Source organism: Hymenobacter sp. NBH84, from assembly GCF_014217645.1.
GTDB lineage: Bacteria > Bacteroidota > Bacteroidia > Cytophagales > Hymenobacteraceae > Hymenobacter > Hymenobacter profundi.
Genome location: NZ_CP043644.1, coordinates 1,890,342 through 1,946,575, shown reverse-complemented (window position 1 = coordinate 1,946,575; position 56,234 = coordinate 1,890,342). Strand labels below are relative to the sequence as shown.

Sequence of the window (56,234 nt, the reverse complement as noted above, 5' to 3'; positions counted from 1 at the left end):
ACTTTATGCACGCGGCCTACCATGCGGGCGTAGCGGGCGCGGGCGTGTAGCTGCTGCCGGTCAATGATTTCCTGCAAGCGGCGCTTCTTGGTTTCCAACGGAATGTCGTCTGCCAGCTTGCGGGCGGCTAGCGTGCCGGGGCGCTCCGAGTAGAAGAAGTTGTAGCCCATGTCGTACTGCGCGAAGTCGATGAGCGTCAGGGTATCTTGGTGCTCTTCCTCGGTTTCGGAGCAGAAGCCGGCAATCATATCGGTGGAGATGGCACAGTCGTCGCCAAGGATGCGGCGGATGGCCTGCACGCGTTCCTCGTACCAGGGCCGGTCGTAGGTGCGGTTCATTAGCGCCAGCACCCGCGAGTTGCCGCTCTGGGCAGGTAGGTGAATATACTTGCAGATGTTCTCGTGCCGCGCCATCGTGTGCAGCACCTCGTCGGTGATGTCTTTGGGGTGGGAGGTGGAGAAGCGCACGCGCAACTCGGGGCTTACCAGAGCCACACGCTCCAACAGCTGGGCAAAGTTGACGCGCTCGGCGCCATCTTCGCTGGCCCACTTATAGGAATCTACATTCTGGCCGAGCAGCGTAACTTCTTTGTAGCCAGCTGCTACCAAGTCACGGGCCTCTTGTACGATGCTGTGCGTATCGCGGCTGCGCTCGCGGCCACGGGTGAAGGGTACCACGCAGAACGAGCACATGTTGTCGCAGCCGCGCATGATGCTAATGAATGCCGTGACGCCGTTGCTGTTCAGGCGCACGGGCGTGATATCGGCGTAGGTTTCCTCGCGGCTCAGTAGTACGTTCACGGCCTTCTGGCCCCCGTCGACCTGTGAAATCAGTTGGGGTAGGTCGCGGTAGGCGTCGGGGCCAACTACTAGGTCTACAATTTTCTCCTCCTCTAAAAATTTGGTTTTCAGGCGCTCGGCCATGCAGCCCAACACGCCTACTAACATGCCTGGACGGCGCTTTTTGTGCGAGTTGATTTGCTTGAGGCGCATACGTACCGTTTGCTCAGCCTTCTCGCGGATGGAGCAGGTATTAAGCAGCACTAGGTCGGCGCCGGCCAGATCGTCGGTGGTGTCGAAGCCCTCGTTGAACAGAATGCTCGACACGATTTCAGAGTCGGAGAAGTTCATCTGGCAGCCGTAGCTCTCGATGTAGAGCTTGCGCTGCCGGCCGGTGCGGGTGGCCGGGCTCACGCGCACGGCCTCCGTGGGCTCGTGGGCATGCGTGGTGGCGTCTACCGACGGCGTATCGAAGGTAGGCGTATCAAGAAAATCGAGGGTAATCAGCGGTTGAGACATGGAGGCGCGCAGCTTCAGCTTCACATTTTGGGAGCGTCAAAGGTAAGGTTTTTACCGCAGAAATGACAGAATGGCAGAGGTGGTGGTATGCTGATTGTTGATGCGTCGATGTAGAAACGCGTGTCATCCTGAGCAGAGCGAAGGACATTATCACGTGAGAACAAGTCATTATTACGAGCATCTTTCTCACGTAATAATGACTTGTTCTCACGTGATAATGTCCTCCGCTCTGCTTAGGATGACAACTGTTTTCCATTCACTATCTCACCAATTCCAACACGGCGCGAATATCTTCAACCTGCTCGAAAGCAATACCTTCCAGCAAAGCTGGGTCGACGTGCTCAAAAATCCAGTTGGTGTGGTAGGGGACGTGTACGGCCTGGAAACCCAGCCGCGCCACAGGCAGAATATCCGACTTCAGCGAATTACCAATCATCACAAACTCCTCAACCGTTGCGTTATAGCGCGTCAGGAGGCGGCGGTACGTGGCCTCGTCTTTCTCGCTGACTACCTCCACATGGTCGAATAGCTCGCCCAGGCCGGAGCGGGCAATTTTGCTTTCCTGATCAAACAGGTCGCCTTTTGTGAGCAGGAGCAGGCGGTGGCCGCGCCGACGTAGCTCCGTGAGAACTTCCACTACGCCGGGTAGGGGCTCAATGGGAAAGCGCAGTAAGTCTTTGCCCATGTCTAGAATCTGTTGGATGTCGTGGCCCGTGACGGCACCGTTGGTTAGTTGAATGGCCGTTTCGATCATGGAAAGCATGAACGACTTGGCGCCATAGCCAAACAACTGCATGTTGCGGCGCTGCACGGCGTTGAGGTGGGTGCTGATGTAGGCTACGTCGCCGCAGTGCGCCATAATCTCAAACAAACGGGTCTCTACCCGGTCAAAATGCGGCTGATTGGGCCAAAGGGTGTCGTCGGCATCAAAAGCAACCAAATAGGAAGCAGACATAAGGGAGCAGTAGAGAGGCTAGAAAAGCCGCGAAGTTACCGAACTTGCCGCCCATGAAACATCTCGTTGATCTGGCTTCCTGGAACCGCCGGGAGCATTTTGCCTTCTTTTCCACCTTCGATGAGCCCTTTTTTGGCTTGGTAGCACCGGTTGACTGTACCCAGGCGCGGGCTGAAGCGAAACGTCTGGGCGTGTCGTTTTTCCTGTATTACCTCTACCACTCCTTACAGGCTGCCAATCAAGTACCAGAGTTCAAGACGCGCATTGAAGACGGGCAAGTGTACCAATACGACCGGGTGCACGCCTCCGCCACCATCGGCCGAGCCGACCATACATTTGGCTTCTCCTTTATTGAAGCGCACGACGAGCTACCCGATTTTGTAACCGCCGCTACCGCCGAAATAGCGGCCGTACAGGCCAGCACCGGCCTTCGGCTCAACGACACCACTGGTCGACCCGACGTACTGCACTGCTCGGCCATTCCGTGGGTGCGTTTCAGCAGCCTTACCCACGCCCGCAACTTCCGCCACCCCGACAGCTGCCCCAAGATTTCATACGGCCAAACGTACGAGGAAAACGGCCGCATCTGGCTGCCCGTGGCCGTCAACGTCCACCACGGTCTTGCTGATGGCTACCACGTGGGTCAGTTTTTAGAGGCGTTTCAGCAGGGGTTGAATGGGGAGGGCGTTGAGGGAAGGTATAGGGGTAAGAGGGAGAGAGGGTAGGAGCTCTGTCATCCTGAGCGGAGCGAAGGACCTTATCACGTCAGAACGAGTCGTTGTTATGATTGTCGTTCAACTGGCGTAAGGTCCTTCGCTCCGCTCAGGATGACAGACTTCCTGCTTACCCTCTCGTCTTTCAACCTTCTGCTTCCCAGTCTTATTACTCTTCTGCCTTCCTATTCTCAACGCTCTCACTCACTTCCGCGCCTAGTACTTCCAGCATGGCCTTGGCTTTCAGCAGACACTCGGCGTATTCCTGCTCGGGCACCGAATCATACGTAATAGCCGAGCCGACTTGAAACGAGAGGTAGCCCGTGTCGGCGCGGTATTGCAGGGAGCGGATGACCACGTTGAACTCGAACGAGCTATTGGGCCAAGCGTAGCCGAGGCAGCCGCTGTAGAGGCCGCGGCGGGTGCGCTCGTACTGCTCGATGAGCTGCATGGCCCGTATCTTGGGGGCGCCGGTCATAGAGCCCATAGGGAAGGTAGCGCGCAAGATGTCTACCAAGTCTGCGTCGGGGCGCAACTCGGCTTCTATGGTCGAAATCATCTGCCACACATGGCGGAAGGGGTAGAGGCCGAACAGTTCCGGCACCCGCACCGAGCCGGTTTGTGCTACGCGGGCCAGATCGTTGCGCACCAAGTCCACAATCATGAGGTTCTCAGCGCGCTCTTTTTCGTTGTGCAATAGCTGGTAGCGTTGCTGCTCGTCCTCGGTTGGGGTAGTACCGCGCCGAATGGTGCCTTTAATGGGTTGAGAAAGGATAACCGACTCATGCTGAGACAAAAATCGCTCGGGCGAGGCGCAGAGCAGGTAGTGGTCTGCTAACTTATAGAAGCCCGCAAATGGCATTGGCGAGGCTTCGTTCAGGCGCAGAAACGTAGCCACGGGGTCGAGCACAACGTCCTCCGCGAAAAACTCCATGCACAGGTTCAGCTCGTACACTTCCCCATTCAAAATGTCTTCGCGCACGGCCTCTACGGCTGCTGTATAGTCGGCTTTGGGTAGGCGCGGGCGCATGGTGGCCACGCGGGGCGCGGCTGGGTTAGGCGGAACGGTGTCCAGAATAGCCGCCAGTACCTCGTCGGTATCACCATGAATCTCCAGCGCATCTTCGCGCCAATGCAGCCAAGTTTGGGGCGTGAAGAAATGCAGCGTGGGCCACTCCAGGCCAGTAAAATTGTGGCTGTGCAGAGCCTCTATCTCATTTTTTAGCTCATAGGTCAGAATGCCGAAGCGCGGCCCGGCAGGGGGCTTTTGCTGCATCCAAAGGCGCAACTCATCTAGACAGGTAGGAGAACCCGTAGCTGAATCAGCCACGCCCAGCAGCCGTTCAAACGGCCCATTGGGGTAGGACAAGTGGTGGTTGGGCTCGTAATAAGCGCAATAGCGATACTGCGCCGCCCATTGTAAGGCTTGCGCCCGAAAATCGGGTGGTAGCTCAGAGTAAGAGATAGTCAGCACAAAGCAAAGATGCAGGCAAAACGGGGTAGAATAGTGTGAATGCTTTACTGAGCCAACGCCGCCAGGGCCACTTTTGCTTTGGTATCGGTGCTATTTTTATACTCGTGCTTAGGGTAGCTGAGCGCCTTTTGAAAATACGAACGCGCCGTATCTTCTTTCCTATCAGTCTGATACAGATAGCCTAGCTGAAGGGCCGATTGCGGTGCGAAGTAGTAAGGGGCTGTGCCCGCCAAGGCAATCGTGCGCGCATAATAACGGCGGGCCGAGTCGGGCTGACCGTGTAAATGCCAAGCGCGGGCTTGACGGTAAGGCCATTCTAGTCGGTCGCGCAGGGGAGTAGTGGGCGTGAGAACAAAGGTGCGTAGCGTGGCGAGTGCCTCGGGGTAGTAGCCGCCGTCGGTTTGCAGGCGGGCGCGGGTGAGGATGCGGTGGAGGGGTAGGGCGTCGTCGTAGAAACGCTGCGCATAGTGGTCTTCCTCCAGCACGTCGCGGCCCTGCGCGTCAATCTGCCGACGGTACTGCGTGGCGGCCGTTTGGTTGCTGCCCAGCCAAGCGGCCAGATAAAGCTTAAAGTACGCATCCTTGCGGTAGTGCTGGCCACGATATTCACGCAGAAATTGTTGATTTTCAGTTTCTGACGCCGCGTATTGGCCCTGATACAACAGTAGGTCGGCGGCCATGTGGTGCAGATAGGGCAGGGGGAGGTAAGCCGCGCCGGTAGGGCGGCCCCGGTAGGCGGCCAGCGCCGCCGCCGTGTGGTGCAGTTTTTTGCGCTGACTAACCGTTAAATAGCTGAGCAGTAAGTTGTCAGATTGTTGTGCGGCTAGTTGCTCAAACTGCTGGGCTGTCGCTTCGCCGTCTTTCAGATACGTTTCGCGGAGCAGCGCTAGAATCAGGCGCGACTCAAACTGAAAATCATGGGACGAGCGGGCGGCGGCCGTCAGGTTGCGCAAGCCCGTTTCCACGCTACCCGGCAGGCCCAGTAGCTTCAGAAACCAGCGGTAGTTTTCGGGTAATGAGCCAATAAAGAACTGAAGCATCCCCAGCGTTTTGCGGGCCGGCAGATAGGCGGGGTAGCGTTGGGCCACGGCCTGCATCTGCTGATAAGCCTGCCGCAGGCTCCACGCCCCCCGAATCTCGTGCCCAAACGTGACCTGCGCCGCCGCTTGGTGCAGCCGAATTTCGGCACGGGCGTAGTCGGGCAGGGCACCGGCCTGCTTTTCCAACAAAGCCAGTCGCTGATCCTGCGCGGCCACGGTGGCCGCGTAACGCCTGGCATCCTGCGATACCAATAGTTCCGCAAAGTCGATGCAGTCCTGCACCAGCAGGGTTCCGGCAGCCGTGGCGGATTCGTTGCGTAGCAGGACGCGGGCCGTAGCGGGGCGCAGCTTCAGCAGTTCAGCGTAGGCGCGGGCAGCAGTGGGTGTGAGGGTACGCGGCGTTTCCCGCGAAGAGGCACCCACGCCGACGTGCGCGGCAAGAAGTAATGCCGCGAGCAGCACATGCGTGACTATGGGTTGAGTAAGCAGGGCGAAAAACCAACACCTCATATAGCAAAAAAGGAACGACCCAGGGGCCGTTCCTTTTCAAAATACAACTGAAAACTTATTCAGCGCGGGCCGCTACATCAGCCAGAATCCGGCCGCAGTGCTCGCACACAATGATTTTTTTATGCGACATGATGTCGGCTTGGCGCTGTGGGGGCACCGTGTTGAAGCAGCCACCACAGGCATCGCGCTTCACGGGCACCACGGCCAAGCCGTTGCGCACGTTGCCGCGAATACGGGTGTAGGCCGTCAGCAGGCGCTCTTCGATGGGCTGGGTAGCCTCACCGCGCTCGTCCATTAGCTTCTTCTCGTCGGCTTCGCTTTCCCCTACAATGGTTTGCAGCTCAGCTTGCTTGTTGTCGAGGTCCTTGCGTCGCTCATCGAGGCGCTGCTTGGTGCCGCTGATTTCGGTGTTTTTCTGCTCAATCTGATACTGAGCTTCCTTAATTTTCTTTTCCGAAATCTGAATTTCCAGCTTTTGCAGCTCAATTTCCTTGGCAATAGCCTCGTACTCACGGTTATTGCGCACGTTTTGCTGCTGGTCCTCATACTTGCGAATAAGGCCGTCGGCATCCTTGGCGTTTTGCTTGCGCTGTTTGATCTGGTCGTTCAGGCCCGAGATTTCTTCGTCAAACTTGCTTACGCGTACTTCGTAGCCAGCAATTTCGTCCTCCAAATCCCGTACTTCTTCGGGCAAATCGCCCCGCACACGCCGAATTTCATCGAGCTGCGAATCAATACGCTGCAAATTCAACAACGCTTCCAGCTTACTAGCAACGGGGGTATCCGCGGAGGTATTAGAAATCATATCGAACGGGGTTGGTCAGGGTCTCAGCAATTAAGACCGCAAATTTACGGGTAAATGCGCTCGTAAGCAAGTCTCGGAAAATCTCGCTGGTAAACTGCTCACTTTCGTAGTGGCCCACATCGCACAGCATCAACTGGCCTTCGGCGGCAAAATACTCGTGATATTTCAAATCGCCGGTTACGTAGGCCTGTGCGCCGGCTGCCCTGGCTTTGCCGGTAAGGAAGCTGCCCGCGCCGCCACACAAGGCTACTGTTTTAATAGGCTGCGCAAACTCGGTGTATTTCACCACTGGCACGCCCAGTGCTGCCCGCAGCCGTGCTCGGAACTCCTGCGGTGGCAGCGGCTCAGGCAGTTCGCCTACCATACCGCTGCCTACATCCTGGTGCACATTTTCCAGCTTTATCAGCTCGTAGGCTACTTCCTCATAAGGATGTGCCTGCCGTAGCGCCCGCAGGGCTGCGCCTTGCAAGTGCAAGGGTAGGAGCACTTCCACACGTTGCTCCTGGGCCGTTTCAGGTTGGCCGGGCGTGCCCTGAAATGGGTTCGTGTCGGCACTAGGCGTGTAGGTGCCCGTGCCATCCGTGCGGAAGCTACACTGGGAGTAGTTGCCTACCTGGCCGGCACCAGCATCATACAGGGCCTGCAAAACGGCGTCGGTGTGGGTAGGCGGTACGTAGGTGACAAGCTTGCCCAGTGTGCCGAATTTAGGATCAAGAATGCGCAGGTTTTGCAGGCCGAGCTTGTCGGCCAGCTTGCGGTTGACGCCGTGGCGCACGTTGTCGAGGTTAGTGTGGGCAGCGTAAAGGGCTATATCATGCTTAATAGCCTTTAGTAGCGTTTGCTCCACTTCATTGGCGCCGGTCAGGCGTTTCAGCGGCTTAAAGATGAGCGGGTGGTGTGCTACAACCACATTGCAGCCCCGCGCTAGTGCTTCATCTACTACCGCCAGAGTGCAGTCGAGGGCAATCAACACGCCCGTGATTTCCATTTGTGGGTTGCCGCATTGCAGCCCTGCGTTGTCGTAAGATTCTTGGTAGGCAAGAGGAGCAGCATGCTCTAGCACGCGCATGAGGTCGGAAAGGGTAGGCATAGAGCAAGAAGTAATGCGCAAAACTAGCGAAACATTGACTGTATTATTCTGGCTGGCGAAGCACTGCTTTTGATCAATAGGTACAGCCAATTTGATGGGACTCTCGCAAACGATTCCTGTTTACAATTGACGCAAACGTTTGTGTAGCGGCTATATATTTTCTGCCTTTATGCCTCGCAAAGCAGGTAAAGATGAATAGTTGATGATTTTTTGCTCTAATGAATACTTTTTCTTGTGGTAATTCAATATAATTAGCTCCTGTAAAGAGCTTTAGAAATACGACTAATTACAATGATTCTATTGAAAGGGTTTTCACGACAATATTTTAGAGCTCTCTCAACGCAAATAGCAATCGGTTTTTACGCAAAAGAATTGCAAACGTTTGCATAGATAAAAACTCAATTTTAACCTTTACTCCCACAGCCTATGAACTGATAACAGCCTTCCCTTTTCATCCTACTCACAAGCTTACCTTTCTACCAAAACAACTTACAGAATTATGGATAATCGAATACGCAATAAGCGGCAACGCAGCGTAGTGCAGTCCAAACATGCTATCGTGCCGATTGTGCTATGCACAGCACTTGGACTAACGTCGAATCAACCGACGTACGCACTCCCTACGAATGCTGTAACCGTTATTACACCACTTGTTGTTGCTACACCAGCTGATATTACAGTGCAAGGACGGGTAGTAGACACGAAGGGGGATGCCATTCCTGGCGTGAACGTAGTGCAGAAAGGAACTGCCAATGGTGCTCAAACCGACGCAGACGGTAATTTCAGCTTGGTGGTACCAGAGGGCTCGACGCTGGTAGTCTCGTTCATTGGCTATCAAACTCAGGAAATAGCTGCAGCTGCCGGTGCGCGCCTCAATATTCAATTAGGCGCCGACCAGAAGTCACTGGGCGAAGTAGTGGTGGTAGGGTATGGTACGCAGTCCAGGGCCACGGTAACGGGAGCCATTAGTACTACTAACTCTACTCAGCTAACTCGCACGCCAGCTACCACTACCTCTAGTGCACTCGTAGGTAGGGTGCCCGGTATTTCGGCCCGCCAGCCCGACGCGCGCCCTGGCGGAGGCACCAATATTCAGATCCGTAATATGGGTAGTCCGTTGTTTGTTATCGACGGCGTAGTAGCTGATGAAGGTCAATTCAACAACTTAGGGCAGAATGATATTGAGAACATCTCGATTCTAAAAGATGCTTCGGCTGCTATTTATGGGCTTCGTGCTGCTAATGGTGTTGTGTTAGTGACGACGAAGCGGGGCACAAAAGGTAAACCAACCGTTAATATATCTGGCTACTACGGTTTGCAAAATTTTACTCGCTTTCCGCATCCAGCCACTGCTTACCAGCACGTACGGGCATTGGCCGAAGCAGGCCAGAACCAAAATAGGGGTGCAATTAATGAGCCGGTAAAAGGCGAAAATATTACCCCGGAAGTGTTGGAGAAATGGCGTACGGGTGCTCCTGGCTACGAAAACTTCGACTACTATAAAATGATATTTCGACCGAATGTACCGCAGACTTATATCAATGGTAGTATATCAGGCGGCTCAGATAATATCCGGTTCTATGTGTCGGGCTCCCATTTAAGTCAAGATGCTCTCATTCGGGATTTCCATTTCAAGCGGACCAACTTACAGGCCAATATAGACGCAAATATCACGAAGCGACTAACCATTGGCACGCAGATTTCCGGGCGTGTGGAAGACCGCTACACACTGGGAGTACCTGGGGGAGACGACTATTTTAATCCGTTGCTGAGCGTGTTCAGTATGTGGCCTACTGAGCGGCCTTATGCCAATGATAACCCCAATTACATCAATCAGACACACAACGTTAACGTGAATCCGGCCACGTATACGGAAGACGTTACGGGATATTTTCAGGACTACTGGCGGGCCGGCAAGGTTAACCTAACAGCCCAGTATGACTTTGATTTTGGTTTGACTGCGAAGGTAATTGGGTCTTACAGCTTGGCCAACCGCATTGCAAACGGTTTTGAATACACCTACAACGCTTATCGCTATAATGCAGCCACGGATACCTACGAAACTAATCCTTCGTTCGGTAACCAAAACCCCTATCGTGAAAGACGGACCCGAAACGTTATCGACCGATATGGGCAGTTTCAGTTAAATTATAATAAAACGTTTGGCGACCATGGGGTAGCGGCTGTAGCGGCGTATGAGCGTTACGACACAGACGACCGAGAGTATGGCCTCAATACAGTACCGCCCAACAACACCATTCCACTGCTATTATTCGCCAACGCCCGCAACCTAGATGATGCCATTCGGGAGCAGGCACGGGCAGGCTATATTGGTCGCGTTAACTATAACTATAAGCAGAAGTATCTGGTCGAAGTATTAGGTCGCTATGATGGTTCTTTTCTGTTTCGGGAGGGTAGCCGCTATGGTTTCTTCCCCGGCGCTTCGCTTGGATGGCGCATCACCGAAGAGCCTTTCATCAAAGAACGGGTTGGAAATGTGCTGAGTGAACTGAAGCTGCGCGGTAGCTATGGCCGTACGGGTAGCGATGTTATCAACAATAACTTTATTGTAGACCGCTTCAGCTACGTTGGTGGCTATCAATTTCCTGATCGTAGCTCCATCTTCAATGGTAGCTACGTAATTGGTATCGACCCGCGTAATCCTCCCATTACTACGCTGTCGTGGGTGACAAACCAAACGGCAAATATTGGTATAGATGCTGGTTTCTTGGAAGGTAAGCTAACAGGACAGTTCGATATCTTCGAGCGCCGTCGTAAAGGGTTGCTTGCTGGCCGCTACGACGTACTGCTGCCCAACGAGGTAGGCTATCCGTTGCCCCCAGAAAACCTTAATTCCGACGCTGTGCGCGGAATGGAAGGTATTATAACGTACTCCAGCGCTGTAAATGACTTCACATATACAGTGAGTGCGCACGCTACTATGGCGCGCAACCGGGATTTGAAGCAATACAAGCCTCGTTTTGGTAATTCCTGGGAAGAATATCGTAGCTCGATTAACGACCGGTGGGCATACCTCAACTGGGGCTACCAGGTGATTGGTCAATTCCAGTCGGAACAGCAAATTGCTGAGTACACAGTCAACAATGATGGGCAAGGCAACCGCAACCAGCTGCCAGGTGATCTGATTTACAAGGATGTGAATAATGATGGGGTTATTAACTACCTCGACGAACGGCCTATCGGCTATACGGAAGGAGCAACACCCTACTTCACCTACGCGCTTAATACCAGTCTAGGCTACAAAGGCTTCTCGCTCAACTTCGATTTGGTAGGGGCTGGCATGCAAACCTACCGCCGCGAGGTAGAGCAGCGCATTCCTTTTCAGAACAACGGCACGTCGCCCAACTACCTCTTCGAGGATCGGTGGCACCGCGAAGACCCCTTTAATAACGACAGCCCCTGGATTCCAGGTAAGTTTCCGGCTATCCGGCGCGATGATGGCGGCCACCCGAACTACAACCGCCGCAGCGACTACTGGCTCACCAACGTGCGGTATCTGCGCGTGCGCAATCTGGAACTGGCCTATACAGTTGGTAAGCCTTTCCTGGAGCGATTTGGGGTAGGATCGTTGCGCGTGTACATCAACGGTACCAATCTCTACTCATTTGACAACCTAAAGGAGTTTGATCTAGACCCAGAAATTTCGAATAACGGTGGCTTGGTATATCCGCCCCAGCGCCTCTACAACGCGGGTTTCTCTATCGGCTTCTAACCTTCCTATTTCATCATGCAACTTACCTATAAAACACTTGCACTTAGTGCCGGACTACTCCTAAGCCTTTCTGCCTGTGAAAAGGACTTTTTGGAGCGAGACCCACCTAACATTGTGCTGGATGAGCAGATCTGGAATGATGCTACGCTGATTACTAGTCTGCTCGCTAACAACTACGACCGCCTGCCGGCTCATTCCCAGATAGATGCTGGCTGGGAGCAATTTGCGGCGTACGACGAGGCTACGTGGTCGGGCGGTGGCGATGGGTCTAATAACCTAGTTGATTATGGCTACGGCCGGTGGTTTAACTGGGATTATGGCCTGATTCGCGATATCAACTTAGCGCTAGAGAACATTGATAAGTATAGCACGACGCTACCTGAGGCGCAGAAAAACCAATTCAAAGCAGAGTTTCGCTTTTTGCGAGCCTACATGTACTTTGAGATGGTGAAACGCGAAGGCGGTGTTCCACTGGTTACGCAGCAATTGATTTACGACTTCAGTGGCGACCCCTCACCGCTGCAAAAACCTCGCGATACAGAGGCTGCTGTATACGATTTCGTGGCTAGTGAGCTGGATGCTATCAAAAACGATATTGGCAACGACGGTAGTAACACACGGGCTAACCGGTACGCGGCTATGGCGCTCAAGAGCCGTGCGATGCTGTATGCCGCTTCTATTGCCAAATACAATGCAGAGTCGGGGCTGAATATTCAAACACCTGGTGGAGAAGTAGGTATCCCTGCTAGTCGGGCAAGAGAATATTATCAAAAATCGCTAGATGCATCCAAAGAAGTATTAGCCGGTCCCTACCAGTTGTATACCACGAACCCGAATCTGGGCGAGAACTTTTACGATGCCATCACCCGAAAAACATCTAATCCGGAAGTAATTCTGGCGAAAGACTTTCTAGTAGCCAGAGACCGGCGGCACGGGTTTACCTATGATAACATTCCTCGCGGTATTCGGGAAGACAACTTATCCTCTTCCATTATAACTCCTGCACTGAATCTGGTAGAGGCATATGAATATCTGGATGGAACATCAGGCGAAATAAAAACTCGTACGGCGGATAACTCCGATTTCATTTACTACGATAATCTGAGCGCACCTTTTGCCAATAAAGACGCACGTCTCTACGGCACGGTTATTTATCCCGGTACTACGTTTGCCGGGCGTGAAGTGCAGATTCAGGCGGGTGTGATGGTCTGGAACGGTAGTTCCTATAACACCTTAGAAGGTGGTCTAGCAAGCACATACGGTCCGCCTACCTATCCCAATGGTGACAATAAATTACTAACGGGTAGCTCGGGGCCGCAGCGCTCGGAGGTAGAAGTTTCCAACACAGGATTCTACCTGCGTAAATACATTGACGCAACACCAAAGGCTAGTACACGCGGCGTACTGAGTGACACATGGTGGGTTCGTTTCCGCCTGGGCGAAGTGCTACTTAACGCTTCGGAAGCGGCTTTGGAATTGGGAAATGAGGCCGAGGCACTAACGTATGTAAACCGGGTTCGGCAACGGGCCGGCTTTCCTGCCAATAGCCTGACCTCGCTCACTCGCTTACGGCTAGAGAACGAGCGCCGGGTAGAATTAGCTTTTGAAGACCACCGAGTGTGGGACCTAAGGCGCTGGCGGCGGGCTCACGTTTTATGGAACGGTAACAGCGCCAACCCCAATGCTGTGCTGTATGCGTTGTATCCCTATCGCATTGTGCGGCCTGGCGACTCCCGCGATGGTAAGTATGTGTTTTTGAAGTTGCAAGCACCACGTTTCCGTGCGCCGCGTAACTTCCGCTTGGGCAATTATTATTCAGCTATTGACCAAGGCGTACTCAATAATAATCCTAAACTTGTTCGTAACCCCTTCCAATAAGGCCTACTCATGAAAGCACTATTGTATAGCCTACTAGCTGGCGCTGTTTTGCTGGCAAGCTGCGCCAAAGACAATGTTGACCCACCAAGCTCTACGCTTAGTGGTCGAATTGTATATCAGGATCAAGTTGTGGGGGTTCGATCTAATTCCTCGCAGGACTTAGGCAACAGATCAACTATGCTGGAGTTGTGGCAGCCAGGATATCAGTTCTTCGAAAAGTTCCCAATCTTCGTCGATCAGGATGGTACTTTCACTGCCACGCTCTTTGATGGCGACTACCAGATGGTACGTACCCGCGGCAATGGTCCTTGGGTGGATAATACGGATACCATTGAGGTGCAGGTGCGTGGTAATACAGTACTAGATGTACCTGTACAACCATACTTCACTATTCAAAATCCATCTATTCAAAGAAGCGGATCCACTGTAACGGCTACATGCCGGGTAAAACAAGAGGTTTCCACGAGAAATATCGACCAGGTTACGCTATTTATAAGTCGGACTCAGTTTGTAGATAACGTTAACAATACAGCGCAGAACGCGAAGAGTGGTGCTGCTCTGGCTAATTTAAATCAAGATTTAAGCTTCTCGGTTTCCGTACCAGCCTCGAATAAAGGAATCGTATACGCCCGTATTGGGGTGCGAGCTGCTGGAACAGGAGAATTTATTTTCACACCAGTTCAAAAGCTTGAGTGAGACGTTAGCTATACTAACCACAAAAAAGGCGGTCGTTGGACCGCCTTTTTTGTGGTTAGTATATTAGAGTAAGAGGTGGCCTAATACATCTACGTACCGCGCTACGTTGTCGGCCAGTGCCCGGCGCTTATACTGCATGAGGTAGCGCGGGTGGTCGAGGATGTGCAGGGTGTCAAACAACTGTAATTCATCATTGAGTCGCTGAAAGTACTGCCCGTTGCGGCGGCCCAGGCACACGGCGGCGTGGCGGGCCAGCCCTACTTCCGTAGTCATTTGTTGCAGGGAGTGCTGGATGTTGGGCCACAAAGCCTGCGTCACGGCCGGCGAGTCGTAGAAATTATAGTTTAAGTCGTTTTTCAATAGTACTAAAGGGTAGAGTGAGCCAAGAAAAAAATGTTCGTAGAACACCTGCGGCCCGCCCATTGCTACAATCACAGCCTGCACAAACTCGCTACTCGGTTCGCGGCGGCGCGGCAGATCGTTAGCTATGCCCCAGGCCGAGAGGGCAGTAGGGTCGGTGAAAGCCACGCCAGTGCGGCCATTGCCCAGCCGGCCGGGGTTGATGCCCAGCAGCGCTACGCGCGGGCGGTTGCTAGCGTAATAGCGCTGGGCAAACTGCGTAAGCAGCCGCAGCGGCTCGGGCTGCTGGTAGGGGCTCACCGCTACCACATTGTCGGGTAATGGTGCGGCGGGTAGCGGAAACGCGGTAAGAAACGATAGCAGGCGGTCGGCGAAACTAGACATGGGCAGAATAGGGGTTACGCTTTCCTACGACCTATTCACCGTCGATGGTCGGGTTTGCTGCGCTTTTCCCGCTACTTTTGCTGGCCCGTTCATCCCCCGTTGTTGATGCCCACGCTGCTGATCCTCTTGCTGCTGCCTGTTGCCTGGCTCTACGCCGGGGTAATGCACGTGCGCAACTGGTTGTACACCAAAGGAATCAAGAAAAGCGAGCAGTTTCCGATACCTGTGTTAAACGTCGGCAACCTGCGGGTAGGCGGCACCGGCAAAACGCCCCACGTGGTCTGGCTGACGCGCCAGCTGCTTCGGCACGGTCAGCACCCCGCTATTCTGAGCCGGGGCTATGGCCGCCAGACCCGCGGCTACCGCCTCGCTACCCCCTCCGACACCGCCCAAACCATTGGCGATGAGCCCCGGCAGTATGAGCAAGATTTCGCGGGACAAGTACCCGTGGCCGTGAGTGAAGACCGATGCGCCGGCATTCGACAACTACTGGCGCTACCCCAGCCACCTACCGCCGTGGTCCTCGATGATGCCTACCAGCACCACCGCGTGTGCCCTACCCTCAACCTATTGCTCACCGAGCAGCAGCGCCCGTTTTACGAGGGCTACGTGCTGCCGGCCGGACGCTTGCGCGAAAGCCGCGCTGGCGCCCATCGGGCTGACGCCGTGATTGTAACGAAGTGCGACCCTCACCTCAGCGCCGACCAGCAGCAGGATATTGCGCGGCGCGTGCGACGCTATGCCCAGCCCCAGGTACCGGTCTTGTTCTCAGCGTATCAATACGGCGCTCCGGTGGCTGTAAATCAACCGCAAGAAGTTGAAAGCCAGTATATAGTGCTGCTGACGGGCATTGCCAATCCGGCGCCGTTACGCACATATTTGGAGACGGCGGGGTACCAGATTGTAAGCCACGCGGCTTTTGCCGACCACCATTTGTTCAGCGAAACGGAGCTTCGGCAGGTAGCTGCGCAATTACGGCCGGGTGTTAGCGTTTTCACCACGCAGAAAGATGCAGCCCGTCTACAAGTGCCCGCGTTGCGGGCGGTAGTAGCCAACTGGCCTTTATTTTATATTCCGATTGACGTGCAGTTCTTGGCCGATGGCGAAAGCCGTTTGCTGGCACTGCTGACACCTATTTTTCAGCCCCACGCTGTTGTCTGATTTGTTTCGTTTCCTGCTTGTGAGCCGGCTGCTGCGCCGGTGGTTATCGTTGCCGCCGAATCGGGGGAGCTGGTTGGGCCTACTGACTACGCTGGTATTGCTGTTACCCTTGGCCGCCAGCGCCCAGATTGTAGACGACTCTACCAAGGTGCTCTACGGGCCTAAGACCACGTTCATCATCCGGGAGGCCGATGTGCTGCGCGATACCATCACGCCAGTGATGGTGGATACCACTCTCACACGCCTACCCCAGCAGCGCTACTGGCTGCACGACAGCACGTTTCAGCAGGACCTGGGCAACCTGGGCACTGCCACCCGGCCGCTGTTGTGGCAGACCAACACGCAGCTAGGTAACCGTCTGGGGCGCAACGTATTCGATAAGTACGCCATCAATCCGGCTACCATTCCCTACTACGATACCCGCTCGCCCTACTCGTATTTTCAGTTCAATCTGGGTAGTACTGGCGAGTCGACGTTCCGGCTTTCGTACGCACGCAGTGTGAAGAAGTACTTCAACGTAGGCGCGGTATACGAACGATTTACGTCGACCAAAACCCTGGCCGACGTAACGGGCCGCAACGACTTGGTGCGCCACACCAACGTGCTGGTATTCATGCGTTATCAATCGCCCAACGACCGGTACCACGGCCTGTTCAACGTGACAACGGCCCGGCACCGCGCCATTGAGCAGGGCGGCATCCGGCGTAATAGTGACTCGGCAGCAGCCGATTCCTTGGTTAGAAATGGGTTATTGTTCCTACAACCCAGTACGCAAACAGTTTGGTTGCAGACAGCTGCTGGTGGTGCCACCGCCGCCAACGAGGAGGAGCGTAACAACGTGCACCTAGCGCACACCTACCGGCTGCTGGGGCAAGGCCTCACGGCCTTTCACGTGCTGGATTACAGTTCACAGCGCAACCGCTTCTACGACAATGGTATTGTACGCGTAGGCGGCCGGCCGGAATATCCAGGCTACCCCAATACCTTCCTCAATCTCACCAAAACCAACGACATTGCTACCTATCATCAGGTGGAAAATACGCTGGGCTTTCTGGGTACTACGGTCTGGAAAGAGTCTTTAGTGGAGTATCGCGTGTACGCCCGTCGCCGCGACATCAGCCTCCGCATGGAAAGCCTGTTTTCTACTCTGACTGGCACCGACTCGGCGGGCCGCTCGCCGCAAGTGCCGCTGCCTAGTACCAGCATCCCCGCCGATGTTCGCGTACTGAAGCCTTGGGACATTTACCGGGGTGAGGTGCCGCTGGTAGGACAGGTGTTCGTAGGTGGTAATGCAGCGTTCAATTACAAATTATTTGCGATTGACACAGAAGCCGAATATCTATTGGCTAGTGGAGAATATAGGTTGCGTGGCCGGGCGCGTCTAGGGCCACTCACGGGTGAGGTGCTAAGTATTAGTTATGCGCCTACGCTCACGCAGCAGCGTTTCAGCGGCAACCACTTCAACTGGCAAAACACTGGTTTCAATAATACCAAAGTCAACCAATTAACTGTATTGGCTTCGCAACGGGTGGGCATTCACCAACTGGACGCATCCGGTTCACTTATCAATATCAATGATATAGTATATTATGGTACGGATGGCCGGCCGGTGCAGATTAGCACGGGGCAACAGCTATACACCCTCACAGCCCGACACCGTTTCAACTACGGCAAGTTCCACTTCGACAATCAGGGCACTTTCACGGCCGGCGGCCAGGGAACTGGCAGCAACGACCCGATTCGTATTCCAACGCTAGTGTCGCTGTCGCGGGTATACTATCAGAACGAGATTTTCCGTAAGGCGCTGTTTGGGCAGATTGGGGCTGAGATGTACTACCAGTCAAGCTACCGGGCGTATCAGTACAGCCCCAGCACCCAGCAGTTTTATCTGCAAAACAGCTTCGAGATTCGCAACTACCCGGTCATCAACGTGTTTCTGGCCGCCGATGTGAAAACGGTAGGTGTGTTTGTGAAAGTGGCCTACCTCAATCAGGGCCTGGCCGGCAACGGCTACTTCACCACGCCCTATTACACGGCCCAGCAGCGCCGCATCCAGTTCGGCATCCGCTGGCAGTTCTTTAATTAGGGTCTTGGGGTCTTAGTTGATATTCTTTACTTGTTAACCATCGACTACGCCCTTCAAAATCTAAGACCCCAAGACCTCATGAAAGAAAAAACCATCCTCAAGCTCAAGCTGAATACCGACCCGCGGTGGGTGGATATTGCCAGCAAAAACATCGAAGATATTCTCGTCGACCACGCCTATTGCGAGCAGAAGGCGGCCAGCACCGGCATTTCACTGATTGTGAAGTATCCCGAGAAAACGCGGTTGGTGGACGAACTGACGCTGCTGGTGGCTGAAGAGTGGAGCCACTTCGAGCGGGTGCTGGAAGAGTTGCGCAAGCGTGGCCACCAACTGGGCCGCCCCCGCCGCGACGAGTACGTGGTGCAGTTGATGACGCACGTGCGCAAGGGCGGCGCCCGCGAGCGGCAGCTCATGGACCAGCTTCTGGTATCGGCCCTCATTGAAGCCCGCAGTTGTGAGCGGTTCAAGCTGCTCTGGAAACACATTCCCGACCCCGAGCTGAGCCAGTTTTACTATGAATTGATGGTGTCGGAAGCCGGCCACTTTGTGAGCTACGTGGACCTGGCCAAAGAATACTGCGACCCCAAAGACGTAGACATCCGCTTGCAGGAGCTGCTGAAAATTGAAGGCGATATTGTGACCAACTTGCCCGTGCGCGACGACCGAATGCACTAACTGGCAAGAGCAGGTAGCAGGCTACTGTAGAGTTAGATAGGGTAGGGGAAAGAGTAGGTACGCAGTACGGAGGAAGTAAGCAGCCTTTAGGGTAGAAGGCAGTCCTTAGGCAAGCCGGGTATATCGTGTAGTTTCAAACGGATATGCTATACTACGGCTTACGGCTCACCGGCTATTCCGCGCTTCCACTCACCAAAACCCTACATGCATGATGCACTTAAAACGCATTAGTTTACTCGCCAGCCTCGGCGCGGCCTTGCTCGGCGCGGCGCCCAACGCTCGGGCGCAGGCGCCAGCCACTACCACCCCCGAGGTGCGCAAGGCGCCCATTATGAGCCGATGGGAGAAGAAAGTAACCCCCGACGACGCCTGGCGCGAGTACCCGCGCCCCCAACTGGTGCGCCCGCAGTGGCAGAACCTGAACGGGCAGTGGGACTACGCCATCACCACCCAAACGGTGCCTGCGCCTACCTCGTTTGAAGGGAAGATTCTGGTGCCCTTCTGCGTGGAATCAACCCTTTCGGGCGTAACCAAACCCCTGCGCCCCGAGCAGCGCCTTTGGTACCGCCGCTTCCTGCAAGTACCCACGCAGTGGCAGGGCCAGCGAATACTGCTGCATTTTGGAGCTGTAGATTATGAATGCAGCCTGTGGCTGAACGGCGGACTGGTGGGCAGCCACACTGGTGGTTCTGACCCATTTAGCTTCGACATTACAGATTTTCTAAAGACTGAAGGCGACAATGAGCTCGTGCTGGGCGTGACGGACCCCAGCTCCACCGGCGAGCAGCCCCGCGGCAAGCAGGTCACCAACCCCGAAGGCATTTGGTACACACCCGTGTCGGGTATCTGGCAAACGGTGTGGATGGAGCCAGTGCCCACCGCCGGCTACCTCGAAGAGGTGCGCCTGACGCCCGAGGTAGACTCCAGCCGCCTGCGCGTGGAGGCGCTCCTGCACCGCCCGGTTAGCGAAAGAAATTACACCAGCGCCATCCGCGTCACGGCCATGGATGGGAAGAAAACGGTGGCTAGCACAGTGGTTAAGGTAGGGCAGGTGGCCTACCTCACCATCGCCAAACCCAAGCTCTGGTCGCCCGACAAACCGTTTTTGTATGATGTGAGGACGGAGCTAGTGACCGTGGAAGACCCCTTCGGCGACATGGCCCGCAACCAGCGCCCCCGCGGCGGCCGGGCCTTAGCCGACGCCTACGCCAAGGCCTCTGTGGTAGGCACGCCTACAGATGTAGTGACGGGCTACTTTGCCATGCGCAAGATTTCGCTGGGGCCGGGGCCGGTACAGGGGCAGCCGGTGCTGCTGCTTAACGATAAGTTTGTGTTTCAGAACGGTCCGCTTGACCAGGGTTGGTGGCCAGCCGGGCTGCTCACGCCGCCTTCGGATGAGGCCATGATTTTCGAGATAGACTTTCTGAAACAATCCGGCTTCAACATGTTGCGCAAGCACATCAAAGTAGAGCCCGACCGCTACTATTACCAGGCCGACCGGTTGGGAATCTTGATTTGGCAGGACATGCCCTCCGGCTTCCTGGATCATACCTCGCAAAACGACCACAACGGCGTGCAGCAGGAACCGCTGCGTCGCTCGCTGGCCAAAGAGCAATTTGAACTGGAGCTGCACCGCATGATAGACCGCCTCTACAACCACCCCAGCATCGTGACGTGGGTGGTGCACAACGAGGGCTGGGGCGAGTACGACAACCAGCGCCTGGCTGCCCAAACGCAGAAGCTCGACCCGAGCCGCCTGGTAAATGCCGTGAGCGGCTGGAACGACCGGGGTGCCGGCGACTTTTTCGATATTCACACCTACGAGGAGGAGCCCCGCGCCCCAGAGGCTAAGCCTAACCGCGCCGTAGTAATAGGGGAGTTTGGCGGCATCGGCTGGCCCATCGAAGGCCACCTCTGGAACCCCGAGATGCGCAACTGGGGCTACCAGACCTATCACGACGCCAAAACCGTGGAAGAAGCCTACCGGAAGAAATACGCCAAAATCATCGATTACTATCAAAATCGGGCACTTTCTGCCGCCGTCTACACTCAAACCACCGACGTAGAAGGCGAGGTAAACGGCCTGCTGACGTATGACCGGGAGGTCATCAAAATTCCGGTGAAAACGCTGCGCAAAATTCACGCGCCGCTATTCAAGGAGGTGAAATAAGCTACTTTGAAAGGCCGTCATGCTGAGCGGAGTCGAAGCATCTCTACCGTGAGTGATTACTACCAGTAGAGATGCTTCGACTCCGCTCAGCATGACGGCTTTTTCTTGTCTATAAAGCAAAGAAAACGCTACTGCGCCGTGCTTACCTGCGCCGAAGCTGTTTTCAGCGCCAGCAACGCCCCATCCGACACGTCGCCGAACAACGATACGCCGGCCGCGCCGTTGCGAAGCGCGTTGGTAATGCCTTGCTGTACTTCCTGATTGTTTTTAAAATCGGGTAGAAATAGACCGGCGTACAGTGGAAATTTTCCGTTTAGGGCCTGCACGCCTTCAGCCACGGCCTGCCCAATCCAGGCCACGTTTTCCTTGTAGAAACCGTGGTAGATCATGGGGCACACGCCGCTGATGTTCCAGTTCACCCAGTCCTGCTTCACGTTGCGGTGAGCAATATCGGGGGTAGGGAACACGGCGGCCGTCATGGGCTTCTTGTATTGCTGGGCCACCTTCATCAGTCGCTCTACCACCCGGTTCACACGCTGGTAGCGAAACAGGCGCCACGAGGGGCTGGCCTCCGGGTACTGCACCGTGTCGATATCAATGCCGTGCTCGGCCTTATAGGCGGCTTTGCAGACCGAGCAGTAGCAGAAATCGTACTCCGGCAACTCGCTGGTCTGCACAATGTTGTACTTGTCCCACAGATTCACGGGTAGGATTACGTCGCAGAACCGTACGTAATCGAGGTGCACGCCGTCCACGTAGTCCTTTTTGAGAGCGGCAGCGTAGTCGTCTTCGAGGTACTTTTTCACCTCCTCGCGCGAGGGGCACAGCCAGCGGTAGTAGTCTACATAGGGCGGGTGGGTAGCGCAGGACTTGCCCGTGCGGCTCACGGCGTACCACTCGGGGTGGGCTTGCAGCAAGGACTTTTCGCCGCGGTTCATGGTCCAAATCCAGCGGTGGGCCTCCAGCTTCTGGGCTTTAGCGGCGCGGCAATGCTTTTCGCTGTCGGCCTCGAAAAAGATGCCGCGTACGCCTGCTTCGTAATACTTGCGGTAGCGCTCAGCCAGTTGCTGCTCGGTGTCTTTGGCGTCGGGATTGGTCCATACCCAATGTTTCCAACGGGTTTTGGGAGCGACTGCGGGCACGGCAGCGGTGGCTACGCTGGGCAATAAGGTGGCTGAAAGGCCCGCTACTACGCTGTTTTTAACGAAATTTCGCCGGCTGGTCATAGGGTTGAAGGGTTTTGGAGGTAGGGCAAAGAAAGTCAAGGCGAATATAACAGTACTGTCATCCTAAGCTTGCGAAGGATGACAGTACTGTTATTAGGTCTTCTGCTTCTTTTTCTTTGCGGCCGGGAAAAGCACGTTGTTGAGAATCAGGCGGTAACCGGGGGAGTTAGGGTGCAGGGCGAGGTCGGTGGGCTCTTCCTCTACCATGTGTTGGTAGTCTTCGGGGTCGTGGCCGCCGTAAAACGTCCAGGTGCCTTTGCCCAGGGTGCCGTGCATGTAGCGCACTTCGCCGGAAGCCTTGTTTTCGCCCATTACTACTACATCGGGCTTGATGAGGGACTTTCGGAAGGCGGTTGTCTGGCCCATAAAGCCCTTTATCACCTTCTCGTGGTCCTGGGTGAGCATGGTGGGCACGGGGTCGTACTTGGCCGAGAACGTAAACAGCTGGAAGTAGTCGTTGCCCTCGTACACGCCCCGCTCGGCGGGCTGCATGTCGATGTTGGAGAATTCGTACTCGTATGGGTCGCGCACAATCTGGAAATTCTGGAAGGCCAGCGTGCGGTTGAAGTTTAGTTTCTGCTGGGCCTGCGGGTCGGACGCGTCGCCGTCGTACATGCTCTCTACCATGTCTACGCCCAGGCCGGCCAGGGCAATATCGTAGGTGTCGGTAGCGCCGCACATGGCAAACATAAAGCCGCCGCCGGCAATAAAGGCCTGCATTTTGGTCACCACGGCACCCTTCATCTCACTCACTTTGGCAAAACCGTTGCGCTTGGCCGCGGCTTCCGAGTCGCGCTGCTGCTGCTGGTACCAGGGGCGGAAGCGGTAATTGCGGAAAAACTTACCATACTCGCCCGTAAAGTCTTCGTGGTGAATGTGCAGCCAATCGTACTTGGGCAGGTCGCCGCGCAGCACTTCGTCGTCGTAAATCTGGGTGTAGGGAATTTCGGCGTAGGCCAGCACCAGCGTCACGGCGTCGTCCCAGGGCTGCTTACCTTTGGGCGTATACACCGCAATCTTGGGCACCTTCTCCAGCTTCATGATGTCCATGTTGGCATTGGGGTCGGCAATCTGGCTGAGCACGCCAGTGTACTGCGCCTCCGAAATCACCTGGTACGTGACGCCGCGCACGGCCAGCTCGTTTTCGGCGCCAGCCACCGCGTCGAAGGCAAAGGCCCCGCCTCGGTAATTCAGCAGCCAGTCCACTTCCACCTGTTTGCCCAGCAGCCAGTAGGCAATACCATACGCCTTTAGGTGTTCTTTCTGGGCCTCATCCATCGGGATGAGAATATGGTTGGCCCAAGCCGCCACGGGTGTGCCTACCCAGAGGACAGCCAGCAGCAGGAGAGAAAGTAAACGCTTCGACAACATAGAATAAGCAACTAAAAACCGCGAAAAAAGAACAACGCGCTCAGTCCGGAAAACGAGATAAAAGCCCGTGTACTATGCCAATTATTCGGCTCGTTGGCCGCGATATCCGCTGATATCGCATCTAAACAAATGTAGCGAAACGGGGCGGGAGTTGTGCCGAAAGCGCCTACCTTGCACTACCTACTACCCGACCCGTTGCTGGGTAGCTGCACCACGTTTGGCCATGCACTTTTTAGAAAACATAAAGGAGGCGTTCCGTTCCATCCGGAGCAATCTGCTGCGTACCATCCTCACGGCCCTCATCGTGAGCATCGGCATTATGGCGCTGGTTGGTATTCTGACGGCTATTGACGCCATGAAGTTCTCGCTGAGCCAGACGTTTGCTAGTCTGGGGGCTAACTCATTTGAAATCAGTGCTAAAGGATATAATAATCGCTCCCGGCGTGGGGGGGTGCAGGAAAAAGTCTACCCGGTTATCACCTATTTGCAGGCCCGGCAGTACAAGCAGCAGATCGGCGACGAAGGCCGGGTGGGCATCTCGGCTTTTATTTCGGGAGCAGTGGAGGTGAAGGCGGGTAGCGAGAAAACCAACCCCAACATGCGCGTAGTGGCCGGCGACGATAACTACCTGTTGATTCAGAGCTACAACCTACTGGCAGGCCGCAGCTTCTCGGCGTCTGAACTGGAAAGCGGCGCCAACGTGGCCATTGTAGGGCAGGAAATCAAGGATAAGCTGTTCCCGAGCCAGAGCCCGATAGGGGAGTATGTGTACCTGATGGGGCGCCGCTTTCTGGTGGTAGGCCAGCTGGAAAAAAGCGGCAGCACCATGGGCGGCGGTGGCGCCGACCGCACCGTGCTGATTCCGCTGGAAACCGGCAACCAGATGCCCCGTCAGCAGGCCCTGAACTACGAAATCAAAACCGCTACCCCTGACCCCAATAACCTCACCTACCTCACCGGCCTGGCTACCGGCTCCATGCGCGCCGTGCGCCACGACGCCCTGGGCCAGCCCGATTCCTTTGAGATAGAGCGCAGCGACTCGCTGGCTGCCAAGCTGGATGAGCTGTCGGGTAATATCCGTATCGGGGGCTTTCTGGTAGGATTCATCACGCTGCTCGGCGCCAGCATTGCCCTCATGAATATCATGATGGTATCTGTGACGGAGCGCACTCGTGAAATTGGTATCCGTAAGGCCTTGGGCGCTACCTCCCGCCAGATTCGGCAACAGTTTCTAATGGAAGCCATTGTGATTTGCCTGCTGGGAGGTGCCTTGGGCGTAGCGCTGGGCGTGGCCATGGGCAACGGCGTAATGCTGTTTGTGGGTGGCGGCGGTTTCCTGGTGCCCTGGGTCTGGATTATGCTAGGCCTGCTTATCTGCGTGAGTGTCGGGCTGGCCTCGGGCTACTACCCCGCCAGCAAAGCCGCCAAGCTCGACCCCATCGAGTCGCTTCGCTACGAGTAGGTTTTTACTCTATTCCGATTTCACACGGAATTAGAGGAGTTGAAAAGGGAGGTAAAAGGAGTTCAATCGTTCGGCGATACTCTTTTACCTCCCTTTTTCAGCTCCTCTATCTTCGTGTGAAATACTATTATACAAATGTTGTTATTATGGATATGTAAAAACATGTATATATTTGTGCTTTCACAGAAGGTAGCGTACATGGCCACAAATAGCACGGTAGGGCAACGAATCAGCCAGCTGATAGCACAATTGGGTATTTCCAAAAATGCCTTTGCTATGTCTTTGGATAAAACGGCAACGGTGATTCAACACCTTGTAGACGAGCGGAATAAGCCGGGATTTGACCTTTTGTGTAAAATATTTGAGACGTACCCAGCGGTATCGAAAGATTGGTTGATGCAAGGAGAAGGGACTATGTTTGCCACCACTGTGGCTCCCGCCGAAGCAGCGCAGCTTGTGGCTACTCCTCCGGTAGCTGCTACCGCACCGGCACCCGTAGAAGAATTACCCGCGCCAACACCCGTAGCGGCCACACCAACACCGGCGCCTGCCCCAGTGGCCCCCGAGCCGGTAGTGCAAGCGCCTGCTCCAGCACCAGCAGCGCCTGAGCCAGTAGCGCCCGCCCCGACGCCGCCAATTGCTTCGTTACCCCCAGCGCCAGCGCCCGTTGTAGCTGCTCCGGCTGCTATGCCGGCTGCTCCGGCCGCTTCCGATGCAAGCTGGCAAACGGCCCTTTACACGCAGCAAATGGCGCATCAGTTGGCTATGGCCGAGATGCGCAATCAGCATTTACAGGAGCAGCAGCGCATGATGCAACAAATGATGGAACTGATGCAGCGGCAGCTCAGCTAGGGTTGCTACCCACCTAATCAACTAAGAAGCACCGGTACCTACCGGTGCTTTTTTTATGAACTGTACTATGCTGCTGCGTTTTGTGTAGCATTCTCCGCAATTTGTATACACTCAACGCTTAGTAGATGCCAGACCTTTGTAGAGCAAAAAGATAGTTCAACATTTAGGTATAACATCATGAGCAGTATCAAACGAGTAGCCCTGGGTAGCCAGGGGTTGGAAGTGCCCGTCGAAGGGTTGGGCTGCATGGGCATGACGGGTGGCATCAACGGCATGAGCGTATACGGCGAAGCCGATGAGCAGGAAAGCCTGGTAACCCTGCACCGCGCCCTGGAGCTGGGCGTAAACATGCTAGACACCGCCGACTTATACGGTCCCATGCTCAACGAACGGCTGATCAGCAAAGCCCTGGCTGGCCAGCGCGATAAGTATATCGTCGCCACGAAGTTCGGTTTCGAGGTAGACGATCAGGAGAACTGGACTGGCGGCTATAACGGCCGCCCCGAATACGTGCGCAAGTCCATTGAACGCTCCTTGCGCAACCTGGGCACCGACTACGTAGACCTCTACTACTTGCACCGCCTCGACCCGAATACGCCCATTGAGGATACCGTAGGCGCTATGAGCCGGCTGGTAGAGGAAGGCAAGGTGCGCTACCTGGGGCTAAGCGAGGTAGACGCCGACATTCTGCGCCGAGCGCACCAAGTGCACCCTATTTCGGCGCTGGAAACAGAATATTCGCTCTTCGACCGTGGAGTAGAAGAAAAGGGCACGTTGCAGGCGGCGCGCGAACTGGGCATTGGCTTTGTGGCCTACTCGCCATTGGGTAGGGGCTTTTTGTCCGGCGATATCAAAACGCCCGACGACTTCGAGCCCAACGACTCGCGCCGTTTCTTCCCGCGCTATCAGGGTGAAAACTTCTACAAAAACCTGGAGTTGGTAGAGAAGCTGCAAGCTTTGGCTCAGGCAAAAGGCGTCACGGCTGCGCAACTCGCCTTGGCTTGGGTGCTGGCCCAAGATGTAGTAGTGATTCCGGGCACCAAGCGCCGCAAGTACTTGGAGCAGAACGTGGCCGCCGCCAGCATCGAGCTAACCCAGCATGAATTAGCTGAGATAGAAGCCATCATGCCAGTAGGTAGTGCGGCCGGCGCGGCCTACCCAGAGGGGCTATAAGAGAAACAACGGGCAATACGCCCAGCCTGGAAAACATTGCGGCTGCGTTGGCATTTTAGTAATGTCAACGCAGCTTCCAGTTTGGTAGAGATGCCAACGAGTGCCTTTCTACGTTGCCTGACTCCAGCATTCTTTCTTGGTGAGCAGTGCTGAGCAACTCAGTCTATCGATTCTACTTTTATCTGACTTATGAAGCCTACTGGTAGAGAATTTCAGTTGCTGGCGTCCGTATCCGACTTTACGCGACACTTTGGGTTTCCCGAGCCGGTGCACCCGTTATTAACGGTAATCGACTTGGAGAAAACGCGCCACCTCACGCCGCCCACTACGCCGGCGTTGCGGCAGCTCTACATCATTGCCCTAAAGAAAGACCTGCGCGGTCAGATGCAATACGGCCGGCAGAGCTACGATTTCAGCAACGGGGTGCTGGGGTTCTATGCGCCCGGCCAGCTCTGCGAAGGCAACGACGGTTTGGATATTTCGGCGCTGAGCGGCTGGATGCTGGTCTTTCACCCTGATTTGCTGGCGAAGTATCCGCTGGGGAAGAAAATCACCAGCTACGGCTTTTTTTCCTACCAGGTGCACGAGGCTTTGCACCTCGCGGCCCACGAGGAAAGTGCGTTGGCTGGGCTAATTGACGGGATACGGCGAGAATGCGAACAACCTATTGATGCCTTTAGTCAGGATGTGCTGGTGTCGCAGCTTGATGTGCTGCTGAGCTACGCCAACCGCTTCTACCACCGTCAGTTCCTCACCCGCCGCACCGCCGAGCACGACCTGCTCAGCCGCTTCGAGGCATTACTGACGGCCTACTTTGCCCAGGACGACGGCGAGCAGCCGCTGCCTACCGTGCAGTACTTCGCCGATGCCCTGCACGTATCGCCGGCCTACCTCAGCGACATGCTCCGCACCCTCACCGGGCAAAGCACCCAGCAGCACATTCACCAGGCCTTGATCGAAAAAGCCAAGCGCATACTACTGTCCACTTCTCTAAGTATCAACGAAACAGCCTTTCAGCTGGGCTTCGAGTATCCGCAGTATTTCAGTCGGCTATTCAAAAGCAAAACCGGCCTCACGCCGGCTGAATTTCGATTTTCAGTGCAGTAGTGCAAGCCCTACCATTCCATGCTACACGGTGAGGTAGAATGCACAACTACCGACGGAAACTGTCGCGCTAACAGATTCCGTTGGTAGTAGGGTAATAGCCTGAAATCCAAATAAAAGCTACTGCCAACCCTGCACAGAATTGCCACCGAAAATGCTCTTGTTTACGGTCGGCGTGAAGATGCCGTAGGGAAAGGCCGGGGGTAGGGCGCTGGCTTCGTTTAACTGCCGGAGCTGGTCGGGGGTGAGTGTGATGGCCAGTGAAGCCAGGTTGTCGTGTAGCTGTTCTTGCCTGCTGGCACCCAGAATCAGCGACGTAATGCCGGGTTGCGCCGTGGCCCAAGCCAGCGCTACCTGGGCCAGCGGCCGGCCAACTTGCGCCGCCACTGCCCGCAGAGCGTCGAGCACGCGCCAGTTGTGGTCCGTGAACTTGGAATCGCCAAACGGATTGCTGCCGCTTAGTCGGCCTTCGCCGGTCGTGCCGGCGTCGTTGCGCTGGTATTTGCCGGCCAGAAAGCCAGCTGCCAGCGGGCTCCAGGGTAGAACGCCCAAGCCACACTCGCGGGCGGCGGGCACGTGCTCCTGTTCGATATGCCGCTCCACGAGTGAATACTCCAGTTGCATGGCGATGGGGCCGGGCACGGCGTGCGTCTGCGCCAGCGTGGCGGCTTTGGCGGCATACCACGCCGGAACATCAGAAAAGCCGAAATAGCGGATTTTGCCGGCGCGCACCAGGTCGCCCAGCGTTTGCAGCACTTCCTCCACGGGCGTCACCATATCCCATACGTGCAGCCAATACAGATCAATATAGTCGGTTTGAAGGCGGCGCAGCGAGGCTTCCAGCGCCTGATAGATGTTTTTGCGGCCGTTGCCGCCGGCGTGTGGATTGCCGGGCGCGGTGTTGAAAGCGAACTTGGTGGCCAGTACCAGTTGGTCGCGCAGGCCGCGTTCGGCTATGTAGCTGCCTACCAACTCCTCGCTGCGGCCTTTGGCGTACACATTAGCCGTGTCAATGGAGTTGCCGCCGGCATCAACATACGCATCAAAAATAGCCCGCGATACCTCATCAGAGGAGCCCCAACGCGGCGTGCCAAACGTCATGGTGCCCAAGGTAAGCGGACTAACCAGCAGGCCGGATCGGCCCACTGTGCGAAAATCGGTGAGGTTCATAGAGACAATAGTGAGGTAGGGTGCTGACCTATAACGGCCGATGTGCGACAAAGGTCGGGGTGTGGCCCGGCGCTGATACAACACAAACCGTTGCTTCTGCTACACAAAACGTGATAAGGCGCGGAGCCACGGCAGTAATTGCCAATGACCCCGCGCCTTGCCGCGTTTTAGCAGGTTGGATGGGCTAGTGCTGAAAAACCTCTATCCCCAATTCCTCTGCTTCCATTAAATTTTGGGAAGTGACGGCCGTGAGGCGCAGGCGCTTTAGCTCGCCCACCAGCAACGGGTCGTACTTAGCCGTCACGCGAATATAGTTGGGCGTGAAGCCCTCCATTTGGCCGTTGGTCACGTCGTCCTCAAACAGCACTTCGGCTTCCTGACCCGCGTGCTGCTCGTAGAAGAAGCGCTTTTTCTTCTCCGACAGACTACGCAGCTGCGTGGTACGCTCGTGGCGGGTGCGGTCCTGCACCCGGCCGGGTAGGGTAGGCGCCAAGGTATTGGCCCGCTCCGAGTACGGAAACACGTGCAAATAACTCACATCCAGTTCATTCAAAAACTGGTACGTGTCGAGGAAGTCAGCCTCCGTTTCGCCAGGAAAGCCCACAATCACGTCTACCCCAATACAGGCGTGGGGCATCACTTCCTTGATTAGGCGCACGCGCTCCTGGTACAACTCGCGGCGGTAGCGGCGGCGCATCAGGCCCAGAACCTTATTGGAGCCCGATTGCAGCGGAATATGGAAGTGCGGCGCAAACCGCTTCGACTGCGCCACAAACCGGATAATCTCATCGGACAGCAGGTTGGGCTCGCAGGAGCTAATGCGGAAGCGGTTGATGCCTTCCACCTCATCCAATGCCCGCACCAAGTCGTAGAAGTCCTCCCGCCGCTCGCGTTCCGGACCTTGCAGGCCAAAGTCGCCCAGGTTCACACCCGTCAGCACGATTTCCTTCACGCCGGTAGCGGCCAGCTTTTCCACGCGCTCCACTACGCTCTGCACCGAATCGGAGCGGCTGTGGCCCCGCGCCAGCGGGATGGTGCAGAACGAGCAAGAGTAGTCGCAGCCGTCCTGCACCTTCAGGAACGTGCGCGTCCGGTCGCCGTAGCTGTGGGCCGCGTGAAACTCGGTGGCCTCGCTGATGGGCGAAGCGTACACGCGCCCCGGCCCGGTGGTAGGCTTCTCAAAACCGGCGAGCGTTTCCACCAGCCGAAATTTTTCGGCGGCGCCCAACACGGCGTGCACGCCGGGAATCTCGGCAATTTCCTGCGGCTTGAGCTGCGCGTAGCAGCCTACAATGGTCACGAAAGCCTCGGGATTGTGCTTGAGGGCTTCTTTCACCACCTTGCGGCATTTGCGGTCGGCATGGTCCGTGACCGAGCAGGTATTGATAACGTAAATATCGGCCGCGTCCTCAAAGGCTACTTTCTCGAAGCCATACTCTTCAAACTGTCGCCCAATGGCGGAAGTCTCGGAGAAATTGAGCTTGCAGCCCAGCGTGTAAAAGGCAACTTTCCTGGTTTCCATAAGCAAGCCGCAAAGATACGACGCAGGCGCTGAATGGAATAATGGAGGTAAGAAGGAAGCGTTATAGGACCTGCTATTTGCGCAAAAAATTCTCGAACGACACCTGCTCATAGGCCTGCCCCAACTGTACCTGCGAAGCTGCGGTGCCGGGCGTTTTGTAAATCACACGACGGCCCACGTTGTCATATAGCACGGTGTCCTGTGGAGTGAGCAGGCCGAAGCCGTCGGTGAAGCAGTAGAACGCAAAGGAGCGCGCCGCCAGGCGTAGCAGGTCGCGGCTGAAAGAGTAGGGGGCTGCTGGTAGTCCCAGTTGTCCCAGCAGCGTGGCCGCTACGTCTGTCTGCGAGCCCATTACATCAATGGTTTTTCCCTGCGCGGCGGGAAGCAGGGCGCCGCCCGTTAACACCAACGGAATATGAAACTTCTCCGGGGCGTAATTAGGGGTGTTGCCGGGCTGCGGGTGGCCGTGGTCGGCTACCAGTACCACCAGCGTATTGTCCCACCACGGCTGCTGGCGGGCCGTGTGCAGAAATTGGCCTAGCACGTGGTCGGTGTAGTACACGGAGTTGCGGAACAGGTTGGCCTCATTGGTGCCGGGAAAGCGCGGGCGCATGGGCACATCAAACGGCTCGTGGCTGCTGAGCGTGAAGGCCGTCACGAAGAAGGGCTGCCGCTGGTGCTCCAAATCGGTGAGGATGCGCTGGAACAGCACGTGGTCGTGGGCGCCCCACTTCGAATTCTGCTCATCGGGCTGGAAGTCGGCACGTTCCGTCAGCGCATCGTAGCCGCCAGCGACCAGGTAGCTCTTCATATTGGCAAAAGCCAGCTCGCCACCATAATAATAGTGCGAGGAATACCCGGCCGCCTGCAAGGAGCCTACCAGCTGGGGCAGCCGCTCGGTTTTGCGCGGATACTTAATAATGCTAGTGGTAGGCTGGTTGGGGTAGCCCGAGAGCAGCGCCACCAAACCCTTCTGGCTCCGGTCGCCGGCCGCATAGATGTGGCTAAACCGTACGCCCGTGCGGCTCAGGCTGTCCAGGGTAGGCGTCACGCCGGCCTCGCCACCCATGCTGCCTACCAGCTTGGCCGTGAAACTTTCCAGAATAATAAACAGCAGGTTGGGCCGTTGCGTGCGCAGCAGGGTAGGCGGCGGCAACATGGTAACGTCTGGCCGGTACAGCGCCGCAACCCGGCGAGCAGCCGTGGTATCAGGCATGAAGTGATACGGATTGGGCCCAGCATTTTGGAGGAACAGCGAGTTCATCACGTTCCAGGGCACATTCACGGCCGCGTGATTGGCAAACAGTTGCGGCGCGAAGTATACGTCGCTTTGATTTATCGGAATCTGCTGCACGCCACCCCGCAGTGGCACGATCAGCAGCAGCATATATAATAGGCCAATCAATGCGGCTCGTCCCCGGCCATCGTGCGGGGGTAGGGGAGCCAGTCGGCCTACCACTCCTTTATATAGGAGCCAGCCTACCACGAGCAGGGCTGCGAATAAGGTCGTCAGTAACAGCAGAGGAGCCGAAGCGGCAGAAGCTGCCATCTCGCCGGGGGTGTCTATATATTGTAGCGGCGTGGTATCAAGCCGAAACCCCCAGGCTTTATATAAGGCCAAATCGGCTACTGACAAGAACGATACGACGACACCCGCCACCGCCGAGAAGCCACGCACAAGGCGCTCCTGCGGAAAGGCAGGTCCTAATAGGCTGCCCAGCGTAAGCAGCGCAAAGGGTAGGAGACACACATACGCCGTGGCTGAGGCATCCAGCCGCAAACCATAGCCAAAAACCTGGGCAATGGTGCTTAGCGATAGCGAAGTAGTGTCACTCCACTGATAAAGCAGAAAAAGAACCTTGGCAACAACGAAAAAAAGTAGCCAGAACAGAAAGTAACGGGGCTGAAATGCAAAACGGGTAGTATTCACAGCGCAAAAGTAGCGCGCCGAGCGTTGGATGCTTACTACAATAGAAAAGTATGGGCTGTGCTAAGCCTCAAAAGCGAGCTATTGTATTTGCTGGCAATGGCTTGAAGGAAAAATAATGGGAGCCTTTAGAAAATATTTTGCCCAGTGAAATAACCGCAAACGTTTCCGGATATATATAAGAGAAAGCACATGTTGGGTACCGATTTATATTTCAAACGTTTTAGTTGGTAGGTGGGGTATTTTTTATGGTGCCTGTGGAAATAAGTGAGGATTTTTCTGAAAAAGGGGTGAAAAAATAAGGGGGTATAGGTTTGGTATTTAGAAAAATGCTGCTTTACCTTTGCTAACACCACCCGTCATCAGCCAAACGTATCCTGTTTAACTTCTTACATGGCCATTCTTCGTTTCAAAGCTCTTGAATTAGCTGACACGCGTCAGCCGCTGCCGGTCTTCACTTCCGCCGAGCGCCGTTCCGATAACTTCGGTAAAAACGTCTTTAATCTGGATGCAATGCGGGCAAACATGCCCGGCGAGTATTTCAAGAAGCTTCAGAATGCCATCAAACAGGGTGCTGCCGTAGAGCGCTCCGTAGCCGATGCCGTAGCAGCAGCTATGAAGACCTGGGCTATGGCTAAGGGTGCTACGCACTACACGCACTGGTTTCAGCCACTTACAGGTTCCACTGCCGAGAAGCACGACTCGTTTTTCGATCTGAACTCCGACGGGCGGCCAATTGAGAATTTCAAAGGCTCGGCGCTGGTACAGCAGGAGCCCGATGCTTCGTCGTTCCCCAACGGCGGCATCCGCAATACCTTCGAGGCCCGCGGCTATACCGCTTGGGACCCTACCTCGCCTGCCTTCATCATCGAAACAGCTGGTGCCAAAACGCTCTGCATCCCCACGATTTTCGTGGCCTACACCGGTGAAGCACTCGACTATAAGGCCCCGCTGCTGAAGTCGCTGGCTGCCCTGGAAAAGGCTGCTGTAGATGTTTGCCAGTATTTCGACAAGGACGTACAGCGCGTAAACACCACACTGGGCATCGAACAGGAATACTTCCTGGTAGATAAAGCGCTGTTTAACGCCCGCCCCGACCTGGTGCTGACCGGCCGTACGTTATTCGGCCACGCGCCGGCCAAGGGCCAGCAGCTTGAAGACCACTACTTTGGCTCTATCCCGAGCCGGGTGCACGCCTTCATGCTGGACTTTGAGGAGGAAGCCAACAAGCTGGGCATTCCGCTGCGTACCCGTCACAACGAGGTAGCCCCCAACCAGTTTGAGTGCGCGCCTACCTTCGAAGATGCCAACCTCGCCGTCGACCACAACCAGCTCCTGATGGACATCATGGATCGGGTGGCCGAGAAGCACGATCTGAAAGTGCTCCTACACGAGAAGCCATTTGCTGGTGTAAACGGCTCGGGCAAGCACAACAACTGGGCAATGAGCACCGATACGGGCGTTAACCTGCTCGCCCCCGGTCGCAAGCCCAAAGAAAACCTGCAATTCCTGACGTTCTTCGTCAACGTAATTAAGGCCGTACACACCCACGGTGCACTGTTGCGCGCCAGCATCGCCTCGGCCAGCAACGACCACCGCCTGGGTGCCAACGAAGCCCCGCCGGCCATCATGTCGGTATTCGTAGGCTCGATGCTGGACTCAGTACTCGACGAGCTGGAGCGCACGGCCAAGGTGCCGCTCGACAAAGGCGACAATATCTACCTGAAACTGGGTATCGACAAGATTCCAGCTATCCTGCTCGATAACACCGACCGGAACCGTACGTCGCCCTTCGCCTTCACCGGCAACAAGTTTGAGCTGCGGGCGGTAGGTTCTTCGGCCAACTGCTCCTCAGCCATGACTACCCTGAACGCCGTGGTAGCCGATCAGCTGATTGAGTTCAAAAAATCAGTAGACGAGTTGATTGAGCAAGGCAAAAAGAAGGAAGTTGCCATTGTAGACGTACTGCGCGAATACGTGATTTCCTCGAAAGCCATTCGCTTCGAGGGCAACGGCTACTCGCAGGAGTGGGAAGATGAAGCCGCTCGTCGCGGTCTGCCCAACGTGCGCACCACGCCCCAGGCGCTGGACGCCCTGGTAACCGCCGATGCCGAAGCGTTGTTTGCCCGTCACGGCATCTTCTCGACGGTAGAGCTGCACGCTCGCCACGAGATTCTGCTGGAGGAGTACATCAAGAAGATTCAGATTGAAGGCCGCACGATGGGTGACTTGGCCATCAACCACATCATCCCGACGGCCGTAGCATACCAGACTAAACTGATCGAGAATGTACGCGGCCTGCGCGAACTGGGCCTCGACGACGAGCACTCGCAGGTGACGGTAGACACCATCAAAGCTATTTCGCGCCACATCAGCACTATCAAAACTGAGGTGGATGCGATGACTAACAGCCGCAAAGTAGCCAACAAGCTGGAAGATACGCACGCACGGGCTATTGCCTACTGCGATACAGTGAAAGCACATTTCGACACCATCCGCCGCTCTACCGATAAGCTAGAGCTGATGGTGGCCGATGAGGACTGGCCGCTGGTGAAGTACCGCGAACTTTTGTTCCGGCACTAATATCAGCAGCACAGAACCAAACCGAAGTTGGGTGGGAATTTTCTTCGGTTTTGGTTTCGAAAAGGGCGTTCCGGGTGGGGCGCCTTTTTTTTTGACCCTGCTATAAGGGATTATACCGAATCGCCTCATACGCCACGTATGGGGAGTTTTCGTTTGCGGCGTATAGCAGCCAAAAACAACTTATAGCGCGGTTACGCCACCCGTTACGCCACCCTTTTTGGGGTATTTACGCCACCCATTGGGACTCCATCAGGCCACCCGGCGGGCAGTCTTGCGGTAGGCTTGTACCAGCTCCTGCTCGTCGATGCCCAAATAGTGGTTGAAGCTCTTCTCGGTGGTGTGGCCGGTGGCCAGCATCACCTGCGATTTGGGAATGCCCTGGTAAATCTTCAGCGTGGCGAAGGTCTTGCGGCCTAGGCGCGTGGAGAGCGGAATGCGGGTGAGCCCCGCCAAGTGCTGCACGTGGGGCAGATAGTCGTAGATCTCGCGCATGTAGGGTAGGCAGGTGGCCAGACCCAGCGGGGCGTACTGCTCGATAAGAGCCACGGGCCGGAACACGTCGTCGTCGAAGTAGGGGATGACGCAGAGCACGCCGGTCTTGTTGGCGTGAATGCGGACCACTTCGCCGGCCAGGTGCTCGGGGGCCAGGCGGTTGGCGTCGCCCAGGCGCAGGCCCAGGTAGCAGCAGAGTAGCACCTTGTCGCGCACGTGCTGCAGGCGCTGGTGGTGCTCGTCGAGGGTGACGATGGGGCGGCCGCCGGGCAGCGCGCGCTCGGCCTGTTCGAAGTGCTCGGCCACGTAGGCGCGCACCTGGGGCGTGGTGAGGTCCACGGCGGCTAGGCGCAGCAGCTCGTTCTCGGTGAGGGCATCCACACCGCGGTAGCGCTCGGGCGCCTCGAAATCCTGGTAGCGGCGGTTGACGGGAATGTACTGCCGCTCGCTCCAGTGCAGAAAGGCCTTCAGGCGCTTCACGTGCGCGCTCAGGGTGTTGAGCTGTGCCCGCGCGTGGTGAGCACGTAGCGCTGAAATTTGGCGTAGAACTCGTGGTTCATGCCCGCGAAGGTGAGCGGGTAGCGCGCCTGCTCGCTGAACTCTTCCAGCTCGCGGCGCGTGCGCAGCAGGGCGCTGATGGTCTTCTTTTCCAACGGCTTGCCACTGCGCAGCGAGACTTTGCTCTGCTGGTGCTCGATCCACTGCTGCATGGTGGTGAGCAGATCAGGGGCCGGTGGGTCGAGCAGGGGTAGGCCGGGGGCGTCGGGCTGCTTGTCCGTGTCGCCAGCTAGCAGCAGGTAGCACCGGCGAATCTCGGCTTCCATCTGCGGGGCGGTGAGGCGCTGGCCGCGCACGGCCGCGTCGCGGTGGGCGTTGTGGGCGGCCTCGGTCCAGTGCTGGAGCACCAGGTTGCGCTGCTCGGCGTAGGCGCCGGGCTTGTCGCGCACCAACGAGGTTTTGGGGTTCCAGTGCTCGGGCTGGTACCGCTCGCCCGAGGCTAGGCGCAGGCGCTTGCCTTCCCAATAAAAGGTAAGCTGAATAGGAGCGAGGCCCTTTTTGTTGAGTTTATCCTTTTGTAACTCGCGGGTAACTTCCATGCGGGCAAGTATAAGCAGAAGCGGCCTCTACTTATAAAACACGAGCCTTCCCATAGCAGTGGGCAACAGATTGTGCGCAATTCTGCACATACAAAAAGAAGCATATGTTACCTTCGTACGCCTCGTCGTGTATGCTCCCCCTACTATGTCTGATTTATCTGCGTCGGCTCTGCCAAACGATAGTGCTCACCTAGAAGGCTTATCACGGGTGCTGATGGAAACAGCACAAACCGGTGTTATGCTGCTGCGCCCCTGCTACGCTGCAGACAGCGACACCATTGTTGACTTTGCCTATGTAGCACTCAATTCGTTGGCAAAAAAGCAGTTACGCCTACCTGAGCACCCGCGTGAGTCATTGCTGACGCTTTTTCCTGCGACTAAAGAGGAGGGCGTGTTTAAGTTCTACTGCGAGGCCTTTCTCTCGGGCGAGGTCACGCGTTGGCAACATATATACCAGCACGACGGGCTGGATGGCTATTTCATGCTCGTTGCACAGCGCTACGAGCAGGTGTTGGTCGTCAACTTTACCGATAACAATGACCGGCCCCGCACGGCCGTAGAAGATGCCCTGCGTGAAAGTCAGACTCGGGAAAAGGCCGCCCGTGCCGAGGCGGAGCGCCAACGAGGCGAGCTAGAGCGCGTGTTTGAACAAGCCCCAATAGCCATTGCCGTGTACCGGGGACCGAATTATATCATTGAGCTGGCCAATTCCACGGTGGCCCGGCTCTGGGGACGCACTCGGGACCAGCTCCTCGGCAAGGGCTTATTTGAAGCCTTGCCGGAGGTAGCCGGTATGGGCTATGAAGAGCTACTTGACGGCGTGATGGCGACCGGCGTGCCCCACGTGGCCCGCGCCATGGAAGCGCAGCACGATCGGAACGGTCAACGGGAGACTGTGTACTGGGACTTTGTGTACGTACCCATGTACGCCGCCGATGGTAGCATCAATGGGGCGATGGTGGTAGCCAATGAAGTGACGCAGCAGGTGCGCGCGCGTCAGCAGGTCGAACAGCTCAACTACGAGTTGGAAGCCCGCGTGGGGGAGCGCACGCGTCAGCTGACGGAGCAACAGGCGCTCCTAAGTCAGATTCTGAGCAATGTGCCGGCCTACATTGCGACCCTCACGGGCCCGGAGCACCGCTTCACGTTCTTCAACGAGCTATTCCACCAGCTTTCCGCCGGCCGCGTCGAGCTGAATTTGCCTGTGGAAGAGGTGTTGCCCGAAGCAGTAAAGCAGGGGTTTATCAGCATACTGGATCAAGTATACGCCACTGGTATGCCCTACATTGGGCAGGAAGTGCCCATCTATCTCTATAACGCAGCTACTGGGCAGCAAGAGTTGCAGTATCTGAACTTCGTCTACGAACCGCTCACCGATAAGCAGGGGAGTACGGTGAGCATCTTGGTATTTGCCGTGGATGTGACGGAGCAAATGCTCGCGCGCCAGCAAACGGAAGCAGCGCAGGAACGGGTACAGCAACTCAACGAGGAGCTAGCGGCCATCAACGAGGAACTGCAGGCGACGAATGAAGAACTGCTCGGGTCGAATACGCAGCTGCAGCACATCAACACGGATCTGGACACGTTTGTCTACGCGGCCTCGCACGATTTGAAATCGCCCATTGCCAACATTGAGGGGCTAATCGACGCTCTGCGGGAGTATTTGCCCACCGAAGCGCAGGAGCCCATGGTGCCGCGTCTGGTCGGCATGATAGACAATTCCATCGCGCGCTTTCAAAAGACCGTAGAGCACCTAACGGAGGTGTCGCGGCTGCAAGCTACTCGGCAGCTACAGAGGCCGGAGACGCTGCACTTGGCTAGTATTCTGGAAGAGGTTCGTCTGGACTTGCTGCCGCTACTGGAAAGCAGCCACGCCGACCTTCACATTGCGGTAGAAGACTGCCCCAGCATTCATTTCCCGGTGAAGAGTATGCGCAGTGTGTTCTTCAACCTGCTGAGCAATGCCGTGAAGTACCGTGCTCCCGACCGCGAGCTACGCGTGCAGGTGCGCGCCCAGTGCCTGCCGACGCGCCTAGTGGTCGAAGTACAAGATAATGGTCTGGGCCTAAGTGAGGCGCAGCAAGCCCAGTTGTTTACCATGTTCAGGCGCCTGCACACGCACGTGGAGGGCTCGGGCGTAGGCCTTTATTTAATTAAGCGAACAGTCGAAAACGCAGGCGGTACCATCACGGTAGACAGCCAGCTCGGCGTTGGCTCAACCTTTACAGTGACGTTACCGCGGCGCGCGTAACGTCGCCACTCTATACCCATGGAAAAACTCCCGCATATTCTGCTCGTTGATGACGACGATACCACCAATTTCATCCATGAGACCCTGCTTACCAAGTTGCAGGTAAGCCACGATATCCGCGTGGCCACGAGCGGGGAGCAGGCACTTGAGCTTCTTACCCAGCAGCCGCCTTACGTACCCACCTTGCTGCTGCTCGACTTGGCAATGCCGGGGATGGGGGGCATTGCGTTTTTGGAAGCCTACCAGCGCCTGCCGCAAGCGCAGCAGGACGCCACCAAAGTTATCGTGCTCACCACGTCGATGGATTCGCGCGATTTAGAGCGCATCGATGATTTACCGATTGCCGGACTCGCTAGCAAACCGCTTAACCGTGAGAAGATTGATACGTTGCTGAGGCTTCATTTTCAGCGGCAGCTGCCAGCAGAATAGGTGACATTTGGTAGCCTAATAGCAGGAGCCTGCAATACCGGAAGTTCTCTTTCTATCAGTGGAAAATAAGATGAATAAGAGAAGGCCTCATGTTGAGTTTTGTCCTGCGGTGAACTTCCGTAGCGCCAAAATGCAGAAGCCAGCATGAGCTTCTGCATTTTGGCGCTACGTTAATTGGGGGTTAGGACGAGTTATGTTAAGTTAAATCCACATTAGTTAGTTTATAATGTGCTAATCAATTCCTATGGTAGATGTCCGTTTTGTTAACTTTTCTAAAATTTCCTTAACATTATCGGAGTAAGTAGTAATTATGTCTGGGCTATTGCCCTCTTTTTCGCCTTTGTTATTTGAATAATTCCTCTCTGTGTTAGCGTAGGTTATATTTATATTATTAGTTGTGGCTTGATCTCCAAACTCGATAGATGTATGAATAGCTGCTAATTTTATTTCAATACTAGTTGTTTCGTTTTGATAGTATTTTACATTGCTGATATTGGCTTGATAAAGCTTAGTGAAATATAAAAATATAGATATCAAGCTAATAAAAGCGACAAGTCTGGGAAGGTATTTTATTATAAATACGTGTAAGTTGTCATTTATTTTTAATAGCCTATGTACTCTACATCCTCATCTTTGTCGCCGTCTTCTTCTGTAATACCCTCTATGGCTTCTTTTAACACACTTTCGTTTAGTAAAAGAAGCGCTTGCTCAACCTCTAATAATTCTGCCTCTTTATTCTTGTTAAGAAAATCCCACCCATTATTTAAACTTAAAACCTTTTCAATGTACATGATACAAATATTCGGAAAATTAGTTGTTATTAATTAATTAATTAATTAATTCGACCGATTATGCCCACCGCGCAGTAGCTTCGATATCGGCGGCTTTTAGGGCTACTTTCCACTTAGCTGAGTGAGCATATTTAGCGTTCAATTATCAAATGGCGTTAGGATCAATGTCAAAGGTAGCTTCAGCAGATATGCTATCTGGTCCCATCACCTCGACAGTCACCTTCTCCGCTTGCATGAGTTTGTGTGGGTAGGCCCCGCCCTCTTTAGTGGCGAACTGGTACCACCGCAGACCCAAACGATGAGCAGTATCCAGCGCGGCTACTTTGAGGAAGAATACTGCCTTGCCGCTTACAGGCTTTAAAGCGAACTTGTCAGTATTGGTAATGAACATGCCTAGGCTGTTTGCAAAGACTTTCGGAGCGAAGCTCATTTCCTCTTTGGGTTTGAAAATGCCGATGAGTACACATACTACGGCAAAGCCGATAAGTAACTTTTTAATCATAAAGGGTTGTAAAAAACTGTTAGTGTGGTCTAATTCTCCCGATTTCGGCTACCCCGCAGCAGCACCAGCATTTCCTCCTTCGCGGCAACCAGGGCTTATGCGAGCTCTAGCTGCTGGCGTAGGCTGGCCACCTCGGCGCGGGCCATATCGCGCTCGGCACGCCCGGCCAGTGCGACTACTACAGCTTCGACAGCAGCGGCCGCTACGAGGTGCAGGACCCGCGCGACTACGGCCTGCGCGGCCTGGTGAAGATGATCGACAAGATGGGGGCGAAGGTGGCCCGCGCCATCATCTACGACAACCAGGCCCCCGGCCGGCCCGAAATCCTGCGCAAGGAGCGCGGCAGCTGGAACAGATGATACTGCGCGAGGGCGACGTAATCCGCACCAGCTACAGCACCGGGCCCTACCGCATCCGCCAGCTCACGGCCGAGGGCCGGCGCCTGCACCTATTGTGCGAGGACCTGCGCCCCGGCGTGGGCCGGGCCACGGCCTACCTAAACGACTTTGAGCAGCAGCCGGATGGCACCTGGCAGCGGGCGGGCTCCACGGACCAACTCTTTTTCATCGAGCGCCCGGCCCCGCGGCCCGGCACACAGTTCGACCTATTCGAGCAATGACCGAGCTAGACGCTGAAACCACCTCGTGGGTCAGGTTCTACACGAGCTTCTTCACGGAGTACGCGCTCCGCAACGACCTACAGCAGATGCAGGAGCGCACCCGCTGGTTCTCCTATGGCCGTGAGCAGGAGCGGGAGCCCCGCATGGTGGCCGCGCAGCACATCCTGGAAAACCTCCATGTCTACACGCTACCGATCCCAAGGCCATGATGGAGGCCATGAACCTGCGCCACCTCGACCAGAGAATTGATGTTGAGCGGCATGAGGCGCTGGCGCTGAAACAGTCGCTGGAGCACTACCTCTACCACCTGGCGCAGCAAAGCAGCGCGCGCGGTCTGAGCACCGACGAGGCCCTGCGCCTCAAGCCGGCCACCCGCCTGCTCACGCGCCTAAGCAAGATGTTCACCGGCACCTGGCTCAGGTATGGGATGAAACGCTGCTTCCAGCACAGGCCGCGCACGTGGCAGCTGGAGTTCGATGAGTTGTTGCTGCTGCGCACGCTCTATTTGGCCGGTGAATTGCCTGACGAGGGTCCGGGCAGTGCCCAGCGCCTGGCGCTCTGGAACCTGCTGGGCAAAATCGACCAGAAGGCGCAACGTCTCACCTCTTATTTCTCCCTATGATATGATTCTCTACGATACGCAAGTTGTTAAAGGACAGTTTGAAACCATGAGCGCCTTCGATCTGCGTGGCCTGCGCAGCAGTCGGAAGGAGGATGAGCTGCTATGTCGCCTGGTTGATCGGGAGCTGGAATTTCGGGCCGATGTCTGCTCGGGTATACTCGATACGGAGTCGATGCAGGAGTACCTGGCCAGAGGCTGATCGGCAGCTAGGGGCCTACCGCGCAGGGGTAAGGACAGAGGTTTGGTATAGCTTTGGTAATTAGCTATATTGTAGAGTATATGATTCCTGTATAATTTCGAGAGGTAGTGCCGCTACCCTTACCCAGTCAATACTCCTTGGCGGTCCCCAGCGCCCGTCCTTTCCCGCTTTTCGCTACTTGGCTAGGTTTGAATCTTTCAAAGACAGACCGATGCTAAAGACCCTGGATTTTCCCGTGAAGCCCCACGTGCGCAAGTACCTGCTATTGCACCTGGGCGTGGAGCCCTACGTGCTGAACCCCAGCGGGCGCTTCGGCAAGATTCTGTTTCACTTGCTGCGCCGCCAGGTGAAGGGCAAGCTCTGGCACGCGGGCAGCCGCGAGGGCTGCACCCAGACGCTGCAGGTGGACCTGCGCAACTTCCCCGTGCACCAGTACGGGCTGACGGAGTTGACCGACTACTCCATCTTCCAGTTCAACGACTTTGTGGACGAGACCCTGAAGGAGGAGCTCTACACCTGAATCCGCAACTTCGTGAACCGGCGCACCACCATCCGCGAGGTCATCCTCGACTTCATGGCCGGCTACGACCTGTTGGAAGAAGACATCCAGTTCGAGACCCTGCGCAAGGCCGTGCAGCGCAACGTGAACGTGAAGGAGCTGAAAAATAAGCGCCCGAAATCGGTAGGAAAAATGTCCCGCGAAAAGGTGGTTTTGTCCCAGGAATCGGTGGATTTGTCTCACAAACCGGTGGGTTTGTCCCGCTACGCCGACGTATTGGCTCTGCGTCAGAAACTTATGCAGACGCCGCTCACGCTCTTCGCACGCTAAATGGCCTTCGCATTCGACCCTTTCGGCCCGCGCAATCTCTACAACGCGGCAGCCGGCGAAGACAACATTGGCGGCCTGGCCGCGGTGTGGTACACGCCGGCCCGCAACTTCCGCTCGTGGCCCGCCTTGGGCGAGCTGCGCATCGCCGCCCTCGACCTGATAGAGGGCGCTACTCGGTACCAGCTGCTGAGCACGTGCGGCTCGCTGAGCTACGACCAGAAACCGAAGACCCTCCCGCGCCAGGGAACCGTGCAGGCGCAGAAGCTCACGGGCGCTATTCCGCGCCACGCTGGCCACGGGCCTGGAGCCGCTGCCGGCCGGCCAGTACGTGGCCCTGTACCGCGCCTGAACGGCCAGGTGCAGCTCGTAGGCACGCCCGCTGAGCCACTGGAGCTGAGCTACTCCTACTCAGCCGGTACGGAGAGCCGCCGCAACGGCTACGACTGGACACTGCAAGGGGAGACGCCGCGCGTGGCGCGGCCCTCCCTGGGCTCGTGGCTCGTATCGGAGCGCGGGCTAGAGCTCGGCGAGCTGCAGGGTAGCGGTGATGGCTCGGTGCAGTTGCGCACGGCCAGCGGGCAGTTGCTGGCCACGGTGCCGGCGGGCAAGTCTATCGTCCTCAAATCCGGCTTTAAGCTCGGCTACGAGATAGTATAGTCCTTTTTCGAGGCGTAGGGGAGGGGTTGCTTTGCCGTATCTACGGCAAAGCAACCCCTCCCTGCTTATAAGCTGAAGTGGCAGACGCGCTTCCGCGACAATGACAACTTCGAGATTGGCGAGGCGGATCAGCGCGAGTTCGCACTCGACACGGCCAACACGTTCGGCCTGGCCGATACCGCGTGGAACTACCGGGGCCCCTTAGTGGTGCCCACGGCGCCTGATACCCTGCTCGTGACCAAAGGAGACGTGTTTCGCTCGGGAACAGGCCTGTGGCAAGTGCTGGAGGCCGGTAGCGTGAGCACCGCGCCAGTGGCAGGACCGCAGTGGCGGCAGCTGCTGGATTTTCCTGAGTTGGGCTACCAGGACGGGGGCATATATTCCCTACCAGTTCCAGCAAGTGAAGCGCAATTGGGCCTACTGGATAGGCCAGCAGCGTTGGCTGTCGTTGCGCGACATGGAGGCCTACGCGGTGCCGACTGCCGGCCCAAACTGGAGGCTATTATTCGATTGTGCCGTGTCCGTTGGTCGGATTGAGGTGCTATCTGCCTTCGACGGCCGTCGTCGGTACTACGATAGTTTCTACCTGGCCCAACAACAGGCAGCGGCAGGGGATGTAATCACGTTTGGCGGCGGCGAGTTTGGCTCTACCACCGATGATGTGCTGTTCGAGAAAAGCCTGCACGTCCGCCTTTCGTGTACCACCGTGTGGACCGTGCGCAATGCATACGTGCATACCGGTTCGTATGCGGCCCGTACGGTGACCATCGAAGGCGGGACGCTCAAGGAGCTCGTCAATTGGTACGGCCCGATTGACGGCGCGACGCTGGTGCTGCGCAATTTGCGCCACGAGGGCAACATTATCCATAATGGCTTTCAGAACGCCAGCCAGCTCGGCCTCTACGCCTACGTGCTGAATAACGTGCAGGCGTACGCGCCCGCGAACACCATCTATTTTGAGTCCAGAGCGCGTAATATATAACAACTACAACCGTTGTGCACAGCTCACGCTACGCAACAACACGCGCATTGAGACGGTCAACACACCTGTATTTGCCTGGGTAAGTACGCCCGCAACAGTTGATAAGCAATATAACCTCATCCGGTAGCACAATTGCGAACTGGTTTGTCAGGATACCAGTGTGCAGCTCGTTTCAGTACCCACGGACACGGTAGCTGTATTTCTACAATGTGCGCTACCGCGGCCAATGGCAGTCGGGGCTGGCCAGTGAGGTGGCCTATCAGAATACCAACACCGGAGGCGAGAGTAATGCGGGCACCCCGACCGACCTGAGCGCCTATGAAACGGCCGCCCAGGCAGCCGCAAAGTACGAAGTAGAGACCCCGCACAACCACCGTAGTAACGTTCGCCAAGCACGCCGAATACGCGCCCGTGAACACCACCTTCACAGTGGACGTGACGGGGGCGAAAGTAGGGCGGGTGGTGCGGATCAAATTAGGCGTTAGCGCTACGGAGCCTGCCATACCCGGCGCTGGCTTTACCAAGCTAACCAGCGCCGTATTCACGGCGGGAGAAGGGCATGTGTATTCGTTTTGCGTGGCGGCCGACAGCACGATCGACTACTATATAACCGTACTGGGATGAGCCTAAGAAGAATGTTTTTTGCGGGGCTGGCAGCATCAACCCTGACGCCCGCCATGTCCTCCCCACAAAAGGTTGTAAAAGATGGGCTTATTGGCCACTATGAGCTACCCAGCCAGAACGCAACAAGCGCAGGTGGTACGCTGACGTAGCGCAATTCCATACTAAATACGTCTATGCCCGCGCTAAGCGGAGCGGGGGCGCTAGTGACAAAAAACAGCGAAACGTATGTTGAGCTGGTGAACGGTGCGCAACTGGTGGGGGCACTTGCCTACGACATAGGTTTTCCCCTCACCATTATAGCCTTGCTGGATTGCGACATAAACACCTACTCAAAAGCGAGTTACGACGTTAGTTTCATCCGTGCAATTAGTTCCTACCAGGATAATCTGGCCTTGATGATTTATACCGGACTTGGTGGCAGTAGTACCGCCTGAAGATATACGCAGGCTCTGGCTACGGAGAAGGCTCATCTGTTCGAGGGAGAGGTAAAATGGTGCTGTATGCTACGCTAGGCGGTGGGGGTACTGCTGGCTCTCTCTCCGCCAATAAAGACCAATTAACACAGTTTACCAGCAACGCCTACCCATTGCCTATCAAGACATTTGAATTAGGCAGGTATGGTACCGTAGCGTTTCGCGAAGTGCTGGTCTATAACCGTACGCTATCAGTGGAAGAAGAAGTGAAAATGAAATCCTACTTACTGTAAAATAATGCTTGTAGCCTACCATAACCAACCCGTTGAGGTGGACGTAATCGATTACACGCGCAGCGCCACCACTTACCAGCAGGTCGCCTGCAATGAGAAGTTTGCTATATACCATCATCCAGATGGTTCCAGTACCGTTCGTATGCCGCTATCACTGGACGCGTATGCTGCCCATGCAGACGGCACGAAAGCAGAACGCTTAGAACACGTGAAGCGTAGCGATATTCTTATTGCATAAAGAAGCCGCGCCGTGGACCCCGAAACCGGTGTCATGCGCTACCGGCAGCTCACGAGCACGACGGCTATCAACTATGTTACTGGCGAAACCGAGGCGCTGCCCCTACTGGAAAATGGCTTAGGCGACTGGCCGGGTTATTTAGAGGAAAAGCCGGAGCCGCTGATGCTCCAACCGTTTTTTCCTGCGCAAGCTGTTTGACCAGCTATTGCGGCCCTTCTGCGAGCAATATATACGCGACGCTGATGCGGAGCCCAGCCGATTTAAGTAATGCTCGAACTGCCCGCTATCGTTTTTCTCTTACTGCTGGCTGCTGTGCTGGGTATGCTCAGCTACCTGGCTTGGAAGTTCTTTGTCCGCAATTAAAACTTTATTACTCACAATAGGTTTGGTTAGATCAGATAGGCATACGTCTTGGCTAGTGCACTTATTTATACGCTCATACCCCTATGGCCCTCTATACCTTCCGAACCCGAGCGGGCCGCCTGCTGCAGCGGGCTCTTTTGCGCAATCGCCACTTTACACTCATATCAAATGACTGCTGGGGAGCAGAAGTATATAAGTTTTATAATCTGCTGTGGAATACACCCTGTATCGGCCTGTATCTAGTAGCCGAAGATTATCTGCGCTTGCTTGAAAACCCTCAGCGCTACTTGGATGGAAACGTCGTGTTCGTGGCAGTATCGCGCCATGAAGCCGTCAACCAACACCGCGCAATCAAGCCGCATCCGATCGGACTGGTGGGAGGAGATGTAGAAATTCAATTCCTGCATTATCACTCAGAGCAAGAAGCCCGCGAGAAGTGGGCACGGCGCTGCGCTCGCATTGTGTGGGATAATTTAATTGCGAAGTTTGACGGTAGCAAGGACGGCGCTACAGCAGAGCTTGTACAGCAATTCGACCAGTTGCCTTATCCGAAGAAGCTTACCCTGCTGAAAGAGTCGCAAGAAGGAATTAAGTCCGCTGTAGTTGTGCCGCATTATACCACCGATGGTCTGTTGCAGTTTGCAGTATCTATGCAGGCATTTGATCTCACAACTTGGTTGAATACAGGTAAGCTTCGCACAGGCAGCCTATATAAAATAGCTAGAAAGCTGCTCGTATTAGAATAGGGGCTTAGGAAGCAAAACTAATTAGAGGGGCTGTTGACGAAGCAATTTAAGTAAGAGTTTGTACAGGTCTTCGTGGCGATGATTGAAGCGAAACTCGGCCTCTTTCAAGTGTAGTAAAAACGTATGGTTGGGCACGCCCTTGAAGCGTTGCAGATGGGCTTTGGCAAAGCTCCAAAATGATTCAATCCCGTTGATATGCGAGGCTCCCTGGACAAACTCGTTCTGCCCATGATGCACCCGAAAATGACGGTCGTAGCCCACGTCCACCAAGCCATCATAGCCGCGCCAGCCATCGGTGTTGACCATCGCCGTGACATCAATCTTACCCCGAATAATAGCTTGCAGGGTCTTTTTCGAGCAATCCGGGACGATTTCCGTGTATACCTGAGCCCCGCGTTTGAACAGGCCAAAGACAATGGTTTTACCCCCCGCTCCCCGGCCCCGTTTGCCGCGTACGCGCCGCGGGCCGAAGTAGCTCTCGTCCAGTTCGACGGCCCCGTCCAGGTCAGCCGGCACCGGGCTGCAAGCTAGCAGCCGGTGGCGCAGGCGCAGGTATATGTCGTTGACCGCGCGTACGCTCAGACCCGTCAGCCGGGCCGCGTCCGAAGCCGTCAAATCCAGCGCGAAAAGACGCAACAAGTAGCGAAATTTGACCTCGGAAATTTTGCTGCACTTATAATAGCGGTTAGTTTGCTGCATAACAGGAAGTTATGCCCCATTCCTCGCTTTTTGCTTCCTAAGCCCCTAGAATAATAGAAGGTAGCACAAAGCGGCCATTCTCCTAGCCGCCTGCTTTGTAAGCAGGCGGCTTTTTTGTGTCCTTTTTGCCAGCCTCCGCTACCGGCAGTTTTGCATCACTTCTTACCTAAAGTGATGCGAATCAATACCCTTCTATCTGCTATGCTGCATGGTGCGTTCCTGCTGGAAGGAGCGGCCATGCAAACCTTTAATGTCCTGGCCGTGCAGGTGCTCACCGGGCAGCTCCAGGCTTCGAGCTTCGAGAACGAGGACAAGAAAGAGCCGGTAGCCGCCTGCTACGCCCTCACCCCGCACGACGCGGGCCTGGGCATTATCGGCTACGGTGCGCTCAATGAGGTGGCCGCCGGCTCGGTAGCCATCCATACCATTGCCGGCGTGATGCTGCCCGAGGACTCGTGGTTCACCGGCATGGGCACACGCACCATTGGCCAGCGCATCCAAGCGGCCGACGCGCACGAGAACATCATCGGCCACGTGGCCGTGTGGTGCACACCCGGTGGCAGCACCATAGGCCTGGAGTCGTTCGCCAACATCATTGCCGGCACACAGAAGCCCTTGTGAGCTACGCTGAGCAGATGTGCTCAGCTGGCTACTGGGCCGGCTCCAGCGCCAACGGCGGCATCGTCGTCGGCGGCCGCACGGCCATGATCGGTAGCATCGGTACCAAGACCGAGTTCCTGGACTTCAGAGGCTTCTACGAGAAGCTGGGCATCAAGCAGGTAGGGGCCAATGCCACGGCCTCCACCAACAAGAATGCCGCCTTCGATCAGCTCATTGCCGGCAACGCCGAACCGATCCAGCAGGAGCTACTGGATCCACTGAACGAGGTGCTCCTGAGCACCGTGCGCGCCAACCGCGCCGGCAAGACGGTCTGGGCGACGTACTCGGCACGCTCGACGACGCCGTGAACCTGGTTGCGCAGCTGGCAGAGGAAGCCGGCACCACCGGCACCAGTTTGGTCCAATCCGCCACCATTTCAACTACTAATACCGTGTCGCTTTTCAGCAAGAAAAAACAACGTGACGCTGGGCGCAGCTATGTTCGCCGTGGTCGCCCAAGAAACCGTGACGGCCGAAGCCGCTGCCGCTGCTAACTAGGAACTGGTTGCCGCTGGCATCACTGGCGCTGCCCTCATCACCGAGGCCCAGAGCAAACCTATGAGACTGCCCGGCAGCTCACCACCGCTCAGGCCACCATCAAGGCCAACAACGATGCCCCCGCCGCTGCCGGCGCCACGGATATCGCCGCCCTAGTAGCACAGCGCGACGACTTCGAAGCCAAGGCCAAGGAGTACGGTGCCATGAAGGGCGATACGGCCACCAGCGCCGTGCGCAAAGACGGTAAGAGCGATGTGGAGACGCCCGATGTCGACGCCAGCCAGAAGCTGATCGACGAGCTGCCCCACAACCAGGCCCTGGACAACAACCCGCTGTTCGCGGCCGCCAATTAGGCGCGCCAGGCCTCCCGCATCATTGCTTTCAACTGCTTCATTTTTAACTCTCTATACGAGTACTGCAATGACTATTGCGAATATTATCACCGAGTTGGGGGCGTACTACCTCAACAACGGGCAGAACGCTACCCGCCTGGTGCAGCTGCTGTTCCGTCCGGCCGTGACGTCGCTGCTGTTCACGCCGGCGCGTGACCGACGACACCATCTACCAAGCCTCGCAGACGCGCCTGGGCGGCATCCTGCAGCCCTTACACAAGAACTGGACGCCGCTGGGTGCCCTGGAGGCGCTGCCCATCGTCATCAAGAACTTCCGCCTGAAGGCCGACCTGGAGGAGACGCCGGACGATCTGGAGGCCACGTGGCTGGGTTTCCTGGCCGGTGACGGCCTGGACCGCAAGACCTAGCCCTTCGTGCGCTGGTTCATTGAGGTGCACGCCTTGCCCCAGATCCAGGAGACTACGAGCTGAACGAAGTATACCTGGGTGTGCGCGTGGAGCCCAACGGCCAAGCCCCCGGCGCTGCTGGCACGGCTGTGGACGGCATTCGCAAGCAGATCAACGACTTTGCCGGCGCTGGCCGCACCGAGCCGATGATTCTGGGTACCATCCCCACCGACCCGAAAGCGTTCTGCGACTACGTGGAGTCGATGGCTCACCAGACGGTGAAGCGCTACCGCAACGTGCCCATGTTCATGAACATGAACGAGGACGCTGGCCAACAGCGTGCTGAATGAGCAAACCTACCAGGATGTCATTTACGCGGTGAAAAAGGCAGCGGCCGAGCGCGAACTGGCCCTGCTGCAGGAGAAAGGGGGCGTGGAGTCGGCCGAGTACGCCAAGGCCACTGCTGCCAAGCTGAAGGAAGAGGCGGCCTATATCACCAAGAAAAAAGCCCTAGATAACGAGCTGGTGAAGTTTGAGATGCTGGTAGGGGCTGCCAAGAACCTACTCACCACCGAGGAAGTAGCGTTTCTGGGCGAAGCCTTCGGCAAGAAGAGCGGTATCTACAAAGCGGCCATTGCCGCGCAGAAGGCGGTGGCCATTGCGTAAATTGGTATTGGGCTGAGCAAGCAGTTTGCGACCAACGCCGAGGCCGGCGCCAAGATTTCGGCACTGTTCCCGCCGGCTTCCATTGGCCTGGGTACCGCCTACACGATTGGCGCAAACGCGGCCTCGACGGTGAGTGCCGGCGTCGCGACGGCCAAGGTGCTGGGCTTTCGCACCGGTGGCGCCACCAGTGCTGCTGGCATGGGGCGTGAGGTAGGGCTGCAGGTAGGCAGCAACGGCAAGCTGGTCGACTCCGATGGTTTCGCCGTCGCCGGCGTGGTACACGAGAACGAGTACGTCATCCCAGCCTGGCTGCGGCAGGATCCGCAAGTGATCCAGATGGAGCAGTATCTGGGGGCCCGCCGGGTGCGCGGCTACCTGGATGGTGGGCCTACCTCGGACGACGTGGTACTGGCAGCGCCGAGCACCGTAGCAAGAGAGCAGGGCCACCTCGTGCAGCTGCTCACCGACCTACTCACTGAGCAGCGCCGGCAAAACGAGCAGATGACGACTTGGGTGCGTGAGCTGCAGGTAGTGAACAATCTTTACGAATTCGACAAAGACTACGATACCTATAAGAAGGTAAATCAACAGAATGGTATCCGTAGCTGAGTAGGTGTTCAAAACAAAGTTCTCTATTGAAAACGATTTAAACTCTCACGAACTCCCGTTTCAAGTGCTATCAGCAGTAACCATTACGTGGTGAAAGTGCTTGTATTACCTACCTACATAAGCTGGTAAAAGAAAATTAATGTCGAATTAGATGATTTGGCCCTTTTCTGAGTAAGAGGAAATATTAATCAAATAGCTGTCTATTAGACTCTTGAATGGATGGTTATGAGCTTAGCAAGCCTAAAATTTGATTCATTATTATTGTGTTACCTTTGTGTTAAAAAAGAGATAAAATCTTTTTACAAATTATCCTTTACTCGTAACGTTTAGTAGATAGCTACTATTTTGTTTACGCTAATTAGTAAAATAGGATAATTTATAGAAAGTATAACTGCTCTCATATGTCGGAAATGAAATTAAAAATTAGAGTTAATACTAATTATATAGTAAACGTTCTCGCATTTATAGCAATGCTGCTAATAATTATGGGGATTGTAGTTGCTATTTTACTTACATATACTCCGTATAAAACTGCATTAGGAATAATTCCATTTTTTAATATGGATTTAGAGTCAACAATAACGTCATATTATTCCTCGTTTATTTTATTGTTTAGTGCTACAATTCTATCGTTTATTGCGCAGGAGTGCAAGAGTATAGAGAATAGTTATTGGCGACATTGGTATGGCTTATCAATAGGATTTTTATTTTTATCTATAGATGAAAGCGCAAGTATTCATGAGTTTTTAGCAAATGTACCTCTGCATTATTTAAATATTAGTGCCAGAATAAATTTTTCGATTGCTATTTTAGGGTTCATAGCCACATTGATTTTACTTTTATTTTATTTTAAGTTTCTGTTGTATTTGCCTGCTAAGACAAGGAATAGATTTATTATAGCAGGTGCAATGTATGTGTCAGCTGCTTTTGGAGCAGAACTAATAGGAGGGTTTATTAGTTTGTATTCAAAAAATTTGGATGCTGGTATTTATCTTGTTGAGGTAGTTATAGAGGAGTCATTTGAAATAGTTAGTATAGTGTTATTTATAAAATATTTATTTTTATACATAGAAGAGAACCTAATAAACACTATGTCTATTTTTTCTTCATTGCCTGAACGGATCAATAGTGAGATGGCTGCAAAAAAATAATTATGCAGGTTCTACTACTCATCAGTATTGAGAAGTACTGTGTATGTGTTGCCTATATATGCTGTACTCACCCGTGCGGTACCTATTGTGTAGTAGTAGAATTAGTTAGGTACTACAGCCAAAACGACTTGCATCATCTCAATATATTAGGTAGTACAAGCAGCAATTAAATAGAAGACATAACGTGTGCTAAGTGTATTGCGCTTGCTCACGCGCAATATAGCATATTAACTATATTAAGTATGCAAGGAAGACAAAAATACAAGTTGGCGTTAATTATTAACTATTTTGGTGAGTTTCCGCCTTATTTTAGTTATTTTTTACAATCATGTGGATATAATACGGAAATAGATTTTATTATTTTTACAGATGCCGATTATTGTCATTATCAACAATATGACAATATTATTTTTATTTCGTCGAGCCTTAGTAATTTTAATAGATTATCTAGTAAGAAGATTGGACTACATATCAACATCAAATCTTCGTATAAGATATGTGATTTTAAACCAATGTATGGTCTTATTTATGAAGATTATTTACGCCAATATAGTCATTGGGGGTATTGTGATATTGATATTATTTTTGGTGATTTATCAAAATGTATAACTCCTGATTTACTTCATAAGTATGATATAATATCTAGCCATCATCAGTATATGTCTGGTGCATTTTCTGTTTATAAAAATACAAAAAATGCTACTATGTTATTTACAAAAAGTAAAGATTTAAAAAAGGTTCTGTTGGAAGACGAGGTGTTCTTATTCGATGAAGCTAGTAATGTAATTGATAAATTATGGTTAGGGTATAATTTGTCTGACTTTGTTAGTGAAGTCGAAAGTATGTCACATATTATTTCTAGTTCTGATAAACATAATTTGTCTGTGAAATATGCAAATATTATCACAGAAAAATTACAAAGCAAAGTGATATGGAAAGATGGATGTTTGATAGATGATGGGAATGAATTGAGTATTTTTCACTTTTTGATATATAAATCTAGTATTTATTTTCATATAGATAAATTTACAAATAAACGTGAATATGCTTTCATGCAATATGGAATATTTTTGAATTCTGTATACAGTTATACTGTTTGCTGGTTTATATCTATACTCAATAACTTCAGAAAAAAGGTTAGGAATAAACTCATTAGGGTTATAAAGATAAAAAATAAGTAACTCGTCATCCATGTTCATGAATGGAGCATGCTTTGTCTTATAAAATGGTACACTGAGCGCATACTAATTTCGTCTAATATCAAGCATGTGGGGTGTGAATACGCGTCACCACTTGGTATTAGTAACAGTAATAACATCTCTGCGCTTCAACAAGGATTTCGAAGTATAGCTATCCTCTCGTACCTGAAGCCAGAGAGAGTCAAGTAGCTGGTGTATTCCTACTGATGAAGTGTAATGTTTGTATCCAAAAAACGGTCGAATATTGGAGGGCTTTTCAGACCCTGCTCACGCCTACAAAAACGCGGTTTTTTGGAGGCGTTTTTCTTACCGTTTTTTGGAGGTGTCTTAACTATCCAATAAAGAAGTGATTGTTGGAAGGATTTTTGGAAGTGTTGAATAAATCATTACAACGTTTAAATATTGAGGATGGTAGTAACTCTTACAACGCTAGAATCTAGTGCTCAAAACATAGAAAAATCTGCATATACAGGTAGTGATTCAGAGCCAAAAAAGTACGCATACATTGACGCATTGAGGGGCGTCGCTGCACTGGGCATTATAGTGCACCACGTTCCTAGGGCGTATTTAAGCGATAAGATTAACGCCTTCCTGCTTATGGGCGCAGGCGGTGTTCCGCTTTTCTTTATGCTAAGTGCTTTTACGCTATTCTTATCTTACTATAATAGAAAAAATACTAATGAAAAGAATCCTATATGTAACTTTTACCTGCGCCGGTTTTTTCGGATTGCCCCACTGTTTTATGTGCTGGTTCTCGTATCCTTGCTGCTGAATGGTACTGGACTGCAAAATCCGAATGATCCCAGTTCAAAAGTAGGACTGTTAGCTATTGTTGCTAACCTCACTTTCACGTTGGGGCTGCATCCTTATTGGATTAGCTCTATTGTGCATAATGGCTGGTCTATTGGCACAGAAATGCTGTTTTACCTATTTGTTCCTTTGTTATACCGCTGGGTAAAAAGTGTCTACCATGCAATGTGGTTTTTAGTGTTCGGGTTAATCTTTGCGAAAGCGACTATATTCTCTGTGGCCCATATTATACCACGGTTTGTATCGGCTGAGATGACGAAAAGTGGTTTATGGAACGCGTTTCTTTACCAGTTTTTTCCGTCACAGGTACCCATTTTCGCGCTTGGTATTCTTTTGTATTTTCTTATTAGGGCGTATCAAAACTCTGCTCTGGACGATCAGTTATTGAATAGGCGCAGATTAGCATGGCCGATTCTTACTCTATTCGCGTTGCTATTTATCAACGGGCCGTTGCAGACGTTTTCGACGGATGGAATAATTCCTTCGTTTATATCGACCTATACGCTACTATATATGCCCTTCATCTTCGCGCTGTTCCTAAATCCAGTGAAACTTGTAGTAAATAAGGTTATGATTTACTTAGGTAAAGTAAGTTATAGTCTTTACCTAACGCATGCATTAGTCATCATTTTCTTAGAGAATGTGTTACCTCCATTTATTTTAGGGCGAGGCTTGTTGAATTATGCGTTATTTTTAGGTATGACACTGCTTATCACGGTATTACTGTCAACGCTTACCTACTTCTTTATTGAAAAGCCAGGACAGGTTTGGGGGCAGCGTATTATCAGAAAAATAGAAGGTTAATTGCGATGAGAGTGGCTATCTACGCTCGTGTGAGCACGCGTGATAAGGGCCAAGACACCGAGAACCAGCTGCGTGAGCTGCGGGGCTTTGCTGAGCGCCTCGGCTATTCTGTATATAAAGAGTACACCGACCAGGAGTCTAAAGCCAAGGCCGACTGGCCAGCCTTCAAGCAACTCTTCCAGGATGCTCACCAGCGCCGTTTCGATGTGGTACTACTTCGGGCTCTGGACCGATTCAGTAGGGAAGGAGTAGCCGAGACGCTGGGCTACCTGCAAAACCTATCCGTTTCGGGTGTGCAGTTCAAGAGCTTCACCGAGCAGTACCTAGATAACACTGGGATATTTAAGGATGCTATCATCAGTATCCTGGCTACCATTGCCAAGCAGGAGCGCGTGCGCCTGAGCGAACGAACCAAAGCAGGCTTGGCGAAGACGTTAGCGAAGGGCACTGTACTTGGTGCCCCGACGAAAAGTATTAGTATTATTGAGCAGGTACAAGCCCTAAAAGCCACTGGCGTTTCCAATCAAACGATACAAAAACCTTGCAAATTTCCCCCAATACAGTGGCTAAATATATCAAAAATGAGGGTGTTATGCCACCTATTTGAGGGTAAAAGTGCCCTACAATGCTGCAAAGCATATGTGATGCTTCCGGTTGGAGTGCCTTTTTTGGACCCTGCTACAATGGATTATACTGAATCGCCTCATACGCCGCGTTTTCATGTTTCATGTGTAACCAAGCTATCCCACTGGGGGCTCCTTACGCCACTTGGCAGGCCGTCTTGCGGTAGGCCTGCACCAGCTCGCTCCTGCTCGTCGATGTCCAGGTAGCAGTT

Annotated in this window: 57 protein-coding genes (1 of these 57 only partly in view); 39 read left to right on the top strand and 18 right to left on the bottom strand. The window is 54.4% G+C overall.

Going from position 1 to position 56,234, the window contains the following annotated elements; all coding sequences use genetic code 11:
* Positions 1–1,298, bottom strand: partial view of a tRNA (N6-isopentenyl adenosine(37)-C2)-methylthiotransferase MiaB gene (gene miaB, locus F1C16_RS08210; protein ID WP_185283845.1) — the 5' portion only. Its footprint begins 163 nt before the window's first position; only the first 1,298 of its 1,461 coding nucleotides appear in the window; its start codon is at positions 1,296–1,298; its stop codon lies off the left edge, out of view.
* 259 nt (positions 1,299–1,557) lie between these two features.
* The gene (locus F1C16_RS08205; RefSeq protein ID WP_185283844.1) at positions 1,558–2,253 is read right to left on the bottom strand and encodes an HAD family hydrolase; all 696 of its coding nucleotides are present in this window, start codon (positions 2,251–2,253) and stop codon (positions 1,558–1,560) included.
* A gap of 53 nt (positions 2,254–2,306) precedes the next feature.
* On the opposite strand from F1C16_RS08205, the gene F1C16_RS08200 reads away from it, so the two are divergent.
* Positions 2,307–2,978 carry a chloramphenicol acetyltransferase gene (locus F1C16_RS08200; protein WP_185283843.1) on the top strand — a complete coding sequence of 224 codons (672 nt, stop codon included), beginning with the start codon at positions 2,307–2,309 and terminating at the stop codon, positions 2,976–2,978.
* Positions 2,979–3,135: 157 nt separating this feature from the next.
* Here F1C16_RS08200 and F1C16_RS08195 read toward each other — a convergent pair whose 3' ends face one another.
* Genes F1C16_RS08195 through F1C16_RS08180 form a run of 4 tightly spaced genes read right to left on the bottom strand, consistent with a single transcriptional unit; the run spans position 3,136 to position 7,885 of the window.
* Positions 3,136–4,440, bottom strand: coding sequence for an anthranilate synthase component I family protein (locus tag F1C16_RS08195; RefSeq protein WP_258049072.1), 1,305 nt, complete (start codon positions 4,438–4,440; stop codon positions 3,136–3,138).
* A 44-nt stretch (positions 4,441–4,484) separates the two neighbouring features.
* Complete coding sequence (locus F1C16_RS08190; protein ID WP_185283842.1) at positions 4,485–5,990, bottom strand: DUF3808 domain-containing protein; 1,506 nt, start codon at positions 5,988–5,990, stop codon at positions 4,485–4,487.
* Positions 5,991–6,045: 55 nt separating this feature from the next.
* Complete coding sequence (locus tag F1C16_RS08185; protein WP_185283841.1) at positions 6,046–6,795, bottom strand: zinc ribbon domain-containing protein; 750 nt, start codon at positions 6,793–6,795, stop codon at positions 6,046–6,048.
* Positions 6,785–7,885 carry a Nif3-like dinuclear metal center hexameric protein gene (locus F1C16_RS08180; RefSeq protein ID WP_258049071.1) on the bottom strand — a complete coding sequence of 367 codons (1,101 nt, stop codon included), beginning with the start codon at positions 7,883–7,885 and terminating at the stop codon, positions 6,785–6,787. The genes F1C16_RS08185 and F1C16_RS08180 overlap by 11 nt, the downstream gene beginning before the upstream one ends.
* Before the next feature lie 679 nt (positions 7,886–8,564).
* Between F1C16_RS08180 and F1C16_RS08175 the strand changes: the two genes are divergently transcribed.
* From F1C16_RS08175 to F1C16_RS08165, 3 genes are read left to right on the top strand one after another with little or no spacing between them, the layout of a single operon-like run.
* A complete protein-coding gene (locus tag F1C16_RS08175; protein ID WP_258049070.1) occupies positions 8,565–11,618 on the top strand; it encodes a TonB-dependent receptor in 3,054 nt (1,017 codons plus the stop codon).
* Positions 11,619–11,633: 15 nt separating this feature from the next.
* Positions 11,634–13,496, top strand: a complete 1,863-nt coding sequence (locus F1C16_RS08170) for a RagB/SusD family nutrient uptake outer membrane protein (RefSeq protein WP_185283838.1) — start codon at positions 11,634–11,636, stop codon at positions 13,494–13,496.
* Positions 13,497–13,505: 9 nt separating this feature from the next.
* Positions 13,506–14,192, top strand: coding sequence for a DUF3823 domain-containing protein (locus F1C16_RS08165; protein ID WP_185283836.1), 687 nt, complete (start codon positions 13,506–13,508; stop codon positions 14,190–14,192).
* A 63-nt stretch (positions 14,193–14,255) separates the two neighbouring features.
* On the opposite strand, the gene F1C16_RS08160 is transcribed toward F1C16_RS08165, so the two are convergent.
* Entirely contained in the window at positions 14,256–14,936 is a 681-nt protein-coding gene (locus tag F1C16_RS08160; RefSeq protein ID WP_185283835.1) for a uracil-DNA glycosylase family protein, read from the bottom strand.
* 105 nt (positions 14,937–15,041) lie between these two features.
* Between F1C16_RS08160 and lpxK the strand changes: the two genes are divergently transcribed.
* From lpxK to F1C16_RS08140, 4 genes are all read left to right on the top strand, one after another.
* On the top strand, positions 15,042–16,097 hold the full coding sequence (gene lpxK, locus F1C16_RS08155) for a tetraacyldisaccharide 4'-kinase (protein ID WP_185283833.1): 1,056 nt from the start codon (positions 15,042–15,044) through the stop codon (positions 16,095–16,097).
* The gene (locus F1C16_RS08150) at positions 16,090–18,183 is read left to right on the top strand and encodes a putative porin (RefSeq protein ID WP_185283831.1); all 2,094 of its coding nucleotides are present in this window, start codon (positions 16,090–16,092) and stop codon (positions 18,181–18,183) included. The genes lpxK and F1C16_RS08150 overlap by 8 nt, the downstream gene beginning before the upstream one ends.
* A 78-nt stretch (positions 18,184–18,261) precedes the next feature.
* The gene (locus tag F1C16_RS08145; protein ID WP_185283829.1) at positions 18,262–18,858 is read left to right on the top strand and encodes a tRNA-(ms[2]io[6]A)-hydroxylase; all 597 of its coding nucleotides are present in this window, start codon (positions 18,262–18,264) and stop codon (positions 18,856–18,858) included.
* 208 nt (positions 18,859–19,066) lie between these two features.
* A complete protein-coding gene (locus tag F1C16_RS08140; RefSeq protein WP_258049069.1) occupies positions 19,067–21,028 on the top strand; it encodes a glycoside hydrolase family 2 protein in 1,962 nt (653 codons plus the stop codon).
* Positions 21,029–21,156: 128 nt separating this feature from the next.
* Here F1C16_RS08140 and F1C16_RS08135 read toward each other — a convergent pair whose 3' ends face one another.
* Together F1C16_RS08135 and F1C16_RS08130 are read right to left on the bottom strand one after the other, a co-directional pair.
* Complete coding sequence (locus F1C16_RS08135) at positions 21,157–22,254, bottom strand: Tat pathway signal protein (protein WP_185283827.1); 1,098 nt, start codon at positions 22,252–22,254, stop codon at positions 21,157–21,159.
* Positions 22,255–22,347: 93 nt separating this feature from the next.
* Positions 22,348–23,625, bottom strand: coding sequence for an asparagine synthetase B (locus F1C16_RS08130; RefSeq protein WP_185283826.1), 1,278 nt, complete (start codon positions 23,623–23,625; stop codon positions 22,348–22,350).
* 223 nt (positions 23,626–23,848) lie between these two features.
* Here F1C16_RS08130 and F1C16_RS08125 point away from each other — a divergent pair, with 223 nt between their 5' ends.
* The 4 genes from F1C16_RS08125 (at position 23,849) to F1C16_RS08110 (ending at position 28,219) form a co-directional block, all read left to right on the top strand.
* Positions 23,849–25,087 (top strand): ABC transporter permease, encoded by a 1,239-nt coding sequence (locus tag F1C16_RS08125; protein ID WP_185283824.1) that lies wholly within the window; start codon positions 23,849–23,851, stop codon positions 25,085–25,087.
* 414 nt (positions 25,088–25,501) lie between these two features.
* Entirely contained in the window at positions 25,502–25,939 is a 438-nt protein-coding gene (locus F1C16_RS08120; RefSeq protein WP_185283822.1) for a hypothetical protein, read from the top strand.
* Between the two features lie 177 nt (positions 25,940–26,116).
* Positions 26,117–27,112, top strand: coding sequence for an aldo/keto reductase (locus F1C16_RS08115; protein ID WP_185283820.1), 996 nt, complete (start codon positions 26,117–26,119; stop codon positions 27,110–27,112).
* A 189-nt stretch (positions 27,113–27,301) separates the two neighbouring features.
* Positions 27,302–28,219, top strand: coding sequence for an AraC family transcriptional regulator (locus tag F1C16_RS08110; RefSeq protein ID WP_185283819.1), 918 nt, complete (start codon positions 27,302–27,304; stop codon positions 28,217–28,219).
* Between the two features lie 117 nt (positions 28,220–28,336).
* Here F1C16_RS08110 and F1C16_RS08105 read toward each other — a convergent pair whose 3' ends face one another.
* The 3 genes from F1C16_RS08105 to F1C16_RS08095 all read right to left on the bottom strand — a co-directional run bounded on the left by F1C16_RS08105 (position 28,337) and on the right by F1C16_RS08095 (position 32,838).
* Positions 28,337–29,386: an aldo/keto reductase gene (locus tag F1C16_RS08105; RefSeq protein WP_185283818.1), complete on the bottom strand. Its 1,050-nt coding sequence runs from the start codon at positions 29,384–29,386 to the stop codon at positions 28,337–28,339.
* Positions 29,387–29,570: 184 nt separating this feature from the next.
* The gene (gene mtaB / locus F1C16_RS08100) at positions 29,571–30,908 is read right to left on the bottom strand and encodes a tRNA (N(6)-L-threonylcarbamoyladenosine(37)-C(2))-methylthiotransferase MtaB (RefSeq protein ID WP_185283816.1); all 1,338 of its coding nucleotides are present in this window, start codon (positions 30,906–30,908) and stop codon (positions 29,571–29,573) included.
* Positions 30,909–30,981: 73 nt separating this feature from the next.
* Positions 30,982–32,838, bottom strand: a complete 1,857-nt coding sequence (locus tag F1C16_RS08095; RefSeq protein WP_185283815.1) for an LTA synthase family protein — start codon at positions 32,836–32,838, stop codon at positions 30,982–30,984.
* Positions 32,839–33,228: 390 nt separating this feature from the next.
* On the opposite strand from F1C16_RS08095, the gene F1C16_RS08090 reads away from it, so the two are divergent.
* A complete protein-coding gene (locus F1C16_RS08090) occupies positions 33,229–35,418 on the top strand; it encodes a glutamine synthetase III (RefSeq protein ID WP_185283814.1) in 2,190 nt (729 codons plus the stop codon).
* Between the two features lie 249 nt (positions 35,419–35,667).
* On the opposite strand, the gene F1C16_RS08085 is transcribed toward F1C16_RS08090, so the two are convergent.
* Both F1C16_RS08085 and F1C16_RS08080 read right to left on the bottom strand, forming a co-directional pair.
* Positions 35,668–36,390: a hypothetical protein gene (locus tag F1C16_RS08085; RefSeq protein ID WP_185283813.1), complete on the bottom strand. Its 723-nt coding sequence runs from the start codon at positions 36,388–36,390 to the stop codon at positions 35,668–35,670.
* Between the two features lie 8 nt (positions 36,391–36,398).
* Complete coding sequence (locus F1C16_RS08080; protein WP_185283812.1) at positions 36,399–37,007, bottom strand: Arm DNA-binding domain-containing protein; 609 nt, start codon at positions 37,005–37,007, stop codon at positions 36,399–36,401.
* 145 nt (positions 37,008–37,152) lie between these two features.
* Here F1C16_RS08080 and F1C16_RS08075 point away from each other — a divergent pair, with 145 nt between their 5' ends.
* Both F1C16_RS08075 and F1C16_RS08070 read left to right on the top strand, forming a co-directional pair.
* A complete protein-coding gene (locus F1C16_RS08075; RefSeq protein WP_185283810.1) occupies positions 37,153–39,258 on the top strand; it encodes an ATP-binding protein in 2,106 nt (701 codons plus the stop codon).
* A gap of 18 nt (positions 39,259–39,276) precedes the next feature.
* Positions 39,277–39,687 carry a response regulator gene (locus F1C16_RS08070; protein ID WP_185283809.1) on the top strand — a complete coding sequence of 137 codons (411 nt, stop codon included), beginning with the start codon at positions 39,277–39,279 and terminating at the stop codon, positions 39,685–39,687.
* A 231-nt stretch (positions 39,688–39,918) separates the two neighbouring features.
* On the opposite strand, the gene F1C16_RS08065 is transcribed toward F1C16_RS08070, so the two are convergent.
* The 3 genes from F1C16_RS08065 to F1C16_RS08055 form a co-directional block, all read right to left on the bottom strand.
* Complete coding sequence (locus tag F1C16_RS08065; RefSeq protein WP_185283808.1) at positions 39,919–40,224, bottom strand: hypothetical protein; 306 nt, start codon at positions 40,222–40,224, stop codon at positions 39,919–39,921.
* 65 nt (positions 40,225–40,289) lie between these two features.
* Positions 40,290–40,478, bottom strand: a complete 189-nt coding sequence (locus F1C16_RS08060; protein WP_185283807.1) for a hypothetical protein — start codon at positions 40,476–40,478, stop codon at positions 40,290–40,292.
* A 145-nt stretch (positions 40,479–40,623) separates the two neighbouring features.
* On the bottom strand, positions 40,624–40,980 hold the full coding sequence (locus F1C16_RS08055; RefSeq protein ID WP_185283806.1) for a hypothetical protein: 357 nt from the start codon (positions 40,978–40,980) through the stop codon (positions 40,624–40,626).
* Positions 40,981–41,335: 355 nt separating this feature from the next.
* Between F1C16_RS08055 and F1C16_RS08050 the strand changes: the two genes are divergently transcribed.
* The 13 genes from F1C16_RS08050 to F1C16_RS07990 all read left to right on the top strand — a co-directional run bounded on the left by F1C16_RS08050 (position 41,336) and on the right by F1C16_RS07990 (position 47,565).
* Positions 41,336–41,599 carry a hypothetical protein gene (locus F1C16_RS08050; protein ID WP_185283805.1) on the top strand — a complete coding sequence of 88 codons (264 nt, stop codon included), beginning with the start codon at positions 41,336–41,338 and terminating at the stop codon, positions 41,597–41,599.
* Positions 41,596–41,808, top strand: coding sequence for a hypothetical protein (locus F1C16_RS08045; protein WP_185283804.1), 213 nt, complete (start codon positions 41,596–41,598; stop codon positions 41,806–41,808). The genes F1C16_RS08050 and F1C16_RS08045 overlap by 4 nt, the downstream gene beginning before the upstream one ends.
* Positions 41,805–42,221: a hypothetical protein gene (locus tag F1C16_RS08040; protein ID WP_185283803.1), complete on the top strand. Its 417-nt coding sequence runs from the start codon at positions 41,805–41,807 to the stop codon at positions 42,219–42,221. The genes F1C16_RS08045 and F1C16_RS08040 overlap by 4 nt, the downstream gene beginning before the upstream one ends.
* A 1-nt stretch (position 42,222) precedes the next feature.
* Complete coding sequence (locus tag F1C16_RS08035; RefSeq protein ID WP_185283802.1) at positions 42,223–42,420, top strand: hypothetical protein; 198 nt, start codon at positions 42,223–42,225, stop codon at positions 42,418–42,420.
* A gap of 211 nt (positions 42,421–42,631) precedes the next feature.
* A complete protein-coding gene (locus F1C16_RS08030; protein WP_185283801.1) occupies positions 42,632–42,940 on the top strand; it encodes a hypothetical protein in 309 nt (102 codons plus the stop codon).
* A gap of 12 nt (positions 42,941–42,952) precedes the next feature.
* Positions 42,953–43,249: a hypothetical protein gene (locus tag F1C16_RS08025; RefSeq protein WP_185283800.1), complete on the top strand. Its 297-nt coding sequence runs from the start codon at positions 42,953–42,955 to the stop codon at positions 43,247–43,249.
* Entirely contained in the window at positions 43,250–43,906 is a 657-nt protein-coding gene (locus F1C16_RS08020; RefSeq protein WP_185283799.1) for a hypothetical protein, read from the top strand.
* A gap of 400 nt (positions 43,907–44,306) precedes the next feature.
* Complete coding sequence (locus F1C16_RS08015) at positions 44,307–44,888, top strand: hypothetical protein (RefSeq protein WP_185283798.1); 582 nt, start codon at positions 44,307–44,309, stop codon at positions 44,886–44,888.
* 411 nt (positions 44,889–45,299) lie between these two features.
* A complete protein-coding gene (locus tag F1C16_RS08010) occupies positions 45,300–45,512 on the top strand; it encodes a hypothetical protein (RefSeq protein ID WP_185283797.1) in 213 nt (70 codons plus the stop codon).
* 173 nt (positions 45,513–45,685) lie between these two features.
* Positions 45,686–45,946, top strand: a complete 261-nt coding sequence (locus F1C16_RS08005; protein ID WP_185283796.1) for a hypothetical protein — start codon at positions 45,686–45,688, stop codon at positions 45,944–45,946.
* A 276-nt stretch (positions 45,947–46,222) separates the two neighbouring features.
* A complete protein-coding gene (locus tag F1C16_RS08000) occupies positions 46,223–46,456 on the top strand; it encodes a hypothetical protein (protein WP_185283795.1) in 234 nt (77 codons plus the stop codon).
* A gap of 12 nt (positions 46,457–46,468) precedes the next feature.
* Complete coding sequence (locus tag F1C16_RS07995) at positions 46,469–46,654, top strand: hypothetical protein (RefSeq protein WP_185283794.1); 186 nt, start codon at positions 46,469–46,471, stop codon at positions 46,652–46,654.
* A 248-nt stretch (positions 46,655–46,902) separates the two neighbouring features.
* On the top strand, positions 46,903–47,565 hold the full coding sequence (locus tag F1C16_RS07990; RefSeq protein WP_185283793.1) for a DUF1919 domain-containing protein: 663 nt from the start codon (positions 46,903–46,905) through the stop codon (positions 47,563–47,565).
* A gap of 21 nt (positions 47,566–47,586) precedes the next feature.
* Here the strand turns inward: F1C16_RS07990 and F1C16_RS07985 are convergent, their stop codons facing one another.
* Positions 47,587–48,264 (bottom strand): IS1595 family transposase, encoded by a 678-nt coding sequence (locus F1C16_RS07985; RefSeq protein WP_185281262.1) that lies wholly within the window; start codon positions 48,262–48,264, stop codon positions 47,587–47,589.
* 201 nt (positions 48,265–48,465) lie between these two features.
* Here F1C16_RS07985 and F1C16_RS07980 point away from each other — a divergent pair, with 201 nt between their 5' ends.
* The 11 genes from F1C16_RS07980 (at position 48,466) to F1C16_RS23335 (ending at position 56,229) form a co-directional block, all read left to right on the top strand.
* On the top strand, positions 48,466–48,885 hold the full coding sequence (locus F1C16_RS07980; RefSeq protein ID WP_185283792.1) for a hypothetical protein: 420 nt from the start codon (positions 48,466–48,468) through the stop codon (positions 48,883–48,885).
* Positions 48,886–48,899: 14 nt separating this feature from the next.
* Positions 48,900–49,232 (top strand): S49 family peptidase, encoded by a 333-nt coding sequence (locus tag F1C16_RS07975; protein ID WP_258049114.1) that lies wholly within the window; start codon positions 48,900–48,902, stop codon positions 49,230–49,232.
* 392 nt (positions 49,233–49,624) lie between these two features.
* Positions 49,625–49,774 carry a hypothetical protein gene (locus F1C16_RS07970; RefSeq protein ID WP_185283790.1) on the top strand — a complete coding sequence of 50 codons (150 nt, stop codon included), beginning with the start codon at positions 49,625–49,627 and terminating at the stop codon, positions 49,772–49,774.
* 191 nt (positions 49,775–49,965) lie between these two features.
* Positions 49,966–50,181: a hypothetical protein gene (locus F1C16_RS07965; RefSeq protein WP_185283789.1), complete on the top strand. Its 216-nt coding sequence runs from the start codon at positions 49,966–49,968 to the stop codon at positions 50,179–50,181.
* Positions 50,182–50,267: 86 nt separating this feature from the next.
* Positions 50,268–50,510: a hypothetical protein gene (locus tag F1C16_RS07960; RefSeq protein WP_185283788.1), complete on the top strand. Its 243-nt coding sequence runs from the start codon at positions 50,268–50,270 to the stop codon at positions 50,508–50,510.
* Positions 50,500–50,826 (top strand): hypothetical protein, encoded by a 327-nt coding sequence (locus F1C16_RS07955; RefSeq protein ID WP_185283787.1) that lies wholly within the window; start codon positions 50,500–50,502, stop codon positions 50,824–50,826. Before F1C16_RS07960 ends, F1C16_RS07955 begins: the two co-directional genes overlap by 11 nt.
* A gap of 129 nt (positions 50,827–50,955) precedes the next feature.
* Positions 50,956–51,435, top strand: coding sequence for a hypothetical protein (locus F1C16_RS07950; protein ID WP_185283786.1), 480 nt, complete (start codon positions 50,956–50,958; stop codon positions 51,433–51,435).
* Positions 51,436–51,836: 401 nt separating this feature from the next.
* The gene (locus tag F1C16_RS07945) at positions 51,837–52,586 is read left to right on the top strand and encodes a hypothetical protein (RefSeq protein WP_185283785.1); all 750 of its coding nucleotides are present in this window, start codon (positions 51,837–51,839) and stop codon (positions 52,584–52,586) included.
* Between the two features lie 242 nt (positions 52,587–52,828).
* Entirely contained in the window at positions 52,829–53,767 is a 939-nt protein-coding gene (locus F1C16_RS07940) for a DUF6625 family protein (RefSeq protein ID WP_185283784.1), read from the top strand.
* Positions 53,768–54,193: 426 nt separating this feature from the next.
* Positions 54,194–55,399 (top strand): acyltransferase, encoded by a 1,206-nt coding sequence (locus tag F1C16_RS07935; RefSeq protein ID WP_185283783.1) that lies wholly within the window; start codon positions 54,194–54,196, stop codon positions 55,397–55,399.
* 5 nt (positions 55,400–55,404) lie between these two features.
* Positions 55,405–56,229, top strand: coding sequence for a recombinase family protein (locus F1C16_RS23335; protein WP_185284263.1), 825 nt, complete (start codon positions 55,405–55,407; stop codon positions 56,227–56,229).
* The last annotated feature ends 5 nt before the right edge of the window (positions 56,230–56,234 follow it).

What these genes read in the sequence shown, in the direction of transcription:
- F1C16_RS08145 (WP_185283829.1), top strand. Translation starts at nt 18,262, where the DNA reads ATGAAAGAAAAAACCATCCTCAAGCTCAAGCTGAATACCGACCCGCGG.
- F1C16_RS08090 (WP_185283814.1), top strand. Translation starts at nt 33,229, where the DNA reads ATGGCCATTCTTCGTTTCAAAGCTCTTGAATTAGCTGACACGCGTCAG.
- F1C16_RS07980 (WP_185283792.1), top strand. Translation starts at nt 48,466, where the DNA reads ATGCTGCATGGTGCGTTCCTGCTGGAAGGAGCGGCCATGCAAACCTTT.
- mtaB (WP_185283816.1), bottom strand. Translation starts at nt 30,908, where the DNA reads ATGGAAACCAGGAAAGTTGCCTTTTACACGCTGGGCTGCAAGCTCAAT.
- F1C16_RS08170 (WP_185283838.1), top strand. Translation starts at nt 11,634, where the DNA reads ATGCAACTTACCTATAAAACACTTGCACTTAGTGCCGGACTACTCCTA.
- F1C16_RS08055 (WP_185283806.1), bottom strand. Translation starts at nt 40,980, where the DNA reads ATGATTAAAAAGTTACTTATCGGCTTTGCCGTAGTATGTGTACTCATC.
- F1C16_RS07935 (WP_185283783.1), top strand. Translation starts at nt 54,194, where the DNA reads ATGGTAGTAACTCTTACAACGCTAGAATCTAGTGCTCAAAACATAGAA.
- F1C16_RS07945 (WP_185283785.1), top strand. Translation starts at nt 51,837, where the DNA reads ATGTCGGAAATGAAATTAAAAATTAGAGTTAATACTAATTATATAGTA.
- F1C16_RS08140 (WP_258049069.1), top strand. Translation starts at nt 19,067, where the DNA reads ATGATGCACTTAAAACGCATTAGTTTACTCGCCAGCCTCGGCGCGGCC.
- F1C16_RS08075 (WP_185283810.1), top strand. Translation starts at nt 37,153, where the DNA reads ATGTCTGATTTATCTGCGTCGGCTCTGCCAAACGATAGTGCTCACCTA.
- F1C16_RS08120 (WP_185283822.1), top strand. Translation starts at nt 25,502, where the DNA reads ATGTTTGCCACCACTGTGGCTCCCGCCGAAGCAGCGCAGCTTGTGGCT.
- F1C16_RS08190 (WP_185283842.1), bottom strand. Translation starts at nt 5,990, where the DNA reads ATGAGGTGTTGGTTTTTCGCCCTGCTTACTCAACCCATAGTCACGCAT.
- F1C16_RS07990 (WP_185283793.1), top strand. Translation starts at nt 46,903, where the DNA reads ATGGCCCTCTATACCTTCCGAACCCGAGCGGGCCGCCTGCTGCAGCGG.
- F1C16_RS08135 (WP_185283827.1), bottom strand. Translation starts at nt 22,254, where the DNA reads ATGACCAGCCGGCGAAATTTCGTTAAAAACAGCGTAGTAGCGGGCCTT.
- F1C16_RS08000 (WP_185283795.1), top strand. Translation starts at nt 46,223, where the DNA reads ATGCTTGTAGCCTACCATAACCAACCCGTTGAGGTGGACGTAATCGAT.
- F1C16_RS07970 (WP_185283790.1), top strand. Translation starts at nt 49,625, where the DNA reads ATGAAGGGCGATACGGCCACCAGCGCCGTGCGCAAAGACGGTAAGAGC.
- F1C16_RS08080 (WP_185283812.1), bottom strand. Translation starts at nt 37,007, where the DNA reads ATGGAAGTTACCCGCGAGTTACAAAAGGATAAACTCAACAAAAAGGGC.
- F1C16_RS23335 (WP_185284263.1), top strand. Translation starts at nt 55,405, where the DNA reads ATGAGAGTGGCTATCTACGCTCGTGTGAGCACGCGTGATAAGGGCCAA.
- F1C16_RS07940 (WP_185283784.1), top strand. Translation starts at nt 52,829, where the DNA reads ATGCAAGGAAGACAAAAATACAAGTTGGCGTTAATTATTAACTATTTT.
- F1C16_RS08200 (WP_185283843.1), top strand. Translation starts at nt 2,307, where the DNA reads ATGAAACATCTCGTTGATCTGGCTTCCTGGAACCGCCGGGAGCATTTT.
- lpxK (WP_185283833.1), top strand. Translation starts at nt 15,042, where the DNA reads ATGCCCACGCTGCTGATCCTCTTGCTGCTGCCTGTTGCCTGGCTCTAC.
- F1C16_RS08160 (WP_185283835.1), bottom strand. Translation starts at nt 14,936, where the DNA reads ATGTCTAGTTTCGCCGACCGCCTGCTATCGTTTCTTACCGCGTTTCCG.
- F1C16_RS08205 (WP_185283844.1), bottom strand. Translation starts at nt 2,253, where the DNA reads ATGTCTGCTTCCTATTTGGTTGCTTTTGATGCCGACGACACCCTTTGG.
- F1C16_RS08110 (WP_185283819.1), top strand. Translation starts at nt 27,302, where the DNA reads ATGAAGCCTACTGGTAGAGAATTTCAGTTGCTGGCGTCCGTATCCGAC.
- F1C16_RS08040 (WP_185283803.1), top strand. Translation starts at nt 41,805, where the DNA reads ATGATGGAGGCCATGAACCTGCGCCACCTCGACCAGAGAATTGATGTT.
- F1C16_RS08005 (WP_185283796.1), top strand. Translation starts at nt 45,686, where the DNA reads ATGCCCGCGCTAAGCGGAGCGGGGGCGCTAGTGACAAAAAACAGCGAA.
- F1C16_RS08180 (WP_258049071.1), bottom strand. Translation starts at nt 7,885, where the DNA reads ATGCCTACCCTTTCCGACCTCATGCGCGTGCTAGAGCATGCTGCTCCT.
- F1C16_RS08060 (WP_185283807.1), bottom strand. Translation starts at nt 40,478, where the DNA reads ATGTACATTGAAAAGGTTTTAAGTTTAAATAATGGGTGGGATTTTCTT.
- F1C16_RS08125 (WP_185283824.1), top strand. Translation starts at nt 23,849, where the DNA reads ATGCACTTTTTAGAAAACATAAAGGAGGCGTTCCGTTCCATCCGGAGC.
- F1C16_RS08130 (WP_185283826.1), bottom strand. Translation starts at nt 23,625, where the DNA reads ATGTTGTCGAAGCGTTTACTTTCTCTCCTGCTGCTGGCTGTCCTCTGG.
- F1C16_RS07975 (WP_258049114.1), top strand. Translation starts at nt 48,900, where the DNA reads ATGTGCTCAGCTGGCTACTGGGCCGGCTCCAGCGCCAACGGCGGCATC.
- F1C16_RS08115 (WP_185283820.1), top strand. Translation starts at nt 26,117, where the DNA reads ATGAGCAGTATCAAACGAGTAGCCCTGGGTAGCCAGGGGTTGGAAGTG.
- F1C16_RS07985 (WP_185281262.1), bottom strand. Translation starts at nt 48,264, where the DNA reads ATGCAGCAAACTAACCGCTATTATAAGTGCAGCAAAATTTCCGAGGTC.
- F1C16_RS08020 (WP_185283799.1), top strand. Translation starts at nt 43,250, where the DNA reads ATGGCCTTCGCATTCGACCCTTTCGGCCCGCGCAATCTCTACAACGCG.
- F1C16_RS08035 (WP_185283802.1), top strand. Translation starts at nt 42,223, where the DNA reads ATGATTCTCTACGATACGCAAGTTGTTAAAGGACAGTTTGAAACCATG.
- F1C16_RS08165 (WP_185283836.1), top strand. Translation starts at nt 13,506, where the DNA reads ATGAAAGCACTATTGTATAGCCTACTAGCTGGCGCTGTTTTGCTGGCA.
- F1C16_RS08185 (WP_185283841.1), bottom strand. Translation starts at nt 6,795, where the DNA reads ATGATTTCTAATACCTCCGCGGATACCCCCGTTGCTAGTAAGCTGGAA.
- F1C16_RS08070 (WP_185283809.1), top strand. Translation starts at nt 39,277, where the DNA reads ATGGAAAAACTCCCGCATATTCTGCTCGTTGATGACGACGATACCACC.
- F1C16_RS08045 (WP_185283804.1), top strand. Translation starts at nt 41,596, where the DNA reads ATGACCGAGCTAGACGCTGAAACCACCTCGTGGGTCAGGTTCTACACG.
- F1C16_RS08030 (WP_185283801.1), top strand. Translation starts at nt 42,632, where the DNA reads ATGCTAAAGACCCTGGATTTTCCCGTGAAGCCCCACGTGCGCAAGTAC.
- F1C16_RS08105 (WP_185283818.1), bottom strand. Translation starts at nt 29,386, where the DNA reads ATGAACCTCACCGATTTTCGCACAGTGGGCCGATCCGGCCTGCTGGTT.
- F1C16_RS08050 (WP_185283805.1), top strand. Translation starts at nt 41,336, where the DNA reads ATGATACTGCGCGAGGGCGACGTAATCCGCACCAGCTACAGCACCGGG.